We start from the raw sequence: 55,412 nt of genomic DNA, 5'->3' as shown, positions 1-55,412 counted from the left end.
ACTGGCCCGGGACCGGATCATCCTGGGCGAGGAACGGGAAGCCCACCTCACCGCCGAGGAACGGGAATCGGTTGCCTACCACGAATGCGGCCATGCCATCATGGCTTACTACATGCCCAAGGCCGATCCACTCACCAAACTCACCATCATTCCCCACGGGATGGCCATGGGTGTCACGGAACAGACACCCCGGGAAGACAAGTACACCTATACCGAAAGCTATCTGAAAGACCGGATCCGGGTCATGCTGGGCGGCCGCTCGGCGGAGAAGATTGTCTACGGCGAGGTCAGTACAGGCGCCCAGAATGATCTGAAAGAAGCGACCAAACTGCTGAGACGCATGGTTGGTCAGTGGGGCATGAGCGACAGCGTCGGCCCGATGGGCCTGGGCATCGGCGAGGAGCACATCTTCCTGGGCAAGGAAATGGGCGCCCCGCGGGAATACAGTGAAAAACTGGCGGAGATGATCGACTCGGAAATTCAGGCCCAACTGGTGAAACTCGAAAGCGAAACCGTCAGTTTCCTGACCGAGCACCGGGAACAGCTCGACGCCCTGGCGCAGGCCGTAATGAAACAGGAAACCCTGAGCGCTGGCGACGTCGATGAAATCCTCAGTGGTGTTGAGGCGCGCAAACGGGCCTGAGGCTAGGGTGTCACCGTGACCGGCAGATGCATCTGCTCCAGCAGGGCTTCTGCCCCCTGGTCCAGGAAGAGGCTGCTCTGGCGGCTGAGAACCAGTTGAGCCGCCTGCTCCTCTTTCAGGCTGCGGATCAGGGCAGCCGGTGTCGCCATGGGTAGACGCCTGACCCGGGCACTGATCCCCTGCTGGCCGAGGTAGGACAGAATATCCTCGGCCACCTGACCGTCCTCATCACCGGACGTCCGTAACAGAACCGACATCGGTTGGTGGTGCCGGGCGGCCAGTTCGGCACCGACACGGATCGCCCGGTGGTTGGCCCCCTGGTCGTGGTTAAGCACAACCACTACCCGCTGCCGGGCACTGGGCCGAACGCCATCCGCCCATAACAGCACGTCCCCGGGAGCCCGCCGCATCAGGGCGCGGGCCGTTGACCCCAGTCGGGCGCCCGGAGCACCAGACCAGCCAACCTGCCCCAGGATCAGCAGATCCTCCGGCTGCACCAATCCCAGCACCTCCTCCGGTACCTGTCCCCGGCAGAGTGTCAGGGCCTGGGCAATACCACGGGAAGACATAGCCCTGGCCAGGGCCAGCCGTGCCTGTTGGGCCAGCGCCTCGAGCCTTGCCTGCAGTTGCCCGGAATCCAGGGGCCGAACGGCGCCGGAACTGCTGCCAACCTCCCGGGCAAAGCCGTAGCCGGCACTGCGCAACAGGTTCTGCTCCTCCACGAAGATGCCCAATACCTGCGCACCGCGCCCATGGGCGATCTCGGCAGCCACGTCCAGGGCCGCCAGGCTCTGGCGTGAGCCGTCCAGCAGAATCAGTACGCGGCCGGTCACCTGAGTCGGCCCCGGCTGGTCAGGCATCATAGGCTTTGCCATTGCCACCCTCTCCCTCATCGTCGGTGCGCCGGCCCACCTCCGCAAACGCCGCGAGGCGGTCCGCCACCTGGCGGTTGAAACTGCCCTCCGGAAACTCCGCCCCCGGCTCTGCTTCGCCCGGGACCCTGCCAGTCATCAGCTCGATGGCCTGATCAATATGACGAACCGGATAGATAGAAAAGCGTCCTTCCCGGACCGCTTCACGGATCTCTTCATTGAGCATCAGGTGCTCGACATTACTGGCAGGCAGCAACACGCCCTGGCCGTCCACACCGCCATTCTGCTGGCAGACACGGAAGAAGCCCTCGATTTTCTCGTTCACCCCACCCACAGCCTGCACTTCGCCCTGCTGGTTCATCGAGCCGGTAACGGCCAGCGACTGCTTTAACGGAACGCCGGTGATGGCCGACAGCAGCACGCAGGTTTCCGCCACCGAGGCGGAATCCCCTTCGACACCGCCGTAGGACTGTTCAAACGCCAGACTGGCGGACAGTGACAACTCGCCCATCGGGGCATACCGGTTGGCCAGGAAGCGGGAAAGAATCATGACCGCCTTGCTGTGAATCGGGCCACCAAGCTTGGCCTCCCGTTCGATGTCCACCACCTGGCCCCGGCCCGGCCGGGCTGTCGCGGTAATCCGGGTGGGCTGACCGAACAGGGTCGCACCCAGCTGCAGGACCGACAGGCCATTGACCTGCCCGCCCTGTTCACCCTCGGTGGCAATCATTACCACGCCCCGGCGAATCTGTTCCAGACTGCGCTCACGAATGCGACTGGCGCGGTATTCGCGCTCATCAATGGCCTGCTGTACGTGGCACGCCTCGATGAACCGGCAGTGGCCCTGACCGGCCCAGTAATCGGCCTCGCTGAGCAGATCCTTGAGGACACGATCATGGGCCGTCAGCTTCTTCTGATCCGCCGCCAGCCGACTGGCATGCTCGATCAGACGGGCGACCGCTGCCCGGTCCAGGGCTCTCAGCCCACCACCCCGGGCCATGGTGGCAATCATGCGGGCATAGAGTGCGTAGCTCTGCTCGTCGCGCTCAAGGTCGTCCTCAAAGTCCGCCTCGACCTTGAACAGATCCAGGAAATCGGGATCGTAATGGGACAACAGGTAATAGAGCGTCCGATCCCCCACCATAACCACCTTGACGGATAGGGGGATGGGCTGAGGTTGCAGGCTCACCGTGGACGCCAGGCCGTACAGCCGCTCCAGCGACTCGATCCGGATTTCGCCGGACAGGAGAATCCGCTTGAGGCTGTCCCAGGCCATGGCCTGGGACAGCACCCGCCGGGCATCCAGAATCAGGTAGCCCCCGTTGGCCCGATGCAGGGAGCCACTGCGGATCAGCGTGAAGTCGGTGTACAGACTGCCCTGGTGAGCCCGGTGTTCGATCTGCCCGACCAGATGCTGGTGGCTGGGCAGGTCTTCGTAGATCACCGGCGCGCCCCGGGTGTCGGCATTGTCCACCAGCAGATTCACCCGGTAACGGTTGAGCAGCCCCTGGGGCGGTCCGTTTTCATTGTCCTGAAAGGCTTCGGCGTGCTCCACCACATCCTCCCGGACCGCATCCAGATAGGCTACGATGTCTTCCAGATTCGCCCATTTCTCCCTCAGAGCCCCCATCGGGCCACCCAGGGTGAGCTGAACCATTTCCTCATTCAGCGCGTGGATACGTTCACGTACCTCCTTGCGCAGACGGGGAATCTGCTGGATCGCCTGCTGGAGCTTTTTCTGCAGGTCTTCCACCTTGCTCTCGATCAGCTCTTTTTCCTGATCCGAAAAATTCTTGTACTCATCCGGGTCAATAACCTCTCCGTCCCGCATGGGGGCAAAGGTGAAACCGGCCGGCGTGGTGAGCATGGCAATGTTGTTACGGTTGGCCTCCTCCTGGATCTCGAACAGCCCCTGGTGCTGACGCCGGGAGACCTCCTCCTGAAGTTCCTGGATTCTGGCCTGGTATTCCTCACTCTCGAAGGTGGCCGGAATCGCTGTCTTCAGCTCACCGACCAGCTCATTCATGTCGTCCTTGAAAGCTCTGCCCTCGCCCGCCGGTAGCCGGATGACACCCGGCCGGTCCGAGTGGCTGAAATTGTAGACATGGCACCAATCGGATGGGACGGGACTATCGGCGGCATGGCGGTCGAGGAAACGACGCACCAGCTCATGCTTGCCCGCACCGGTCGGCCCCAGAACAAACAGGTTGAAACCATCCGCTTTCATACTGGCCCCGAATTCCAGAGCCCGCAGTACACGGTCCTGACCGAAGGGAAGGTCAAGGTCCTCCAGTGATTCGGTGGTGTCGAACTCCAGCTTGTCCAGCGGGCAGCGGTGATAAATCTCTTGTTCCGACAGAGGGGCGGGCCGTGCCATGTCTACTCCTTGATTACTTCCCTTGTTCCAGCTTGTCCTGGGTGCGCAGTTCAAAGTCACTGGCGTCATGGCGTTCATGCAGCTGCGAGGACAGCTCGCCCCAGGTCTTGTTCACCATGCGGCCACGACGAACCCCCGGGCGCTGGGCCACCTCATCAGCCCACCGGATCACATGGGTATAGGTATGGGCCTCCAGAAACTCGGCCGCGTCATACACCAGATTCTTGACCACCGCACCGTACCAGGGCCAGATCGCCATATCGGCAATGGTGTACTCATCCCCGATAATATACCGGTTATCCGCCAGCTGACGATTGAGCACATCCAGTTGGCGCTTCACCTCCATGGTGTAGCGATTGATGGGGTATTCGTACTTCTCCGGCGCGTAGGCATAGAAATGACCGAAGCCGCCGCCAAGGAAAGGCGCACTGCCCATCTGCCAGAACAGCCAGTTCATGGTTTCAGCCCGCGCAGCGGGATCGGAGGGAAGAAACTCACCGAATTTTTCGGCCAGATAAAACAGGATAGAGCCGGACTCAAACAGGCGGATACCCGGTTCCACACTCCGATCCATCATGGCCGGAATTTTCGAATTCGGGTTCACCTTCACGAAACCACTGCTGAACTGCTCGCCTTCCGTGATTCGCACCAGCCAGGCGTCATACTCCGCCTCCTTGATGCCCTTTTCCAGCAGCTCCTCAAACATGATTGTGGCTTTCACACCGTTAGGCGTCGCCAGCGAATACAGCTGAAACGGATGCTCACCGACCGGTAGCTCCCTGTCGTGGGTGGGGCCGGCGATGGGGCGGTTGATACTGGCAAATTTACCGCCGTTACCGGGATCCCACTTCCAGACTCGGGGCGGTGTGTAGGTTGGGTCACTCATAGATCGGTCTCCACATGACTGTATTGACGGTTGATTCCCGACTTTACCTCAAGACAGACGGTAACAGCACCCGGAGCTCCCGATCACCCTGCACGAACAGTTTGGTGCGACACCCCGGATTGCGCACATTCATGGTGCAACTCCCGGCAAAAGAATTGATCATTTAACAGACAAAGCTCTGCTAACCCGTTAACCCGTCGAAATATGAACCATTTTGGAACACTACTTGCTTTTAGTGTTCGCTTCTCGTGCACAAGCCGCCAGAGAGCGGAAAAACATCAAGAAATCAGGAGCTAGAGATCCGTGGATATCACGAGCGCAGTTCATACTCTGACTGACAGCACCAACACCCTGTTCATTCTCATCGGCGCCATCATGGTTCTGGCCATGCACGCCGGCTTCGCCTTCCTGGAAGTGGGAACCGTGCGGCACAAGAACCAGGTCAACGCGGTGGTCAAGATCATGACCGACTTCGGCATCTCGGCGGTTGCCTACTTTTTTGTCGGCTACACCATCGCCTACGACAGCCATTTTCTCACCAGCGCCGCGCAGTTAACCGAAGCCAACGGCTATGAACTGGTGAAGTTTTTCTTCCTGATGACCTTCGCCGCCGCCATCCCGGCCATTGTCTCCGGCGGCATTGCTGAGCGGGCCCGTTTCTACCCGATGCTGATTGCCTCCGGCCTGATTGTTGCCTTCGTCTATCCGTTTTTCGAAGGGATTGTCTGGAACGGCAACTACGGTTTCCAGGCCTGGCTTGAGAGCCAGTTTGGTGCAGGATTTCACGACTTTGCCGGCTCTGTTGTGGTGCATGCCGTCGGTGGCTGGATCGCCCTGGCCGCCGTCCTGCTCCTGGGTGCCCGGACCGGTCGTTATCGCAATGGCCGCGTTGTCGCCTTTGCACCATCCAACATTCCCTTTCTGGCACTGGGTGCCTGGATTCTTACCGTCGGCTGGTTCGGCTTCAACGTCATGTCAGCCCAGACCCTGGACGGCATCAGCGGCCTGGTTGCCGTGAACAGCCTGATGGCCATGGTGGGCGGCATCCTTGTGTCCATGCTTATGGGCCGCAAGGACCCCGGCTTTATCCACAACGGCCCGCTGGCCGGCCTGGTCGCCGTATGTGCCGGGTCCGATCTGATGCACCCGGTAGGGGCACTGATCACCGGCGGCATCGCCGGCGCCATTTTCGTGGTGATGTTCGAATGGGCCCAGGACCGGATCGAGCGACTGGACGACGTACTGGGTGTCTGGCCGCTGCACGGTATCTGCGGTGTCTGGGGAGCCATCGCAGCCGGTATCTTTGGTAATGAGGCACTGGGCGGCCTCGGGGGCGTCAGCCTGATGTCACAGATCATCGGCGCACTCGCCGGCGTTGCTGTTGCCTTTATTGGTGGCCTGATTGTCTATGGCGTCATTGCCAGAATCTCCGGCCTTCGCCTGAGCGAAGAGGAAGAGTTCAACGGGGCCGATCTGACCATCCATCGTATCGGCGCAACCAACATGGAGTAAGCCAGGCCCGCCCTGACCACGCTTGCCCCGGAAGTAGCTCCGGGGTAACGTGGTGATATCCAACACGAAGTCGGATCAAGTCCAAAGGAGGGCAGGATTATGGCCGATGAAGAGCACAAAAAGCTCCACCCCATTCTCGACGAGATCACCCGGACCTACGTTGATCTCTACACCAACCGCCCGAATGAAAAAAACCGCGAACAGCTGATCAAGCTCGAAGAAATGCTGCACCAGAACCTGGAGCGGATTCTTGCCGCCAAGGAAGAAGGCGATAAAAAAGGCGGTTGATTAAACGGCTGCGGGTCAGACCAGGCCCGCAGCACACACCCCCAGTAGCCCTATTTGCGCCAGCATGCCAATCATGAAGAAATAGCTTCGCGGGCTTGGATTGCGCTCGGTGGCAATGGCGTAATACAGCGCCATATGAATAATCCGGGCAACGGCAAACACCCACACCAGCAAACCCGACCAGAACGGATCCGCCCCCGCCAGAACCGCCAGGAAAGCGGTCCCCAGCATGGCCGGAACATTTTCCAGAGAATTCATGAACGTCCGGTGAGCCCGAAAGACAAACGAGTCATGGCTCAGTGAGGCATCAATACGTCCGGGAATGGCTCCCGGCTGCGACGCCTTGGTGAGACTGGCCACAAACCACTGGACAACCCAGGTGGTAATCACCACGAACACACCCCACAACATAACGGTATACTGCGCGCTCAAATCCACGGAAACTCCTTAGTTGGCTACTGATATTGAGAGCTATACGGGCGACAGGCGTATCTGGTTCTGCGGGATTCAGCCACAGGGTCAGGCGCCCAGGGCCAGCTTACCCATGACTCCAAGCAGAAAGCCCGCCACTGCACCGAGCGGCGGCGCCCAGTGATTCTGCAACCGCACCTGGGGCGCGATGTCCTGAAAGATAATGTAGAGGATGCCCCCGGCCGCAAACAGCATGATTGAGGCGATCACATCATCATAGCCGGCGAGCAGGAAATGCCCGGTGAGTCCCGCCACCGGTCCCAACAGCGCCGTCAAAGCGAACGCCAGCACCACCCGTGAACCGCGATACCTCGTGGATAACGCCAGTTCACGATAGGCATTGAAACCTTCCGGCAGGTTCTGCAGGGCAATGATCCCGGCCAGCAGGAGGCCGGACTCCCTCGAGACCGTAAACGTTGCGCCCAGCGCCAGGGCTTCGGGCACAAAGTCCGAGAGCATCGCCGTGAGCTGACTCGCCGAGGTACCGTGGGCCGCCAGCCAGCGGTCCAGCAGCATGAACGCCACACCGCCGGCGGCGAACCAGCCGAAAACAGCGGATGAAGACAGGCTGCGAATGCCTTCAGGCACCAGAACCAGAGCCACTGCCGCCAGCAGGGCGCCACCGCCGAAGGCGATCACGGCATGGCGGAATTCGTCTTCGAGCCAGCCGGGACGGATGCGCTCAATACCGGCCAGCGCCGCCCCGACGGACATGGTAATCCCCGCACCGAGGGTCAGCAGGGCTATCTGCAGCCAGACACTCAGCTCAACCACTGGCTTGCCTTGACGGGGGAATCCTCCCGGAGAGCCAGCTTGACGGCCTGTTCCGCATGAATCTCGGTGGTGTCATAAAGCGGCACATCCGTGTCGCTGCCCTGAATGAGCAGGCCGATCTCGGTGCAGCCCAGGATCACCCCTTCCGCGCCACGATCAGACAGGGCATCAACGATGCCGAGATACGCCGATTTTGAATCCGGGCTAACCACCCCCTGACACAGCTCCTCGTATATGACGGAATGGATAGTGTTCCTCTGGTCATGATCCGGAACCAGAACCTCGATGCCCTGAGCCTCCAGGCGTTCGATATAAAACGTCTGCTCCATGGTGAAACGGGTACCCAGCAGCCCTACCCGGCTGATGCCATCCCGCAGCAGGGCACTGGCTGTGGCATCGGCAATATGAAGCAGAGGCACATTGATCACCTCCTCTATGCCGGGTGCGATCTTGTGCATGGTATTGGTGCAGAGCACCAGAAAGTCGGCACCCGCCGATTCCAGAGCCTTGCCGGCCTCGCCCAGAATCTTCGCCGTGGACTCCCAGTCACCCCGGTGTTGCAGCGCCTCGATTTCGGCAAAATCCACGCTGTACAGCACCAGGCGTGCCGAGTGCAGGCCGCCCAGCTGGTCACGCACTTTCTCATTGATCAACCGGTAATAGGTCTGGGTCGATTCCCAACTCATACCCCCAATCAGTCCTATGGTTTTCATAACGATCTCCCTTGTCCTGCGTGGGCATAACTGGCGGATGATTATCACGTTTTTACCGATCGTTTGTCATTCCGATCAAACCAGGCGACAAAAAACTTGTTTTTGTGAACTGTTTTGCCACTATCAGTCGTATACACCGTACCATTTACAGATATACGACGCCGGACCCGGCTTGATCCTTGGGTACAGGAGGTGAGGTAAAGACCAGCGCACTTCGCCATTACGATACAGGAGGATTGGGCCACTGAGCCCTGCCAGACATGAAATTCCAGCCTTACTTCCCGTCACTCATCCAGAAATTCCTCATGCTGCTGGCATTGATCACCGTTTCCGCATTGTCGGCCCTGTTTTTCATTGAACGCTTCATTGTCATGCCCAAACTGATCAGCCAGGAAGACAATCTGGCCGGTGCAGCACTGGATCGCGCCCGAACAGCCCTGGGAAATAGTCACCAATCACTGGCGGCTCAGGCCCGGGACTGGGCTCACTGGGATGATACTTATGAGTTTGTTCAGGGCGAGCGGTCAGACTATGCCCGAACGAACTTCAGCCGGGAAATGTATGAAGACTTCGAATATCAATTGACTGCCTTTTTTGATAGCCATCGCTCACTGGTCTGGGTCGCAGGTACAAACCCGTCAAACGACCAGTATGGTGCCTGTAACAATACCGAGGGCCGATGCGACTGGGCCTCAAGCACCATCAAACAGATTAATCACTGGCTGCCGGCTATCGGGCACTCGCAGGGAAACATCCATCTACTCACCCCCATGCCCGCGCTGGTCAGCATTGCTGAGGTACTTCGAACTGACGGTTCCGGCCCACCTAAAGGCTGGGTTGCCAAGGTCAGGTTCATTGACCGGTCTCTTGAAACATCGCTCAAACAGCAGTTGGGGCTGCCAGTGATGCTGACGGTGCAACCGGAAAACAGGCGGGGGTCAGACACCCCTGCAATTCAACGTCAACCGGAGTATCTATGGGTCTCCGGCCCGTTATCTGATACCGATACGGGGCCGGTGGTCCATCTGGCCACCCGCATCCCCCGACAGGAGTTCCGGACCCAGGTCCGCGTGTTCCGGTACGCTCTTCTGTGGACCGGGGTTCTCCTCGTCTGCGTGATCGGACTGGTGCTGCTACTGCTGATGCGCCAGGTGCTCCAGCCACTGAGCCTGTTTAGCCGCTTCATCAGCCGTAACCAGAATCCCCGGGACAGACTGCCATACCTCACCGATACGCAGGTTCCAACAAGCCTGGTCAAACGGAACGATGAAATCGGCAAGCTGGCCCGTCACGTCAAGGTGATGCTTGAGCAGCAGAATGCCCAATCCCGCGAACTGCTGAAACTGTCGATGCAGGACCCTCTGACCTCTCTGCCCAACCGCCGGGCGTTCGACAGTCGACTGGAACAGATTCTCAATAGCTCGTCACTGCAGAGCCTGTCAGTACTGATGATCGACATCGACCACTTCAAACTGTACAACGACCATTATGGCCACCCGGCTGGCGATGCCTGCCTGATCCGGGTCGCCTCGTGCCTGCAGGAAACCGTAAAGGGACGCCGGGTCATGGTAGCCAGGACCGGGGGCGAGGAGTTCAGTGTACTGATGCCGGGCACCCCCGAATCGCAGGCTGAAAAATCCGCAGAGCAGCTACGCGCGGCCGTTGCCGCACTGGCCATTCCGCACGCAACCTCGCCAACGGCGAGCGTCATCACGCTCAGTATCGGTGTCGCCTTCCACGGGGCGGGCGCGGGCCTGGCATCCCGAATCCAACTGATGAAACAGGCGGACGATGCGCTCTACGAGGCGAAAAGAAAGGGGCGCAATCAGGTCGTGAATTTTCGCCCGGAGCACACATCGGAACTCTGACAGAGCTACTGGGTAAGACCGCACAATGTTCCGCTGGTCAGCCTGACAAGGTCCTCCGAGCTGAGTTCTATTTCCAGCCCACGGCGGCCGGCGCTCACATAAACCGTTTCGAACTCCGCGGCTGAAGCATCAATGAATGTTCTGAGGCGTTTTTTCTGCCCCAACGGGCTGACCCCGCCCAGGATGTAACCGGTTGCCCGCTCCACATCAGCCGGGGTGGCCATTGCCGCCTTTTTGGCGCCGGCGGCCCGGGCCATGCCTTTCATGCTCAGCATGGCGCACACCGGCACCACACCAACGGCCAGCTCGCGGCCATCAAGCATCACAACCAGTGTCTTGAACACCCGCTCCGGCGGCACGCCCAGTTTATCTGCGGCCTCCTGCCCATAGGACTCGCTGCCCGGTTCGTGGGTGTATTCATGGACGGTGTGAGCTACTTTGTGTTTCTTCGCAACGTTGATTCCCGGTGTCATCGCTGTCGTCCGTCATCGCCCCTCAAACATTTCCATATACCGACGCAGGCCACCATCCAGCACCATGGCATTGCGGTAGCCCAGCTCCAGCAGGGCCTGGGTGGCACGGGGCCCACGAGTGCCGCCGTTGCAGTAACAGATGATTTCCTGTTCCGGATCGGCAAGTACCTCCGGTGCGCGCCGCCGGATACTGTTCACACTGATATTGATCGCCCCCGGCAGATGGAAACGGGTAAAATAGTCTGGCTCGCGCACGTCCACCAGGGTTGCGCCTGCGGCCACCCGCTCGTGTACATGTTCCGGTTCAACGCTTGGAAGTGTTTCATTCATCGTTCATCACCACTGTCTTCATTCCCGTGATATCAATCCTTTGGGGATCAACACGATAACATCCAGTCCAGAAAAAGTGCCTTGGCGGCATTGTTCTCTTCCGGGTGACCATCAATAACGGCATAGCCCCCGGATGTACAGAGGCCAAGATGCTCCAGCCCCACGAGCATGCGCCGGTCCAGCATGACATCAATCAGGCCCCGCCAGCCAAGAGCCACCCCCTGCCCGGCAATCGCGGCCTGAACCAGCAACGGGTAATTATTGAATATCAGCTCCGGCGGCGCCATGGGCGGCTCTCCCCCCAGGCAATCGAAATAGTCGGGCCAGTCCAGCCAGCATTGCCCCTGGTCCGCCGTCAGTGTCAGCAGCGGCAGGCCGCCCAGGTCCGACAGCTCATTGATCGGTCCCGCCTGTTCCAGAAACCCCGGACTGCATACCGGCACTACCTCTTCATGCAACAGACGCGGCACGCCCTCCAGCCCTTTCCGGTCCTGAAAGACAATGGCCACGTCTACACCCTGGCCATGCCAGTCAAACACACCCTGGTTGGTCATGATCCTGACATCGATGTTCGGATAGGCTTTTCGGAACTCCGGGAGCCTTGGCATCAGCCAGTAAGTCGCCAGGGAAAAATCGGTCAGGATGTTCACCCTGGGATTGCTCTGATGCTGCTGAAGGCGGTCAATGGTCCTCTCGATCGTCCCGAACCCTTCCTGAACACTGGCAAACAGAACCTGCCCCGGCTCCGTCAGCCGAACCCCCCGGTAAACCCGGTCAAACAGGGCGAATCCCAATTGCTCCTCCAGTGCCCTGACCTGCTGGCTGACGGCCGACTGGGTTGACCGCAAGTCCCGGGCGGCTGCGGTAAAACTGAGGTGGCGGGCCGCAGACTCGAACACACGGAGGCTGTTCGGTGAGATGCGCTTACTCTCGAAAAACATTAGCTCAACTTATCTCAGTCATAAAAAATCAGCGTGTTTACAAGATACGAGATTAGAACAGAATATGACACCTGTTTTCACACGCCACTTATCAAGCAAAGGAAAGTCTTTCGATGCCTGCAAAACAGCCGAATATTCTGTTCCTCATGGCGGATCAGATGGCCGCCCCTTCGATGCCCTTCCACGGACACAAGGTGGTGAAAACCCCCAACCTGTCCCGGTTGGCCGAAGAAGGCGTGGTCTTTGAATCGGCTTACTGCAACAGCCCGCTGTGCGCGCCCTCCCGCTTTACCCTGATGTCGGGCCAGCTGCCCTCACGCATTGGCGGCTTCGACAACGCCGCAGAGCTCTCTGCAGACACGCCCACGTTTGCCCACTACCTGCGGGATGCCGGATACCTCACTGCACTTTCAGGCAAGATGCACTTCTGCGGCCCCGACCAGCTTCACGGCTATGAGCAGCGTCTTACCACCGACATTTACCCGGCCGATTTCGGCTGGTATGTAGACTGGGACGATTTCGGCAAGCGTCCGAGTTACTACCACAACATGTCGTCCGTCACTCAGGCCGGCCTGTGCGTGCGCTCCAACCAGCTGGATTTCGATGATGAGGTGACCTTCCGTTCCGAACGTTTTCTTTATGACTACGCCCGGAGCGATCAGGAACGCCCGTTTTTCCTGACGGTGTCGCTGACCCACCCCCACGATCCCTATACCATCGGGCAGGAGTACTGGGACCGCTACAATCACGACGACATCGACATGCCGCAAGTGCCCTATTCCCGGGACCTGATGGACCCGCACTCCCAGCGGCTGCGCTACTGCTATCAATGTGACGAAGACACCGTGACCGACGAGCAGATCCGCAACGCCCGGCACGCCTACTATGGTGCCATCAGTTACGTGGATGACCAGTTTGGCCGGATTCTCAAGGCCCTCAAGGAAAGCGGGCTGGATGAGGACACCATTATCGTGTTCTCCGGCGACCACGGCGACATGCTCGGTGAGCGGGGGCTGTGGTACAAGATGAGCTGGTTCGAGGGCTCCGCCCGGGTACCGATGATTGTCCATGCCCCCAAGCGGTTTGGCTCCGGGCGGGTGAAGGCATCGGTGTCCACCATGGACCTGCTGCCGACCTTTGCGGAACTGGCCAACAATGGTCAGGCCCCCGACTATGCGGTACCCATTGATGGCCGCAGCCTGCTGCCGCACCTTGAGGGCACTGGCGGCCACGACGAGGTCATTGGCGAGTACTGCGGCGAAGGCGCACTGTCGCCGGTGTTCATGATCCGCCGGGGCCGTTACAAGTTTGTCTATTCCAAACCGGACCCGGACCAGTTGTTCGACCTGGAAGCCGATCCCCAGGAACTGACCAACCTGGCGGAGCACGCGGAGTTCCAGGGGCTGCGCAACGACTTTCTCGAAGAAATCAGCCAGCGCTGGGACATCGACAAGCTTCATCAGGAGGTGCTGGACAGCCAGCGCCGTCGCAAGCTGGTCGCCCGAGCCAATATGAAGGGCGAAGTCACGCCCTGGGACCATCAACCGCAGTTTGATGCCAGCATCCAGTACATGCGCAATACCATTGACCTGGATGACCTCGAGGCCCGGGCACGCTTCCCGAAAGCCTCCACGCAGTCCTGATGGCAGGGTCGCCGGGCGGGCAGATGCAAAGGCGCCGCGCATCGCGCTGGCTGCCTTTCCTGCCCTGGATGTCCGCACTGACAACGGCTGACATCCGCCGGGATACCATGGCCGGCCTGACCGGGGCGGTACTGGTGGTGCCCCAGGGTGTCGCCTACGCCCTGCTGGCTGGCCTCCCGCCCCAGTACGGGCTTTACACGGCGATTGTTCCGGCCGCCCTGGCTGCTCTGTTTGGATCATCACGACAGATGGTCAGTGGCCCGACAGCCGCGCTGTCGATTGCCCTGTTCGCAACCCTGCAACCAATGGCTGGCACTGGTGGCACCGATTATCTGTCCATGGTGCTGACGCTGACCTTTGTCGCCGGACTGTTCCAGCTATTGCTGGGGCTGGCCCGCCTGGGTGTCCTGGTGGACCTGGTTTCACACTCGGTAGTGACCGGCTTTACCGCTGGCGCGGCGGTGATCATCGCCGTCAATCAGGTTCCGTACCTGCTGGGCCTGCCTTCCATGACGAGCGACGGTTTTCTCGGGCTGGTGCCCCTTCTGCTGGAAAGCCTCGGAAACGCCCAGGGGCTGCCGGCACTGATCGCAGCAGCCACTATCGGCGGGTGCCTGGCCATCCGGCGCTGGCTGCCACGCTGGCCTGCCATGCTGTTGGCGCTGGTGGGCGCCTCCGCACTGGCGGTATGGCTGGACCCGCAGGGGACTGTCATCAACCGCATTACCGCCATGCCGGGCGGACTACCGCCGTTGTCGGCACCGGATCTGACCCTCGACAACCTGCGGCAGGTGACCCCCGGAGCCATTGCACTGGGGCTGCTGGGACTGGTGGAAGCAGCTGCCATCGCCCGGGCCTTTGCCGCCCGGAACGGCGAACGCATCGATGCCAATCAGGAGTTTATCGGGCAGGGCCTGTCGAACCTGGCCGGGCCGTTTTTCTCCGGCTATCTGTCATCCGGCTCGTTTACCCGGTCCGGACTCAACGCCATGGCCGGAGCCGGTTCGCCCCTGGCCGCAGTGCTGTCAGCGGTGATCCTGGTACCGGTGCTGCTGGTGGCAGCGCCTCTGCTTAGCCATGTGCCCATGGCCGCCATGGGTGGTCTGTTGCTGGTGGTTGCATTCAACCTGATCGATCGGGACAGCATCATTGAAGCAATAAGGTGCAGCCGGGCGGAAACCGCCGTGTTACTGATCACCTTTGCCAGCACGCTGCTGCTGGCATTGGAGTTCGCGGTCTATTTTGGCGTGCTGGCGTCGCTGGCGCTGTACCTTCGCCGAACGACCCGACCACCAGTGCTGATTAAAACCCTGGACCAGGCACCGGCCCGGCTGCAACAGACGCTGGTGGAGCCAGAGACAGACGTGGTCCGTATTGACGGTTCGCTGTTTTTCGGCGCCTGTGAAACCGTCGACCAGCAGCTTGAGCCCCTGGTCGCCCCGAATCTGGTGATTCTGGCGGCGGGCATCAATTTTCTGGATCTCAGCGGCATACACCTGCTCCGCAAGCAGGCCCACCTCTGCCAGGCACGGGGCGGCCAGCTCTATCTGGCCTGGCCCAAACCCGATGTCGAGACCCGGTTGCGCCGGGCCGGCATCCTGATTGACCAGTCAGACAATAAAGACGTGATAACATTCATCCGCACAACAAAGGCAATGTTTCTATGAGTACTACCGAAGAGTCCTCATATCCGTACGTCAATAACGACGTCAAGACCGACTACACCGTCGGCCAGGACAATATCGAAGGCAAACTCGGCCCTTTCGGGTTTGATATCCACAACCGGGTGTTCCTGGTTTCCGCCCTGACCTCCATAGCGTTCATACTGCTCACGCTGATCTTCCCGGAGCGGGCCAACAGCCTGTTCAATGCCGTCGTTGGTTTCGCCACCGGCACTCTGGACTGGTACTTCATGATCGTGGTGGATATCTTTGTGGTCTTCTGTCTGGGCCTGGTGGTGTCACCCTACGGTTCCATACGGCTCGGGGGGCCCGACGCCCGCCCTGACTACAGCTACCTGTCGTGGTTTGCCATGCTGTTTACCGCCGGCATTGGCATCGGGCTGCTGTTTTTCAGCGTGCTGGAACCCATCTATCACGGCAACGTCTCCTTACCCCTGGGCATCGAATCGCCATTCGGTGCCGACGGGCAGCTGAATCCGGAGGCCATCCCCGAAGCCAGGGCCATGGGCCTGGCCGGCACCTTCCTGCACTGGGGCATTCATGGCTGGGCCGTCTATGTGGTCATGGCCCTGGCGCTGGCCATTTTCACCTATAACAAGGGTCTGCCCTTCTCCATCCGCTCTGTGTTCTTTCCTGTTCTGGGCGACCGTGTCTGGGGCTGGTGGGGCAACATCATCGACATACTCGCGGTTTTCTCCACCCTGTTCGGGCTGGCCACCGCCCTGGGCCTGGGTGCCCAGCAGGCCAACGCCGGCATGGAATTCGTATTCGACATGGATGTGCTGACCAGTACCCAGGTGATCGTGATTACGCTGGTGACCGCCGTTGCCCTGGTGTCTGTCTGGCGCGGCCTTGATGGCGGCCTGCGCCGCCTGTCGGAACTGAACATGATCGTCGCCGTGCTGTTCTTTCTGTTCGTGCTGTTTGCCGGCCCGACACTGGCAGCCCTCGGTGACACCTGGACCGGTATGGTCACCTACGTGAAGGAATTCGTGCCTCTGTCCGCGCCCTTCGGTCGTGAGGATGACGCCTACCGTCAGGCCTGGAGCGTGTTCTACTGGGCGTGGTGGGTCAGCTGGGCCCCGTTTGTCGGTATGTTCATTGCCCGGGTGTCCAGGGGACGGACCGTCCGTGAATTCGTGACCTGCGTCCTGATCGTCCCGAGCCTGTTCATCTTCATCTGGATGGGCGTCTTCGGCGGCACGGCGTTCGAACAACTCTACTCCGACCCCGGCAGCAGCCTGGTGAAAGACTACGTCATCGACAACTACCGTCCGGAGCTGTCGGTGTTCGGCATGCTCAATGAACTGCCCCTGGCGGCCCTGACCTCAACCCTCGGCATCATCCTGGCGCTGGTGTTCTTTGTAACCTCGTCGGACTCCGGCGCTCTGGTGGTCGACACCATTACCGCCGGCGGCAAGGTGGACGCGCCACGTCCCCAGCGGATGTTCTGGGCGGCCGTGGAGGGGCTGATCGCCATCGTCCTGTTGCTGGGCGGCGGCCTTTCCGCCCTGCAGGCCGGGGTGACCGCCACGGCCATTCCATTCTCCGTGGTGATGCTGGTAATGTGCTACACCACACTCAAGGCCCTGAATGGCGAACTGCACCGCAGCCGAGAGTGGATTCGCCAGAAACATCGGTAAGCCCAGCCGGCCGGCACATCACCGACACCCGTCGGGATGTGCCGGCCATGTGCCTACCCTGCCAGTGGCGGCCCTGAAACAGCCCGCGACGCACCAAAACAATGCAGCCGACACCACATTGCTTCCGTTTCCAGCCCTTTTGAGCATTTTAAAAACAGGTTCCAACTAACTGTTTTTGCATAGTTATCACGCCCCAATAGAGCCTGTTTCCGAGGCAAGCTTTGAAAAACCGGTATGGAATCTGCAACTGACGAATCAGGGTCCCCTGGTTCAGCAAGGCTTTGCCCGTACTGAGCGGTCCCTTTCAAAAACGCACGGCTTTGCTGAATTCCTGGACACTCGGCTCGACTGACAGGAGTACATCATGCTATTGGCCACGGATCTGGACGGCACCTTTCTCGCAGGTGAACCGGACAATCGCTCCAAGCTTTACCAACTGATCACCGCCCACCCTGAGATTGATCTGGTATTTGTCACCGGTCGAGGGCTGGAATCCGTCATTCCCCTGCTTTCCGACCCCACCATTCCGCAACCGGACTACATCATCTGCGACGTCGGCTGCACCGTGGTCCACGGGGATTCCCAACAGGGTCTGCATCCGCTGCAGGGAGAGATCGACGAACTCTGGCCCGGTGAGCAGATCATCGAGGATACCCTGGCTCCGTTTGACGGGCTCCAGCGCCAGGAAGTGCCCCAGGAGCGCCGTGTGTCCTACTTCTGCGAGTCCGACTCGGTCACTGACGACATGCGCACCCGGGTGGAAGCCCTGTCCTGCGAAGTGCTGTTCTCGGCAGGCAAATACCTCGACATCCTTCCCAAAGGCGTGAACAAGGGCAGCACGCTGTCACGGCTGGTGGACCACCTGGGCGTGGACCCGGAAACCGTGCTGGTGGCCGGTGACACGCTCAATGACCTGTCCATGTATCAGCAGGGGTTCAAGGGCGTGTGTGTGGGTGCTTCAGAAGAGGCGCTGCTGGAAGCCACGGAGCATCAGGCGCGGGTCTATCATGCCGGCGCTGCCGGCTGCGGCGGTATTCTGGAGGCGTTCGAGCAGTTCGGTTTCCTGGGTCACGCCGGTATTGAAGCGGAAATTCCGGATGCGATGAATTCCGGTAAGTCTGATCTGGTCATCGTCTATCACCGCCTGCCCTACGAGGAAGTGGTGGAAGACGGCAAGCTGATCCGCCGACGGCCACGCTCGCCCAATGGCATCATCCCCACGCTGCTGAGTTTCTTCGCCGACGGCAAGGCCGGCTCCTGGGTTGCCTGGTCCATTGACGACCCGGAACTGGGCCCCTTCCAGACCTACACCGAAGTGGACACCAGCCGCTATGAAAAACTGGTGGCGGCCCGCGTGCCCCTGAGCAAGGAAGACGTGGAGATCTTTTATAAGCGGTTCTCCAAGGAAGCCTTCTGGCCCACCCTGCACACTTTCTGGGAACGGGCCACCTTCCGGGATGACCACTGGCAGGTGTTCCTGAAAGTGAACAGGCGCTTTGCCGAGCGTGCCGCTACCGAGGCCGCTGAAAACGCCGTGGTGTGGATCCACGACTACAACCTGTGGATGGTGCCGGCCTTCCTGAGGGAGCTGCGCCCGGATGTGACCATCGCGTTCTTCCACCATACCTACTTCCCGTCGGCCGACGTGTTCAACGTCCTGCCCTGGCGCCGTGAGATCATCGGCAGCCTGCTGCAGTGCGACCACATCGGCTTCCACATTCCCAAGCAGGCCGAGAACTTTGTCGATGTCGCCCGCGGGGTCACGCCCCTGGAAGTGACCCAGAAATCCGGCTGTGCTCCGCGCTTTCTGACCTATGGCTGTGCCGTGGGCCTGGACGAAATGAGTACCGAGATCCGGGTGAACGACCGCCGGATCGGCCTGGGGGCACACCCGGTTGGCCTGGATCTGGACCGGGTCAAGAATGCGCTGGCCGACACCGATGTCCAGGCCCGCATGAAAACCCTGAGGGAGGACCTCAGGGATATCCGTCTGATTCTCTCGGTGGAGCGGCTGGATTTCACCAAAGGCATTCTGGAAAAACTCCACGCCTACGAGCGCATGCTCAGTGAGCACCCGGAGCTGGAGACCAAAGTCACGCTGATGATGGTGTGCGTACCAGCCGCCAAGGGCATGACCATCTACGAGGAACTGCTGTCGCAGATCGAGCAGACGGTCGGGCGCATCAACGGCCAGTTCGCCCAGGTGGGCTGGACCCCGGTGCAGTTCTTCTTCCGGGCCCTGCCCTTCGAGGAACTGGTCGCCTACTACACCATGGCGGATGTCATGTGGATCACCCCGCTGCGGGACGGCCTGAACCTGGTGGCCAAGGAATACATTGCCACCCAGGGCCTGACCCAGGGCCGGGGCGCCCTGGTGCTGTCGGAATTTGCCGGTGCGGCCGCGGAGTTGCGCGGTGCCATCCTGGCCAACCCGCATCACCCGCAGGACCTGGCAGACACCTGCTACTACGCACTGGCGATGAGCAGCAGCGAAGCCAGAAGCCGTCTGAGCGAAGCGTTCGAGACGGTCTGCCGCTACGACATAGCCTACTGGGGACAGGAGTTTATCGACACGGTGGAGCAGCGCCGCGCCGGCAAACTGAAGAACATTGTGCCAATGGGAAAGACGGCCGCCTGAGCGGCCATTGACCGGCAAATACACAACCCAGGAGCCGAACCATGCTGCTCAGGAACGCGGTGCAGTTGATCTGCTATCCCAACCGGATTGGCAACGACCTGAAAGACCTCCACACAGCCGTGGAAAAACACCTGTCGCAAGCCATCGGCGGGCTGCACATACTGCCGTTCTTCCCGTCCAACGCCGACAGTGGCTTCTCGCCGCTCACCCACAAGGAAGTGGACCCGGCGTTCGGCACCTGGGATGACATCGAGGCACTCACCCAGAAATACGACCTGTGCGTGGACCTGACGGTCAACCACATCTCCGACGAATCCCCGGAGTTCCGGGATTTCATCGCCAACGGGTTCGATTCCGGGCACGCCGACCTGTTCGTGCACGTGGACGACTACGGCGAGATTTCACCGGACGACATGGCGAAGATCCACATCCGCAAGGAAAAGGAGCCGTTCCGGAAGGTTACCCTGGCCGACGGCACTGAAACCCGGGTGTGGTGTACCTTTACCGAACAGCAGATCGACCTGAATTACGACAAGGACCAGGCCTACCGCCTGATGGAAAGCTACATTGGCTTTCTGACCTCCAAAGGCGTCAACCTGCTGCGACTGGATGCCTTTGGCTACACCACCAAACGCATCGGCACCAGTTGCTTTCTGGTGGAGCCGGAGGTCTACCGGATACTGGACTGGATCAACGAAGTGGCCCTCAAACACGGCGCCGAATGCCTGCCCGAGGTCCACGACCACACCAGCTACCAGTACGCCATCAGCAAACGCAACATGCACCCCTACGGCTTCGCCCTGCCGCCGCTTCTGCTGTATTCACTGCTGGACGCCAACAGCGTGTATCTCAAGAACTGGCTGCGCATGTGCCCGCGCAACATGGTGACCGTGCTAGATACTCACGACGGCATCTGCATACCGGACGTGGAGGGTGTACTGCCCGATGACAAGATCAGGATTCTGATCGACAACATTGACGCCCGCAGTGCCGACCCGATCATGCGCCGGTCCGCCGCCAACATTCACAGTGTCGGGGCCATCTACCAGCTGACCTGTACCTTCTACGATGCCCTGATGCAGAACGACGATGCCTACATTGCCGCCAGGGCGATCCAGTTTTTCACCCCCGGCATCCCGCAGGTCTATTACGTGGGCCTGCTGGCAGGCTGTAACGATCAGGAACTGATGGACCAGACCGGAGAACTGCGTGACATCAACCGCCACTATTACAGCCTTGAGGAGTTCGATCGGGAAATGGAAAAACCGGTGGTCCAGCGCCTGCTGACCCTGATGACATTCCGCAGCAACTACCCCGCCTTTGACGGGCACTTCGAGCTTAATTACTCCAACGACTCCAGCGTGGCCATGGCGTGGCGGTACGGCGAGCACTACTGCCACCTGTTTGTGGACCTGAACTTCAACACGGTGACGGTCACCTACGTGGACGTGGAGAGCGGCGAAACCCTCACCCTGATGTGATTGCGCAATTTTGTTCTAGCCACAACAGACCGCCCGCCCCTACACTGCCGGAAAGCGTTAAAGGCAGTGAGGGTCCCGGATGGGGCAGCGGGCTATGAGCAGACAGGACAATCAGTTTCGCTTCACCAGAAGCAGCCAGCTTGAGCAGGTCACCGTACTGCAGGCACAGATGAACGATTTTTCCTACGGCCGCCACGCCCACGAGGAGTACTCATTTGGCGTCACACTGGCCGGCCGTCAGGACTTTTTCGCAGCCGGGGTATTCCACCGCAGCCTGCCGGGCAACATCATCGTATTCAATCCCGGCGAGGTGCATGACGGCCATTCCGGCGTGGACGATGCCCTGCGTTATCGCATGGTCTACATTCACCCGGATCAACTGGAACCCATGCTCGAAGCCGCCGGCATCCGGCACAGCCGGGATTTCCAGATCCGGGACACACTGATCAACGATGCCCGGTTGCGCCAGCATATACTGACCATGGCGGAACTGGTGGAAAATCATCAGGAAAACCGGCTGGGCATGGAGTGCGAACTGTACCAGATGGCCACGCGCCTGGCCCAGAACCACGGCCAGTATACTCAGGGACAGGCCGCACGCCGTGCCGACCGGCTGCTGATCCGGGCGCGGGAATACATCCACGCCCACCTGATGGACGAGCTGTCCCTGGATGACATCAGCCGGGTGGTCAACCTGTCCAAATACCATTTCCTGCGGCTGTTCCGGCAACAGTACGGGATTACCCCTCACCAGTACATTATCAACTGCCGCATCAACCGGGCACGGGAAGCCCTTGAAGCCGGCAGGCCGCTGGAAGACGTGGTGTTCGACTTCGGTTTCAGCGACCTGAGCCACTTCAACCGACGCTTCAAGCCAATCTACGGCATGACAGCCAGGCACTACCAGCAGCACCTCACCGGCTGTTAGCGCCGCACCGGCACCCAAAAGCCAGCACCAGCACACTCACGACTTCCAGGGTTTCACAATGGTTGAAATACTCGCGTACGCGCTCGGCGTCATGTACTCCCCCGGTCCGGCCAATCTCCTGAGCCTCAATGCCGGGCTCAACGGCCGGGTTCCCCTGTCATTCAGCGCCGGCGTGGGCCTGGCCATGCTGATCCTGTTTCTGCTATTCGGTTATACCGGCGCCTGGCTGATTGCCCCGCCCTACCAGGGCGTGATCAGCCTCCTCGGAGCTGGCTATATCCTCTACCTGGCCTACAAGGTGGCCCGGGCAAGCATTACGATCAACTATGCGGCGCAGGCCCGGGACAACCGGTTAAACTTCCACGCCGGTCTGATTTTGCAGTTACTCAACCCGAAAGCGTTTATCGCCATACTGCCGATCGTGACCGTCCAGTTTCCGGCCGAAGGCATCGAGGGACCGGCAATCAGCGTCTGGTCCTTCGCGCTGGCGGCCCTCGCCTTCGGGGCGCCCAGCGTTTACATGCTGATGGGCCGCTATATGGGCCAGTACATCGCCAGGCCGGCTTACTTCCGGGGCATCAACCTGGGTATGGCGGTTCTGCTGGTGTACGTGGCTGGCGATATCGCCTACAACCACGCCTACCGCGTCTGGGTCTGATGACCGAAACGGCAAGGCCTCAGCGCAGGCAAGCCCTCTCAGACCTTGACCGAATAGTTAAGGTCCCTGGCCTGATCACCGGTCATACCCCGGAAGCCCCAGCAATGGGGCGGCTGCTCGGTGATGGTCACCTCTACATCCACCGGCGAGATACCAACGCTTGCCTGGATCTCCCGGAACAGTGCCTTGATCAGTGCCTTCTGGGTCTCTTTGGTTCGGCCTTCCATCATGTTGATTTCAATCACGGTATAGGCACGGGTACGGCCGCCGGGAAAATAGAAGTCCTCGGCGTCGAGGGGAACAAAACGATGGGCTCTCTTGTCTTCCGGCATGCCCAGGACTGACTGCATGCAGCGATGGATGGTTTCGGAAAGCTGGGCTTTGACCGGATTCAGGTATTCCTTGATGCCATAGATAACAATCACGATGCCTCCTGCAATATGGGGCGTATGGATTCGCCATGCCCGCTCGGGCTTCCCTGAGGTGGCCCGACACCCTGATCAGCGCGTAAGGCCACATCCGGAACTGTATCACAACTCAGTTGGCAAACTGGGGGGTGAATCGTCGCTCCCAGGCCCTTTCCAGAGCCTCGAACAGACTGTCGGTCGTCAACGCCAGCAGGCCGATCAGGATCGCTCCCTGTAGCACGTACGCGGTATTACCATTGACCAGGCCGGCGATCACCGGATCGCCCAGAGTCCGCGCACCAATCGTGGAGCCAATGGCCGCAGTGGCGATGTTAATCGTCACCGAGGTACGTATGCCGGCGAGGATGACCCGGCCTGCCAGAGGCAGTTCGGCCCGGACCAGCACCTGCAGCGGAGACATGCCCATCCCTCGGGCCGCCTCGGTCACAGCGGGACTGATGCCTTCCAGGCCCGCCAGCGTGTTACGCAGGATCGGCAGCAGCCCGTACAGAATGAGCGCCACGATGATCGGCGCCTCGCCAAACCCCAGGGCCGGAACGGCCAGTGCCAGAACGGCAACGGGCGGAAAGGTCTGGCCAATGGAAGCCACCTGATTTACCAGTGGCAGGAAGTCCCGCCCCGCCGGGCGCGTGGCAAAAATACCACCAGCTACGGCAAGCATCGTGCCCACAGCCGCCGACACCAGAACCAGGGTCAGGTGGTTCTGCAGCAGGAACAGAAAACTCTCTCGCTCATACACCACACTCTGCTTGTCCGGCTGGAGCCACTGAAACAGCGGCTCCAAAACGGGCATGGCCGTGCTCAAACCTATCAGCAGAGTCAGCAGAAGCAGCGGAGAAAACCAGAGTCGCATCAGGCGCCGTCCTGCAGGATTCGGTCACGGGAAATGACACCGGTCTGTTCACCTTTCCCATTCACCACCGGCACTGAGGATGCCGACTGCCAGACCATGACCGACAGCGCCAGCCTCACACTGTCGTCCTCCCCCACGCTTTCAACGCCCGGGTCCGGTCGCCCGGCATCGCTGACCGCGGTCATCAACTGGCGTACCGGGCGCAGACTCATCAGTTTCAGCCCCCGGTCCTGCTTGCCGACCAGATTCTCCACGAATTCCGATGCCGGGTTGCGCAGGATGTTCTCCGGGGTGTCATGCTGCACGATCCGCCCCTGGTCCATGACCGCAATGCGGGTGGCCAGTTTCAGCGCTTCGTCGATGTCGTGGGTGACAAACACGGTGGTTTTGCGCACCTGCTTCTGGATACGCAGCAGTTCCATCTGCAGGTTGTCCCGGGTGATGGCGTCCAGCGCACCGAAAGGCTCATCCATGAGCAGGATGTTGGGATCGGCCGCCAGCGCACGGGCAACCCCGACCCGCTGGGCCTGCCCGCCGGACAGCTGCTGAGGGTACTTGCCCGCGTGTGTGGCCGGGTCCAGATCCAGCAGGGTCATCAGTTCTTCCACACGGGCATCGATCCGTTCTTTCGGCCACTTGAGCAGTTCCGGCACCATGGCGATGTTGCGGGCTACCGTCCAGTGCGGAAACAGCCCGGTACCCTGGATCACGTAGCCCATGTTCAAACGGAGCTGTTCGGGGTTCATGCCGGTGATGTCTTCACCGTCCACCAGAATCTCACCCTCAGTATGAGGCAACAGCCGGTTGATCATCCGCAGGGTGGTGGACTTGCCGCATCCGGAACTGCCCACCAGCACGCAGACTTCACCAGTCTCAATCCGCAGGTTGATGTGATCCACCGCCACAGCTTTACCAAAGCGCCGGGTGACGTTTTTCAGTTCGATCATCCGAACGTTTCCTTATACCTGTCAGGACGCCAACGGCGCCGGTCTGAGACTGTTCGCCAGCATGGTCAGCAGGGCATCGGCCGCCAGCGCCAGGGCGACGGTGGGCAGAGCGCCCAGCAGCACCAGGTCCATGGCAGCCTGCCCCAGCCCCTGGAATATGAACGCGCCAAAACCGCCGGCCCCGATCAGCGCGGCCACCGCTGTCAGCCCCACTGCCTGGATCGCCGTGATCCGAACCCCTTCGATCATCACCGGCAGCGCGAGGGGCAGCTTCAGCCGGAGAAACAGCTGGCGCTCATTCATACCCATTCCCCGCCCGGCATCGGCCAGACTCTCGGGTACCTCGGTCAGTGCAACGAAGGTATTGCGCACCATCGGCAGCAGGCTGTAGGCAATCAGTGCCAGCAACGCGGGCGCCCAGCCGATGCCGCGGATGCCAAGGCTCTGGAGAAACGGGAACGCATTCGACAGCGCACTGAGCGGCGCAATCAGGAGGCCGAACACGGCCAGGCTCGGAATGGTCTGCAGAAAACTCACCGCGCCCAGGATGGGCCGCTGCCAGCCCGGTGTCCGTATCATCTTGAGCGCCAGGGCAAACGCCATGACAGCACTGATGGCAACGGCGCCAAATGCCAGGGCCAGATGGGTCCATAACGCCTGGCTGAATTTATCCGGGCGGGCATTGTATTCCCGCATCAGGGAAAGACTTTCCAGACCGTCTCGCTGGAGCAGCAACAACCAGCTCCCAGCCACGAAAAGCAGCAGTGCCAGTTGCAGCCAACGGCCGGCGTTCAGGCGGCCCATCGCCTCAACCAGCATCAGGCAGAGCAGAAACAGCAGGCACCAGAAACCCGCGCCCAGTGATGATCTGGCGTAGGGCGCATCCGCCGGCAGATGCCGCGAAGCCAATAGTTCCGGCGCCAGTGGCAGCAACGCCAGCGCCAGGGAGACCAGCACAAGAATGATCGCATAACGATGGCGAAGCGGCGCCAGGGCCAGAGCGCCGATGGAGACCAGTACGGCTGTCACCAGCCCTGCCCCCGGCCAGCCCAGGGCCGAAAGCAGGCCATGCCCGGTTCCGGGCACGATCCGGTTGGGCTGTATCGCCCCGAGATCAAGCCCCCAGAGCAGGCCCAGAGCAAGCAGGGCCAGAGCTGGAAGCACGCGGTTCGGAGTCATTGCAGAGGGCCGTGGTCGGAGGGCCGACAAACCTCAGTCCTGCGCCAGTGAATCCAGATAATCCCGGGCCACGGTCTCCGCCGGCACCCCGTTGACAGCAACCTGACCATTCAGGCGCTGCAGGGTTTCAAGATCCAGGGATTCAAACACTGGCGCCAGAACGTCACGGATCTGCGGATAGGCTTCCAGCACGTCCGCACGGATAATCGGTGCCGGCTGGTACACCGGCTGTACGCCCCGGGTGTCTTCCATCACCTTCAGATCCAGGGCATTCAGGCCCCCGTCGGTGCCGTAGGTCATGGCCCCGTTGACGTCGTTATTATTCAGCGCCGCTGCCCGCAGCGTGGCGGCCGTATTGCCGCCGGACAGGATCAGCAACTGGTCGGACGAAAGCTCAAAGCCGTAGGCCTTCTGGAAGGCCGGCAAGGCACTGGCGGATTCAACAAACTCGGAGCTGGCCGCAAATTTGAACTGGCCACCGTCATTGATGTATGCCGCCAGATCGTCAAGGGTCTCCAGGCCGTTCTCCCGGGCCAGGTCCCCGCGCACACTCATGGCCCAGGTGTTATTGGCCTGTGCTGGCGCCAGCCAGACAATGTCGTGGGCCTCTTTATCAAGCTGCGCCGCCTGCTGGTATGCCTTGTCGGCGTCTTTCCAGAGATCACGATCCGCCTGGTCATGGAAAAACGCCGCGTTGCCGGTGTACTCCGGATAAAGGTCAATCTCGCCGGCCTTGATGGCATTACGCACGATATTGGTGGCACCCAGTTGCAGGCGGTTCTCCACCGGAATGCCCGCTGCCTTCAGGGACTGCAGCACCATCTGGCCAAGCACGGCGCCTTCGGTATCAATCTTTGAGGACACAACCACCGGATCGGCAGCCATCGCCTGCCCGGCGATCAGGGTGACAGTCAGTGCCGCAGCGCGGCCAAAACGGGAAGTCAGGGACACGGCCTTTCCTCTTCGTCGTTGAATGGTTGGCTATTCAGTCTATTGCACCCAACGACGAAGGCAAAGGGGGGGTTGGTCTAGCGAATTTATTGCAAATACGCCTTAACCAGTCGTCTCATATCAGGAAGTGACAGAAAATCCGTATCTATTTTCAGTACCTCATTGGCTTCACCAAGCCTGGGTATGACGAAAACAGTGGATAGTTTTTCTCCGAAGAAATAGTAAAAGCCATATTTCTCCCCCTTCCAGACGCCGGACTCCCGATTATCCAGAAATACGTGACGGAACGCCTCGACCGAAGCCCGATTACATCCAGGCTCCATCCCGGTCAAAACGGCTGTGAAAAATTTGGCGGCTTCACATCCACCGGTATCCATATCCTGCTCGAAACTGAAGCCGATGTATTTTTTTCCAGGCTGGCTGTCATATTTCAGGACCATAAGATGAGTTTCAGAGTCCAGATACCCTACCGTTTCGGGATTATCAGGCACGTAAAAATCAAAATCCTGATATACGACACGCATAGTTGAATCACTGGCAAACACCGGCCAGGAAAGGGCCACCAGAAAAAAAGCGCTGAACAGTTTTTTCATGTTAGAGCCCTCTCAGAGCCAAACGGATGGGCGTTCTGTAATTCAATGCCACCCGGTCCCTACAAACGATGTAGGCAGAGGCATTGCCGCTCATTACTCGTCGTCCAATGTTGACGACTTGTTTGACCACGTAACTGATACCGGGATTCAAAGTCGGGCGGGGGACAAGATGCATTGAGTCTGTGCAGGACTGCAGTTCTGAGAGAGCTTCATACACCACTCTCGCTGCTCTCTCATTGACGTTGTTTGGAGTGGCGAGGTCAGTCCAGAAATAGTTTATTGCCGCAGCGACGTATTTCCTGTCGTCGTCGTTCATGATTGATTCCTTTCCTGGCGATCATTCCTTTGATAGCTGGCCAAAGTATCACCGGACAGGAAAGGCCGTCAAAAACTCAACTCAAATAAAACACCCCGCCTGGGCGGGGTGTTTTCTGGCTCTGTTCCGACCCTGTCTGAATGCGGCAGGGCCGGAGCCGGCAGGACCAATCAGGCGTCGTCAGCCATCTGGGTCATGTCCATCACGTAGCGGTGGGCGATGTCGCCCTTGGCCATCACGTCGTACGCATCGTTGATCTGATCCGGACGGATGACTTCACAGATCGGATGGATGTCATGCTCCGCACAGAAATCCAGAACTTCCTGGGTCTGCTTGATGCCACCGATCAGGGAACCGGCAACACGACGACGGCCCATGATCATCGGAACGGTCATGAATTCCTTCATCGGGCCAACCTGGCCAACAATGACCAGGGTACCGTTGATATCGAGCAGAGAGACGTAAGGGGTCACGTCATGCTCAACCGGCACGGTATCGATGATCAGGTCCATGGAAGCCGCGGCTTTCTTCATGGCGTCTTCGTCGGTAGAGGCCAGAATGCCGGTCGCGCCGATGGACTGGGCTTCTTCCTCTTTCTTTTTGGAGCGGCTCAGTACCGTTACTTCCGCGCCCATGGCAACCGCCAGTTTCACGGCCATATGGCCCAGACCACCCAGGCCAATCACGCCAACGCGGCTACCCTTACCGATGTTCCAGGTACGCAGCGGGGAGAAGGTGGTGATACCGGCACAAAGAATAGGCGCCGCCCGGGACATATCCAGGGCATCAGGAATCCGAAGAACAAACTCTTCACGAACCACGATGTGCTTGGAGTAACCACCCTGGGTGATTTCGCCATCGATGCGGTCCGGTGCACCGTAGGTCGGAGTCATGCCATGACGGCAGTACTGCTCTTCACTGTCGTGGCACTGATCGCATTCCTGACAGCTATCCACCATACAGCCAACGCCCACCTGGTCGCCGACCTTGTAATGGGTGACGTCCGGGCCGACTTCGGTCACACGGCCGACGATTTCATGGCCGGGTACCAGCGGATAGGGTTGCGGCCCCCAATCACCATTCACGGTGTGAAGATCGGAGTGGCAGACACCGCTGTAGAGAATTTCGATCGCTACATCATTGGCGCGCAAGGCACGACGCTCGAAATGATAGGGCGCCATATGTGCATCAGACGAATAGGCTGCATAACCAACCGTTTTCATGAAGACTCCTTGCTTAATCGCTCAGATTAATTAATAAACAGGCATAGGGTATATCCATGCCAAGAGTGGCCATATTATAAGCTCAAGGCCACGAAACCTTACTGTCGGATCCTGCCTATGAATTGCCTGATCCTATAAAAATCAAAGGCAACTCCCTTGCCCTGCAAGAGAGTTGGCCAATCATTCAGTCATCGGGCGGCCTGATTACTGGAACACCGGGAAGGCGCTGGCATCCCCGTAGTCCCTGATCGGATCCAGGTTTTTCAGGGCTTCCATGTCGTCGTCGGAAATCACGAAATCGACATCCGCATTGTTCTTCATATGCTCCGGATTGGCCGTTTTCGGCAGCGGCAGCAGACCCAGCTGAAGGTCATACCGGATGCACAGTTGCGGGATGGACACGTCATACTTACGCGCCATCTCGGCAATCTGATCATTCTTGAACAGCTCGCCGTGCCCTACCGGAGAAAATGCTTCAACCAGCAGTCCCCGATCCTGCGAGTAGTTAATCAGATCGGTCGGGGTGTTGGTCACGTGAGCCAGAATCTGATTGACCACCGGCTTCACGGAACAGCTTTCCAGAATATTGTCGAGGTCCTGTTCGGCGAAGTTGGACAAACCAATCGCACGGATCTTGCCCGCCTTGTGGGCATCCTCCAGCGCTCGCCAGGCTTCCCGGTTACCTTCAAAGAAACGGTCGTCGCTGCCAAAGCTTTCCCAGGGTTGCGGGCTATGGATGATCATCATATCGATGTAATCCAGCCCCATGCGCTCCAGGGAACCGTCGATGGCTTCTGCCGCGCCCTGGTAATCCTTGTAGCGTGCCGCCAGCTTGGTGGTCAGGAACATGTCCTCACGCTTGACTCCGCAGGCTTTCAGGCCGGCGGCCACTTCCGCCTCATTGCCGTAATCCTGGGCGGTATCAATATGCCGGTAGCCGAGTTTCGCGGCTTCAATCACAGCCTGTTCCGCGTCGGATCCTTCAATCATCCACGTGCCCAGGCCGACCTTCGGAATGTTCACACCGTTGGAGAGAGTGTAGGTTTCCTGAATCATCATAGTCCTTACTCCTCTTTTTGAATCGGTCAATACAACACCATTAATGGTACGCGCCTGCCGCTGGGCATGGTCGCCTGATTGCATTCAATGTCTGCCTGATCCTACAGCTGCCAACGTGAACAGGTAGTAATCATTGCCCACGTACAGTGGCCGTGTATCATGACCTTTTATAGCACCCTGCCTGTAACACCCGCCTCTGAGCGGGGCCGGGGCGGTTGCAGGGTACGGGTGCAGAATCCAACGGATGGTTACAGGAGTTGACCAGTGTTCGAGAGCGAAATACCACTGACAGAAATGGCCATCCGACTGCTGGCCGCCACCGGTCTGGCGCTTGTACTCGGCCTGGAACGTGAGATCCGCGGCAAAGCCGCCGGCCTGCGTTCACACATGCTGGTGTCGCTGGGTGCCAGCGCTTTCGTGATTACCGGCCTGCACATTCTTTTTGCCACCGCAGAGGGGGACCCTTCCGCGCGCATCGACCCGACCCGGATTGTGGAAGGGGTGATCGGCGGCATCGGTTTTCTTGGCGCCGGCAGTATCATTCAGAGCCGGGGCAACATCCAGGGTATTACCACGGGTGCCTCCATCTGGATGGCGGGGGCCATCGGGGTAGCCTGTGGCATTGGCAACATTGCCCTGGCGGGCATGGTCACCGTGATGGCTCTGATCATCATGGTGGTATTGGGACGTTTTGAGCGGGAAGTCATCAACGGCAACGACCATTGATGACAGAGGCCGCCATGCGGGTTTATCCCGCCGGCGGCTCAGGCTCGGCTTCAGGCTCCGGCGATGATTCCGGTTCGCCGGCACCACCCTCGGCCTGCCTCATTTCCTTCATCATCCCCTGAAGCAGCAGCGACCGCAGCCTGGGATCGCCCTGCTCGGCGATCCCCAGGGTAAAGGCCGCCAGAGCGGCCTCCAGCGGGTTCTGCTGGATGACTCTGCGCAGCGACGACATCACCGATCCGCCGCTACTGCCCTCGGAACCAGACTGGGCCGGGGCCGCTGGTCGTGTCATCCGCCAGAAGAAAAACACCAGCAGAAGCACACAAAGCACTCCCATAAGCGCATAACTTCCCGGCGCTCCCATAATCGGCGCCAGAGCCATGACAGCGGCTTTAACCAGCAGGTAGAAACCGGTGACAAGCAACGCGACCAGCAGGACCATCGCCAGAATGAATCCGGTGATGGCTGCAACGGTTTTTCTTAATGCTGCCTTTGCCTGCGAAGAGTCAATCATGCTCAGCGATCAAGCAGTTTGCCCACCAGAACACCGGCGAGGAACATCAGCAGAATGCTGAGAAACGGTCGTTCCTCCACCTTGTGCTCTACGTCGTGTACGGCCTTGTCGCCCACACTGCGAGCCTGATTCAGGGCCTCGCTGCCCTTGTTGACCGCCTGATCCAGAACCTGGCGGCTTTCGCGGCGAATTTCATCCCGGAGACTGCTGATGTTGCCTTTCTGACTCTCTGAAACTGTCTTGGTCAGAGTGGCCATATCCTCCCGGAGCTGCTGAAGGTCCTTTTTCACCTGATCGTAATCGTCCTTGCTGGTCGATTTCGCTTCCATATTCGCCTCCGTAAACAATCGATTTGGCGCAATGGAGCCATCCCCCACGCGCAAATTTCAGCCTAGCATACCTGCGCAGTGGCTAAAGCCCCGGAGGCCAACTATGGATGAAGTGCAATGATGAGGGAAGGGAGCAACACGCTGCCTTAGCCAGCCGAAGGTCCATCATCAGAGATGGAAAGTGGCTGCAAGGAGCACCAGAAACCCGGCAATAACAACCAGTACCGTCAACAGGACATAGGCAATGACCAGTGCGCTGATCCTGAGTCGCTCTGAGCGCTCGCCCTGTCTTGGTGCCCGGTGCAAAAGCACCACGCCGGCCACGGCCACCAGGAGCCAAAGACCAACAGTGACGGCGAACCCGCCACCGCCACCATCGAACAACCAGGCGGTGCAGAAGTAAAAAAAGACATGAAGCACCAGAAGGCCACAGACGATGTAGCCGACAGCCAGCCGCTGCTGCCCCCCGGTGACGTGGGCCTCCCCGCCGGTGGATGCATACCACTCGCCCCCAGCCCTATGGGCAAGGAAAGCACCGGTTGCCACCATCAGAAAGTAGATCACAGATAAGACAATGTCCTGAAATCCGACGATCCAGTAGGACTCAAAAAAATAATAAAACCCACGCTCACCCAGTAAAAACAGCGCCAGACCCGCCGAAAAAACGGCAAATACCAAACGTTGGTCGGCCGTCTTCACCCCGATACGCGCGAAAAAAACGGAAATGCCCCCCAGGACAAGGGGCTCTATGAGATAAAACAGAAGGTGATCAACTATGGGGTCGTCCAGAACTGCCTGACAAAACCAGGACTCATCAACATCGTAGCACCCCATATAGAGCTGGCCGATAAAAAAGCCGGATATGTAGTACAGAATCAGGAAAGCCGACAGGGCTATACCGGCCCCCAGGAATTCCTTACGTGAGAGCTTCCCGTTTGAGGAACGCTCCAAAGTACCGCCATCAACAGTCATTGTGACATCCTTTTCCATAAAATCCGGGCACCCCATGTGCCCGGCAGTCATTAGCCCAGCACGCCAACACGGGCCATAAGCACAGAGAGGAACACCGTCGCGGAGATCACAAAGCCAACGGAAAAACCAATCCAGCTCCAGCGCAAACGCTTGACGATCCCCTCCTCATTGCCTTTGCCGACAATGAAAGGGCGGCGGGATTCCTCAGAAGGGCCAACAACGTGAAAGGGGGCCTCAAAGTGTTCCAGACTCCCCAGCCAACGGCCAATCCAGTGGGCGGTATCGCCGTGAACCCAGCCCATCGTCCTGGGATTGGGCGGATGTTTATCAGGCCGCCCCTCAACCTCCGCCATGTAATCGGTCCGCCAGTTGGACAAAAATCCTGAAACGCTCTGCGCTTCATCGCTCCCCTCGCCACCATCCGTTGTTGTCAGATGGCCGATCACATAGCCCTCGCCTTCTTCAAATCGTTCTTCGCTGAAACGCACATTACGAGAGAAAAACCCACTATCAACATGGCGCAGTGGCTCGGGCATATCGCTCCCCCAGGAGCCGGGGATGAAAGAGTCAGTAACGGTACGCATACGCATATCGGCCCAACACGGCGCAACAAAGCATTCCCCGGTACCATCGTTCAGCCGGAAAGGGCGCGGATCCGTCTCGGCATAGATGGTCACCCAGTCCTTGTCGTCTCCAGAGCCCCGCTCTTCCTCCACCCACGCCCGATACCAGAGGCAGGGCTTGCCCGTGAACGGCCCATAGACAGGCTCAGCCGGATCAAGCGGCAGGCATTGCCCCTTAAGCTCAACATAGCCCTGTGGGGCACTGCGAATGCGGGAAGTGGGGGTATCGGCAACGATACGGTAGGCACGCAGGGAACTACGAGAAAACAGACCGGTAACAAACGCGAAAATGCCAGAGAAGCACAGCGCCGCGATGAAGAACCAGGTATCCATTTGCTGGACGTTCCGGGCGAAACTGAAAATCAGGTGTTCCATAGATGACCTCTCCGTATTCAGGCCTGATCCGGCCCAGCCTGGCCACCGAAAAGGCTTGAGAGGTCATGATCCTGCTTATCCGCCTCCTCAAACTCCAGCAAATCAAACGCCTTGAAGTTCAGGCGGCTCGCAATCAACACATCCGGAAACTGCTCAATTCGGATGTTGTTATTGTTCACGGATTCGTTATAGAACTCCCGCCGATCAGCGATCTGGTCCTCCAGCTCGGAAATGCGCGACTGCAGTTGCTTAAAGGATTCATCCGCCTTTAAATCCGGATAGTCCTCAGCCAGCGCAAAGAAACGGCCCAACCCACCGCGCAACTGTTCCTCAGCTTTTCCAACCTGCTTGGTATTGCCATCCTGACGAGCCTCTTCCACCTGGTTTCGTGCCTCGATCACCTGCCGAAGGGTTTCCTGCTCGTAGCCCATATATTGGCGCGCCGTGTCCACCAGCTTGGGCAACTCGTCATGGCGCTGCTTCAGCAAAACATCAATATTCGACCAGGATTTCCCCACGTTATGCTTGAGAGCAACGAGACGGTTATAAATTGTGATGAAATAGGCAACAACACCTGCCAGCATGACAAGTGCGACGATCGCAGCCATCAATCCCATTTTTACTTCCTCCACTCGGTTCCCTGTGAATGCCGTCACAAACAGCGATCTGCGTCGTGAAAAGCAGGGTTCGGAAAGTAACTGATCCGTTACCCAAGTGCGAGAGCTGAAAGGAAAAAATTTGACGCTCGTACCCGCTCAACGCGCCATTGCCGAAAAAAAACGCATCACGATACAATCAACCGCCTTGCAGCTTGGAAGCATGGGAACGAAATTGCTTTCCCCTGTCGCCCGCGACTGCCCCACCCGAAGCACGCAATGGAGATGCAATGTCCAGCCGTACCAATTTGATGTTATCCGCGTTAATGGCTTTCACCCTGAGCGGATGCTCCCCTTCGGAAACCACCACATTTGACCCCAAGGCGGGAAGCCATCGGGACTATCGCCTTGAAACGACGACGCGTCATGGCCTCGCCAATCGCCCCCTGGACTATGAAGAACAAACGGTTGAATCCAGCCTCACGCGTATTGAGGTGACGGGCAACCCGGAGGAACCGGGGTCCCTGAAGGTCTACCCCTTGTGGTACAACATCCATGACAGTGACAACCATCAGTCCAGCTCCGTTGAAATGAGGTCATCGACCTCTGTTAAAAAAGTCATGAAACAGGGCCTGAGCAGCCAGTTAAATTCTGTCGGCGGCCTTGGTGGGCTCACTTATAGCGAGCCACAGAACGACTTGCAGGATTCCCTGAACGATTTCCAGCTCAAGAGGGTCAATCCCGCGGTCCCGGGCGAGATCAAGGCCGAGAAGGGATGGCAGAAAACGATTCAGCTATACCCCTGGCTGCCCCCACTGACACTGACCGTCACCCAGGTCACCAATGATGAAATCTACGCTCACCTGGACGGCGGTGACGAGCGTTCCAGAATCGCGGGCCTATCGGTTTATGAACGGGAAACCGGCTGGCTCAAGCGCCAGGCGATCACCTACGAAATCCAGGGAAAGGGAACCTCCTCCCTGGAACGCGTAACCTCGGTACTCACCACCCGCCAGACCCCCTACCCCATTGATTCGGATGAATACAGCCACGGCCATGAGTGGTCAGGCTTCCCTTCTCGGGACTTATCTGACATCGGCCCAATGCCCGACGAAGAGGATGTGTTTGGCGAGCCCTTTGGCACAGCGAGAGCCGGGACGCCCAATATTATGCTGGAACTCGCCATGCCCACCGTTGAGCCCGGAAATGGCGGACGGATCACATTGGACAACGTGGAACTGTTTGATGATGAAGGTCGGGTTGAGACAGAATTTCTCCCCGAGTGGCTGTTTCTGATGCCCAACTGGCGCACCGACAAGGGATCCATGCTTAGCGCAACCTTCTTCGCCATCAAAGGCAACTTTGATCACGCTGTTGAAAAGGGCATCAACAAAGCAGAAGCGCAAGTGTCCTGGTTCCCAAGCACGCCCTTTGTCATGGAGCTCAAACCGGATACGCACGGAAAAGCCACCGCTTCAGAAAACGGCGCAACAGCCAAATTCAAGCCCCTGGAAAAAACCGGCGAATACGAGTTGTTGATCTCGGCTAACGCCCTGGACCGTGTCAGGATCAGCTTTCCAGAGAATGAAGACATCACCGGCAAAACCTACGCCAGGGATCAGGGGCCTGACTGGCTGACACCCAGCGAAAGTCGTGCGCGCTCAATCGCCGCTAAAGATTACAAAGCATGGCGTATTGTATTGCGCGCTGATTCCGCCCCCGGGTTAATCCAGATCCGGGTGAACCGACACGACAAAGAGCCGAAAGCAACCCGAAGCGTGTCGTTTTTAACCCCTCGCGGCCAAAGGCTTGATCCGGATGTTGAACCACAAACCAAGCCTCTGTTTGAAAAAAGCTCTCCCCTGCCCGTTGAGAAGGTCCAGCCGGAGGGACTGAAAAAAGCCGCATTCCGGTTGCAGTTGCCAACCCGTCAGGCACGTCACTGTAGCCTCACGCTCGCCAATGACCAACAACTGGCTGGCCATGGATTCGACGCCAGCCTCAAGGCGCGGAATGGGTGGGATTACACGGGCACCCAAACGTTGCAACTACAAACCGATGACGGCATTCGAACACACTTTTACGGCCTGGGGCAGCAGGAAATCCTGTTGAGCTGTGACGCACGGATAGTGTGGGAGGAAACGAAAGCAAAACCCGCCCCGGAGAAGCCCTGGATTATTGACCCAGCGGAACTGGGCATCACGGACATGACGGTGTCGCTGGCCCAATTCTATAACCAGTGGCGTTTTATCAGCGAGGACGGTAAAGCCCTCAGGCTTAGCTCCCCGGAAGACGGCTACACAAACGGGAAAACGCCCCTTCTTGAGGTTGTCTATCCCGATGACACCCTGCGAGTCTCCGGCAAGCCGGTGAAGTTTCTGAAATCCGAGGTCAAAACGGAAAAACTGCAGCGGCGTTTTGAAGTCACCTTCCCCGATCTTCCCACTCCGGATTCGATGAACCAGGAGGCGTCAGAATGAGAGCCCTTCGCCCAGCAACGTTCGCCTTTCTCGCTTTGATCCTGATACTTCCCGGCATCACCGTTGGTGCCGATCAGAAGGATCAGAAAACCGTCACACGCGAAACGGTCACGATAGAAGGTCACGGAAAGGGGACCAAAACCGTAACAACCTACGGCAACTTTACCGAAACCCGGATAGAGGCCGGCGACTACTCTCTTTTTACAAAAAAACGCGGAAAAATGCAGGGATCGTTCGGCGAGATGGAGGCCCAACTGGTGGAACGCCAGGAAAAAGTAGGCGACACACTCGTCGGCCTGTATATCACCACCTCGGACCTTGAACCCCTGACCACCAGCGTTCCTTACCTCGATGGCAAGAAACACGGTTTGTACAAGGAAGAATGGTGGGGACAGACCATAGCTCGCGGGCAATATGACCACGGCAAGCGAGTGGGCGAATGGATGAGAGAAGGCGACATTTTCGAGAACTATGATTCCCAGGGCCAGCTTCACGGAGAAAGTCGCAGCCTGGATACCGCCGGCAACCTGATTGAACTGAAGACGTACAACCATGGCGTTCTGGACGGCCCCTACAAGAAACTGAGCAGAGGCAAGCTCCAGACCGCAGGCATGTACAAGAATGGGAAAAAGTCAGGCCAGTGGCAGGAAATCGCTCCCTACAAAGGCACCAAAAGCATCGGTAGCTATCGGGATGGCGAGCGCCAGGGGGCGTGGAAGTTTTACGACCGTAACGGCTACCTGAGCAAGCAAGCCACCTACGAGGAGGGTGAGTACAACGGCCCCCTTTATGAACTACGTGAGGACGGCAGCCTGGCATCCATTGAAATCTGGAAGGACGGCAAGCGCCAGGGGTACCCAACGTATTACGACAAGTAAGGGCCCAACCACAGAAGCGCCAGACCGGCAATCTTCTTCACTGCCGGCCTGGAGCTCTTCTCGTGTCGGGTGCCCCAAACTGTATTAGCGGTTAACACCAATCCCTAACAAACCCGCCATCCTTAAAGCGGTACAGCGACAAGCCGTATTTGAGATGATTCCCGCGACCGTCCTTAACAATCCCAGTATCTTTACCCAGAGAATACAAAAATGCGTCCAGCAGCATGAGCGTATTATCAATAAACCACCAGATACCCAGACCTCCCAACGTAATAGCCTTCAGTATTCCGGTTTTGGGTTTTCCCAGATAAAAGCGGTCCGCTCCGAATATGCCCAAAAGCATCCCCAGAACCAGGGCCAAAAGCCGGTTCTTTTGTTTCACAACTTCAGTCATTCCTTTACTCCTGTTTGCCGGTTTCATTGATTAACGACATCGAAAATGGGATTCGATTATTTTTCACCGGGCTCACGCTGTCTGGATGTTCCAATCCACCGCTTCCCTGCATCACTGAATGCGAAAACTATCGCAAGCCGCCCAGAGCCATCAAGGCGACAAACGATACCAACCTGCTGACGATGACCATCAGAATGATGTCGGGCCAGATACTGGCCCTGCTGAACTTTTTAAGAAGCACAAAAAGCACGAGGATGGATAGCACCCAGCCAACCGTGGGCACCAGGGAGACGGCAGCGGCCCCAGCCGCCGCGACAAACGTTTCGCTCAACGCCAGATCCACCGATGTGATCTTCGCCGCAAGCCAAAGAATCACACCGCCGACAACAGCGTCCAATACAATAACAATCAACTCATCCATGAGCGTTACCCTTACTTTTTAATAAGCTATCCGTGTGAGCGGATTTTACTGATAGCTGACGTTGTTCTCCATCCGCTCACGCAAAAGCGAGTATACCGCATACACTGGCGCCAGTTCCTCCGCCCGACGATTCCCGGCGCCCTGCCCTTGCGCCAGGGTGGCCATCACCTCCGGCGCCACATTGCGCTCAAACCATCCCTCAAGGAACCGGAACAGCGCCCGCTCATCCGGCCCGCCAATATTGGGCCAGTACATATAAGGCAGATTATCCGGATTGCGGATGTAGAAAACCGGAAAAACGTCACGCTCGAACTCGTCACTGGCCCGCAGACCAAAGGTGAAAGGCTGCCCGTCACGATCAACCATACGCACCGACACGGAACCGGCTTCAGTGGTGAAACGAGCTCCCTCAATGGTCACCGGCCGCTCAAGGTCAGGTAACGCCGTGATATAAAACTGGAAAACGATGCCCCCAATCAGGACAACGAGCAGGGACAGCAAAGCAATCGATTTTTTCAAAACAGGTATCCGGTTAAGGGCGGTGTCAATAGCGGTCATGCCGCGGGACGAAGCATCATTGGCGTTTGGTGTCCGGGTAGCCCGGAACAGCGGCCACCTGGCTATCGAAGCTGGCTGTCTTTGCTGCCTCTGCGATTAATCGCAGAGGCCCTTGTGTCCTCTTTCTCCAGGGCTGACTGGCAGTCAATACAAAGCCGCACACCGGGAATAGCCCGGCGCCGGGCCTCCGGAATCGGCGCGCCACATTCATCGCATTCCGTCGCGCTGTCGCCACCGCCCAACTGACTGCGGGCACGTTGAATCTCGTCCTCAACGCTCGCGTCGATCTGCTCCTGAACTGCTCCATCACGTGACCAGCCACCTGCCATAGGCCCTCCAGAATCGGGATGAGTGAACCATCGGACGGTAGCACCCGAATGCCGAGGCCCAAGATTACCAGTATCCCCAACCGAAGGCATCCCGCCCTGATCAAGCCCTGAGCGATTCAGCGATGGGAACCGGACATAGGTTCAAACACCTACAAAGATTAGCTTGCTAATATAACGCCCAGGCTATACCGTTGTTAGCCTGCTAACTATCTCCCTGCGTCGCCGACTGACAGGGCACTCAGAGCCACGGAATATCAATTATGCCAACCAATCCAGGTACAGACGCACCTTCGGGTATCACCCCGCAAACAGCTCACAGCACGCTCAGGCCCTCCGTGGGAGCGGCTCTGGGGCGCGTTCATCGATTGTGGCGCCAGGCAATCAACCATGCTGTCTCCCCCTTGGAGCTCACCGAAAGCCGGTGGGCGGTCATGGTGCATCTTGATCACCTGGGCGAAGGCTGCAGCCAACACGCTCTCGCCCACCAACTCGCGATTGAAATGCCTTCCCTCACCCGCACCCTCAACCAGTTGGAACAGCAGACGCTGGTCGAACGCCAACCGGCCCCCAATGATCGCCGCGCCCACACGCTCTGGTTCACCGAGCGAGGTCGCCGGGTAATGGCGGATCTCGAGCAGCACATCCAGGCCGTGCGAACCGCCATCTACGGGAACCTGACCGACGAACAGCTCTGTCAGTTGGCGCATATTGTCTGCGCCATGGAGTCCAACCTACACCAGTATCTGGAACACCACAGGGGGAACGGTAAATGACGCCAGATCAGGCTTTTGCACGCTGGGTGCGACTATCGTTGATCGCCTTCGTCATCCTGTTCGTCTATTTCCTGGCCGCCGATCTCTGGATGCCGCTCACTCCCCAGGGGCGAGTGATGCACAACGTGGTGCAGATCGCCCCTCGGGTTAGCGGACAGGTCTCACAGGTCCACGTCACCAACAACGAGCATGTCGAAGCCGGCGACCTGCTGTTCACACTGGACCAGCGGCCTTTCCAGCTTTCCCTGGAAAAAGCCGAGCTGGCCCTGGAAGCAGCCAACATACGCAACGACGAATACGATGCGTCTCTGGCCAACGCCCAGGCTGCCCTGGCTGCGGCACAGGCAACCGAGACCCAACTGGCCCGGGACAACAACCGCATGCAACGCCTGAACGCCCGCAACAGCGTGTCCCGCCAGCAAGCCGATCAGATTGCAGCCGAGTATGACGCCGCGCAAGCGAATGTCAGGGCCGCAGAGGCCAGGGTCAAGCAAATGTCGGTGCAGCGGGGGCTGACGGATCAGCAGAACCTGCGGCTTCGCCAGGCCCGTAACGACCTGGCCCAGGCCAAACTGAACCTGACCTACAGCGAGATCCGGGCCGAACAGAGCGGCACCGTCTCCAATCTGCAGGTGAAAGCGGGCACCTATGCCAAGGCAGGAACCTCGTTGGCTGCCCTGGTCGACGACCAGGCGGATGTAATCGCGGATTTTCGTGAGAAATCCCTGGCCTACGTTAGCCCGGGCAACGAGGCTGCTGTGGTCTTTGATGCCATGCCCGGTGAGGTGTTCAGTGCCACCGTCGGAGAAATCGATGCCGGCACACGCCAGGGCCAGTTGATGGCCGACGGAACCCTGGCGGCCCCTGTCAGCACGGATCGCTGGGTGCGGGAGGCCCAACGTGAACGCCTGCACCTGACCCTGACCGAAGAACAGGACATTCTGGAATCGCTACCCACGGGAGCCCGCGCCACAGTTCAGCTATTCCCAGGTTCAGGCCCTGCCGCCTGGCTCGGGAAGATTCAAATACGAGTCATCAGCCTGATCCACTACGTTTACTGAGGCCAATTATGGGGCGGTTCAAACCGATTCTGCTAATCAAAAAGCGGTCGATGACCGCTAATGATCTGCGCCAGTGCCTGCGGATTGCTTTTGGTGGAGCACTCGGGTTTGCATTCTGTAAGATCAGCGGCACCAGCTACGGCGCCTTCTATACCGTCACGCCTATGCTACTTCTGGGAATGGTGCCCACCCTGAACGCCCACGTGATCCGGCAGTTCCTGGCAACAACCATTCTGGTCAGTATCGTGGTGCTGTCAGTACAGGGGCTGTTTGGTGACAAACCTGTACCGCTCACCCTGATTGTCGCGGGGTTATTTGCGCTGCTATTCCGAGCCATGACCCGTGGCCCCAACTTTCTGTTTGGCGCCACCAGCATTGTTAACCTGTCGATGCTGCTGCACTTCGCCAGCTACCCTGGTACCAATGTCCTGACCATGGTCACCACACTCATTGAAGCCGCCGTTGTCAGCCTGCTCATTATGGCCCTGATGCACGGGCTTTTTCCGGACGTGGAAACCCGGCAACCGCGCAAAGTGCAATCAAAACCCACCAGCAATCAGCGCCATGAAGTGATCCTGGCGACAACCGTGGCGACGCTGTCTTTTGTGGTCTTCCAGGTACTGGATCTGCGCGGATCGCTCTCAGCACAGGTGGCTACCATACTGGTGCTGTTTCCACTCAACTGGAAAGGGGCCGGCCCTGCAGGCTGGAACCGTGCCATCGGCACCTTTGTCGGCTGCAACGCTGGCCTGGTGCTACAGCTCATGCTGCTCAACCACTTCGACGTTCTGCCGTTTATTACCTTCGGATTGTGGCTGAGCCTGATGGTCTTCGCCCGGTACCATATGCTGGAAGGCGGCCTTTCCGGCGCCGGGTTCGCGGCATTGACCACCATCGCTATTCTGTTCGGCCAATACCTGACGCCGCAGAAAGACCTGGTCTACAACGACCTGTATCGCTTCAGTTCCCTGGCCGTCGCGGTCATGGCATCGTTGATGGCGGTCTATCTGATGCATCATTTGCTGAACCGGTTTGCCAGTACCCGGTTACAGGAATGAGCCCCGGGTGCATTGCTATTCGTTGATAACACTCACGGGACTCAGAGTTCCGTCACCCTTGTTACCTATTATTTTGCCAGATCAATCCATTGCCCTTTGGTGAGGCTCCCCAGGTGTTGCGGATTGAGTTTGAACACGGAGTTCGGCGTTCCGGCCGCTGCCCAGATCTCCGGGTATTGGCACAGATCCCTGTCCAGAATCGTATGAACCTGTGAATGGTGCGCCACCGGAGGTACACCCCCTATGGCGTAGCCAACCTTCTCGCGCACGAAGGAAGCATCCGCTTTCTCAAGCACAATACCGGTCGCATCTCTAACCTTTTCCGGGCTCACCAGGTTGGTACCTGAGGCAACGATCAGCACCGGCTCACCGGTTTCCCCGTGTTTGAAAATCAGGGACTTGGCAATCTGGGACACGGTACAGCCGATCGCCTCTGCGGCATCTTTCGCCGTCCGCGTTGAAGCCGGCATCTGCTGAACAACAAAGTCCTCACCGTGCTCGGACAAAAAGGTTTGTACTTTTAATGATGAAGCCTTCAGTTCGTCAGACATCGTTCCTCCAGTTTTGCAGCCAGCCGATCATCACTCTATTCCGATCTTTCCCGGGGCGCGCGCCCGTTACTTAAGACTGATCCTCTCGCCAGATCCATCAACTTCGAGGAGCGACCGGGTTATCTCCCACTGACCTAAATCTTTTTCCGCCTGAACATAAACGGTGCCCGTCCGTGAAGCCCCCTCTACGCTGAATGAGATATTCGCATATCCGCTGGGGCCGGAAACTTCAATGTTGCCCGTAGGCGAGCCGGTACTGATAGGCTCCCCCAACACAGATACGGCCTGGGGATTAGACAGAAGCCTTTCGGAAGCCAGCTTGTACGCCTCGGAGCTTTTCATGGCTGCGGTTATTGTCATAAACATGGCGACAAATAAACCAACTATGGCCACGACCACGACGATGGACCATTTGGCCCACGCTCGCTGAACCTTTCGGAAATGCTCAACACTGTCCCACTGTTTGTTCCGCCACGCCCATGCGCTGCCTTTCGCGCCCAACACGAAGGGCATAACCATGTTAACCAGTGGAACGAACATTAAAAGGGCAATGAAGGTATTGTTTCCGATACCCCATATCCAGTTGAGGAAGAAGGCTCCCCAGTTCCACCGATCAATCTCTGCAGGGACGGTTGACGCCTTGCCTTGGCCCGAACTATTTTCCATGGCTATAAATCTCCTTAAGATTTTGAACTCAATGCTGTTTTCGTGTTGCTTATTGTGAAAGGCTCCGCCCCTAAACGGTCCTTTAAGGGTATTTAGGGCTAACACCGTAAGCATTCTCTCCTTTTTCGCTATCCTGCGCCAGGAACACAACAAGGACTATCAGCCCAATGACAGGAACGATGAGTATCAACTGCCACCAGCCGCTTTTCCCTACATCATGAAGTCTTCTGGTTGCATAGCTAATTGAAGGCACAAAAATCACCAAACCAAATAAAAAAGACAGAAAATCTGTCCCCAACAGCAGGCCTATAAGTTTAAGTGCCACATAGATCAACGAATAGGTGAGAACAAAAAGCCAGTAATCCTTTCTCTCTTCATTCCACAACCTTTACTAACGTGTCAACAGGTGACTAATGAGGCACCTTGTCTCATTCACATTCTCAAGCACTTACGTAAAGCCCCGAAATATCCACGTAAATCAGGTATTCGCTGATCAAGCCGCCATCCAGCTTCAGGATGTTGGCAAAAGGAACAGCGAGCGTGCTGGCATCGTGCCGGGTATAGGTCACCTGGCCACGGCAGATCACAACTCCGGGTTGCTCCCATGTCTCAATCACATCGTGTTGAACCGCCTGTATACTTTCGAAAAACGCTCGCACGGTATCGCCCACGGCCATTTTTCCCTTAACACCCGGTGCGTTGCCAAAACGAAAGAAAACATCGTCCGATAAACAAGCCAGGAAGGATTCCAGGTCCTGACTGTCAATGCCTTTGAATAACCTTCCGACCAGGTCGCGTTCACTCATTGTCATGATCCCTTTTTTTGTTTCTCACGTTTAAAGCACTGTAAATTGCATACTCTCGATCAACCTTGCCACCCGTACCCGATTTCCGGGCAGCGCTTGTAGATCATCCAACTGGCAACGGGATGTCCATCCCTCACGAACAGACCCCCGCATACCTGGTACAGACAGAATCGGACCTGGGAATCACAGCCACATCGTGATTAACGAGACAAGCTTTTCGACAGCCTCCGCTTTACTGAGTCGATAGCGGATCATTGCACCCGACAGCGCATCGGCTGCGCCAATTATGGCGATACACCGTTGCTGAACCTCTTCCTCTTGCAGATCTGAGAGCGGTGCGAGCGCTGCGGCATAGAGCGCAACATGTCCATCCACCATCTCACGCTGGTATGCCTCCATTTCAGGGGCCCCCTTCAGGGCGCCGCTGATGGCATGAAATTCAGACCCAACGGCCTCGTGACAATTCATGTAGGCCTCCGCCAACAACTGCGCGATTTGTTGTAGGTCCGTCGGTGCCTGACGGATTGCCTCTTCGGTTGCACGCACTTGCCGCTCGTTGATCTCCCTATAAAGCGCCACCATCAGTCCAGAACGGGATTCGAAATGATCATAGGCAATAGGCTTGCTGACCCCGGCGCGTGCGGCAAGTGCACCGAGCGTTAGCGCATCCGTACCGCTTTCACGAACCATGTCCCGCGCAGTTTCCAGGAGCTGAACATAACGCTCCGCCTTTGACAGTTTCTTGGACAACTTATTCTCCCACTGTTGACAACGCTGATCCGGCCGGTTACTACTATTAGTAACTTACTTTTAGTAGGTTATATAATATCACTGCTTGCCATGGGGAACCACCCCCAGATAGGAGCATCCCATGACGACCATGTCACATCAATTCCAACTGGCCAGCCGGCCGGCGGGTATGCCGGACCTGCACCACCAAATGACACAGTGGATCAACGAGGGGAAGGTGACCTGGCAGGAGACGGTGCACGAGGGACTGGAAAGTGCTCCTGACGCGTTCATCGAACTCTTCTCGGGTGGCAACACCGGCAAGATGCTTGTCCGGCTTCCCGACGCTTAGGCCATGGCGGGTAGCTTCGCCAAGGCTGAGCTGCCCGCGACTCTTTTTTCTTCGACAGGATTCAGCTATGTCATCCAATCCACTTCGCGGCGATGCCGCTCAGTCTTCACATAACACCGACCGTGTCTGGTCACGGCGCGACCTGCTTAGAACCTCCACCATGATCGGGCTTGGAGTTGGACTAGGCGGTGGCCTGCTTCCCTCTCTCGGAAAAACTGTAGAGAGGTCCGCGTCCATGGCAGTCCGCCGACGAATGGTGAATGCCATCGATGGTCGGTTCCATGTCCTGGAGCAAGGCGAGGGACCGGCGGTACTTTTCTGTCACGGTTTCCCAGACACGGCAGAAACCTGGCGTAGCCAGATGCAGGCAGTGGCTGAAGCCGGATACCGCGCCGTGGCACTCGATATGCGTGGTTATGGTCTTAGCTACGCACCGACCGACCCCGACCTCTATACCTCTCTTCATATCGTCGGCGACCTGGTAGGCGTCCTCGACGCACTTTCCATCGATACGGCGGTTATCGTTGGCCACGACTGGGGCGCCGACCACGCACAGCGTGCCGCGCTGATGCGACCGGACCGGTTCCGAGCGCTCGTGAGCCTCAGCATTCCTTACACTCCCCGCGGAGAGATCGACCATTGGCGGGCCCTTCGCGAACAGGGGCTGGGCGATACATATTACGCCTTTGACCTGATGAAGCAGGGTGCCGAGGCCCGGTTTGCCGAAGCCGCGCGGTCTATCCCGAGCATTCTTTATTGGCTCTCCGCTAGCCCGGATCCGGCTCAGCGATGGGATCCGACAAACCCGAGCCGCCACATGCTGCGGCCCACGCCAGTCACCGTACCGAGCTGGGCTGATCCAGCCTATGTCCGCCATTCGGTCGAGACATTCCAGCGTACCGGGTTCCGAGGCGGGCTGAACTACTATCGAGCCCTGCCCAGGACGTTCGAGCTGATGCCAGCATACAAGGACGCGGTAATTCGACAGCCTTCCCTTTATATCTGGGGGGCGGCAGATGGGTTGTGTCAGTTGTTTCATCCCCAAACGCCAGGCCTTGCAGACCTGCGCAAAACGCAGCCCAACCTCGTCGGCCAAGTTCGGCTGGAAAATGTTGGGCACTGGGTTCAGCACGAGGCAGCGAGCAGCGTAAACAAGGCCCTGACGAGCTTTCTCGCCAAGCTCTGAAGACGGCTCGTCCAGCAGCCCGAATAAGGGCCTTCCACAAACACTTGTGCTCGCTTGACGCGGGCCATACCGAAAGGAGAAATCTATGTCTTCCAATCCTATCTTGCTCGTTGGTGGCTCCGGCATTGTCGGCCGTCAGACGGCTCGCTATCTGCGCGACGCGCATCCGGACGTGCCCCTGTTAATCGGTGGCCGTGACCGCGAGCGTGCCAACGCAGCGGCCGCCGAGATCGGCAACGCCGAAGGTATTGCTATCGATCTCACCGCACCTGACCTCGGTCTGGGGGAGCGATCGATCTCGGCGCTGGCTCTGTTTTTCAAGGATGATGCCATCGCCTGCCTGCAATTCGCACAAGCGCGCGGCATCCCCTATATGAGCATATCCTCTGGGGTGCATGAGATCGGCCCAGAGGTCGCGGCCTACATGCACAAACCCAATGCAGCGCCTGTCGTGCTCGGGGCCGAATGGCTCGTGGGTGCCACGACCGTTCCCGCGATGGAGGCCGCGAAAAGCTTCGCTCGGATCGACAGCGTCCAAATCAGTGCCATCATCGATGAACAGGACATAAACGGCCCCGCAACCGACATCGACATGGAACGCTTGACCAAGACCCTACCTGCGGCTTTGACGGTGCAGGATGGCCACTATCTATGGAGGACGGGAACGGATGCCCAGACCCAAGTGGTCGCCCTGGACGGGAGGGAAATGCCGGCCGAAGTCTTCTCACCCTACGATGTCCTTGTCCTGGCCAACGAAACCGGCGCGCGCGAGGTCAGGTTCCGCCTGGCCGTGGGGGAAAGCTCTTCACGTCGACTCGGAAAGCCATTGTCTACCGAGATCATCATGGAGTTGTCCGGCGAGGACCACGCAGAACAGCCGCTTCAAATCCGCCAGGCGGTCGTCCATCCCGAAGGACAGATGCCCCTGACTGGCCTTGGAGTGGCCATGGTTCTCGAAAGGCTGGCGGGCTTATCCGGCCAACCGGTCCCGCCAGGACTCTATTTCCCATTCCAACTCCTGAACCCCGCAAGGTACCTGCATCAATTAACGTCTATTGGGGGCGAGATTCTCAAACTGGACGCGCACTCCCAATAACCAAGCGAGACACCGGATAAAACCGCCATATAAGGCGATTGGCAGCTCTTGTTCTCGTGAGTGTCCAGATAGTTCGCGACTATAAACCGGCGCGCCGGTTTGTAGCCGTGAAGCGGCGGAAAATCGGTCGCCGTGCAGCCGATTGTTGGATAACTCCTGTCGTGTTTTAGGCCATTGAGATGGCCTCCGTTTGAGGCTGAGGCGTGTCATGTGCGTCGGGGAAAGTCCACAGTCGCGTGGATGGCCTTGTGAGCATCAGCTATCTCATGCTGGCTAAACACCTGAATACCATGCCGACGCAGCAACGCGACCGTAACTCCGGTACCAAGAGTCCGATTACCTGAAAAGCTACCATCGTAGATGAAAGAGCTGCCGCAAGAAGGACTAGACTCAGCCAGTACGGCTATCTCAATGTTGAACTTTTTGCACAACTCCAAGGCAATGGAGGCACCCGCAATGAAATCGTCGGTGACGACATTTCCGCCTTTTTCAAAAACTTCGGCTTCACCGTCCAACACACTATTTCCGTCACCTTCGAAAATCTCCGCAGGCTTCCTGGGGATACTCATCCCGGCCTCAACTTCCGGGCAAACTGAAATGATCCGGCCTTCAGATTTCCACCTCTCCACAAGTTGATCATGCACCGAAAGGCTTCCACCATCGTACCTGACCTTTTTCCCTAAAAGGCATGCACTCATTAATACTTTTTTCAACTTACTAGCCCCCAGGGTTGTAGTGCTAACGCTTGCGGTTACCGTCGCCGGAGCGCAGCGGAGACAAAGGCACCTGAGTGCCGCGCCTGGTTAGCTGCTTCCTAGCATGTACGCACGAAGCTGCCGCTCCTCCCGCATGACATAGAGGATGAGAACCCGCTTCTCAGCCTCACGATAAAAAATACGGCACGGAGGAACCACTACCTCTCTGTATACCGAATTGGGGAGTTCGGGAGGAATCCGCCCGGATTGAGGAAAATTTTCCAAACGCCCGGTCTTATCAAAAACCTGCTGGACCAGATCGCTTGCGGCAGCAGGATTGTCTAGAGCAATGTACTCAGCGATGGCATCCAGTTCTTGAAGGGCGGGCTCTGTCCAGATTACTTCAGCCATTTACTCATTTTCTCCCTGGCCTCACTTTGGCTGTACATTCTTCCTTCAAGGACAGCTCGCTCTCCCCGTGAGAGCCCCTCAAGCAGCTCAAGCCGGCGCTGCATGAACTCGTAATCCTGCACATCAACAAGATAAGCGGATGGCTGGCCATGTTCAGTGATCAGTACCGGCTCTTTGGAAAGATGCAGGTCTGCCAAGATCTTTGTAGCTTGGCGCTTAAGATTCGTAACAAGCTCAACTTTCATGGGCTCACCCTGGTCCAAATTGACAGTGACACTATAGTATCACTTTGCGGGGGAGGTCCAGAACGAACTTGATTGGTTTGTTAAATGTCGTCGCGCCATTCCCTATGCTTACACACCCTATCGTGCTCAAGCCATGGCACGTCGTGCGACACCCAAATATGTGCCTCTGGCCTAAAACCGGGATCATCGTCCAGAGTGGCTACCCGAACTATTACGTGTGACTGCGCAGGCCTCTCAGCGACCAAATGAGACCCACACCACTTGCAAAAATGGCGCAATTTTCCGGGGGACGATTCAAACGTAGAAACAGAACTCTCACCGCAAAGCCAACGAAAATTCTCGCGCTTTACTCCCGCAGTGGAGGCAAACGGGGATGCATGAGCTTTACGACAAGTCTGACAATGACAATGAACAATCGGCATATCCACAGAGTCGATTTCGTAACTTATCTCGCCACACAAGCAGCTTCCCTTCAGCCCCATAGGGGATCTCCTTCTGTACATTTAACGCCCGCCAGCAGGGGTGACAAAACCAAAGCGGAGCGGCGGTTTTGGCATCCCTCTGGCTGGCCTTGTATGGATAATTTCTTCCGTGTTTGGGTAAATTGAGGCCCACCCCCAGTGGCCGCTGGGGGCCTTCATGCAGCAGCTCGATGCATGAAGGCTCCTCTTCCGAGAGACCGATAACAAGTGTGTAGCGCTGCATGACTCTCAAGCGATAACTCGAACAGTCATCGGGGCCTCGAGCCCGCATAGCAAGGCAGAGTCAGCTTATTATGAACAACACGGAATTCCAAACCCCAGTCAATGTCGGTGTCGATGTCGGTAAAGCCAATCTGGACATCGCCCTTCATCCCTCCGGGCAGTTCTACACCATCCCAAATACCGAAGCCCACATTCGTCGCTTCGTCCGAATCCTCAAAAACTACGAGATCGAACGCATCGTTGTTGAAGCCTCTGGCCGATATGAACATGCCTTGGTTCAGGCCTGCGACAAAGCCGGTTTGCCAATCATTATCGTCAATCCCATCAGTGTAAGGCGCTACGCCCAGGCCATCGGCGTGCTCGCCAAAACCGACCGCATTGATGCCCAGGTCATCGCGCAATACGCCGCCACACTGAAACCTGAGATCAAGCCCATTCCCGACAAAACCTCTCAAAAGATTAAGGACTTACTGGTCAGACGTTCTCAGCTTCTGGAAATGTCCACCATGGAGAAAAACCGTCTCCAGATTCTGCCGAAACCCCTTCACCGATCCATCAAAAGCCTGCTTCGAATGCTCCAGAACCAGATTGAAACGGTCACCCGGCAGATTGAGCAGGAGGTGGCCAAGGTGGATCAGTGGCGTACCAAAATGGAGATCATGACCAGTGTGCCCGGCGTTGGAAAAGTACTCGCTTACACCTTCCTGAGTGAACTACCAGAACTCGGTTCGCTGAACCGCAAGGAGATCGCCGCACTCGTCGGCGTGGCACCCATAAACCGGGACAGTGGCAAGCTCAACGGCAAGCGAAGGATACGAGGTGGCCGCCACAGAGTCCGAACCGTCATGTTTATGGCCATGCTCTCATCCATCCAGTGCAACCCGGTCTTCAAACGCTTTTATGAACGTCTCAAGGCCCAGGGAAAGATCCCGAAAGTCGCCCTCATCGCCTGCATGAGGAAGATGATTGTGGTGATCAATACCATGATCAAAAACCAGGAATCATGGCGGGGTGAAATGGCTTAATTTATGGAATTGACACCACAGTCACTTGTTATGCGCTGCAGTTGCGAATGGATGCGTATTAGATTCATAAAAATCTATATCTCTATCCTGATCAGAAAATAGCGATCTAATCCTACCCATAAAAAGTCTTTTTTCTGATAGATTTAATCCAGAGAAAACACTAACTGCAATTCTTTCATTACCACTCTGCCTAATAGCATCTATTATATGGCCATCAAAGTCTTGATTAAGGTCATGTCCGTAAATATCTAACTCGCCACAAGTCTGAAAAAGTGACTGATAACAGAATCTTAGATAAGAATTTGATTCTATTCTATTTAACTTTTGCTGAGAACTTCCTTCCGTAATGAATAACGGAAATGATCGTTCAAAGTCTAGTTCAAGCGCACCTTCTACATCTGATTGCAGTGTTATAGAGATTTTCTGTGTGTCCGATATATTTCTTGATCTTAAATGAAGCGCCCCATGTAAAAAAAACACAGGAATCTTACCCTCATATAAGCCTACATTTCTTGAATCAAAAAACGGTCCACCCCAGAAGAAATCAACTAGAACATGTGAGTAGCCACTTAAGATTGCCCAGTAAGGCAGTAAATCATAATTTGTTGTAAATACACTTCTGTATTTACAAAAACATTCTGCAATCATTTCGTTTGGTATTTGATAATGCTTTGGATGGACTGAATTTACAGCTCCAATTAGTGCTTTTTGAACATCTATGTATAAGGTTTTTGTTGCATCTAAATTATCAATTGATACCTGATAGGCATGATAAATAGCCCTAAGCACCTCCTCAAAATTTGATGTCTTTAACTTACTAAAAAGTTCTTTTGTACAAAGGTATCGACCAACTGGCTGATCCCCAAAGACATCTAAAAGTGAGTTGTAGCCAAATGCTTCCCAGTATGTTCTTCCCAGACCATTCCCAAAAAGTAAGTTTGGCTTGTTCAGGTTAAGGTCTAACCAGTTCTTAGGTACGTCCAAAGTTTATCCTTATACTGCATAACGCAGAGCTCAGCCGCGCGCCTTGCGCGTCGGCTGCAGCGAATTGTTATAGCTTTGTAAGAACTTCCAGGTCACCATCCACAAAGCCAATACCAACACCCTGAGCTTGTTTTAAGACTTTTGCCCCTGGTTCATTCGTTTGCAGGTAGCCTGAAAGAGCCGATTTCATATTCTCTAAGCATTGCTCCCAATTCTCGCCAGAATATGCCAAGGGAATATCCAATTGTCTTTGCTCTGGTTCGAACACTTCTTCACACGCCCAATCTGGATCAGCCTCATCGAATTCGGACGCACCGATAAGTTCAATGCCGAAGTTCGAACCAGTTTCGTACAGATTGAAGCTGAAAGCCTTTACTTGGGAAGGCACTCCGTTGACGAGGGATTTATTGATCCATTCGTATAAAGTTTGTTCAAAATCCATGATTCCCTCTTGGGCTATAACGCCAATATTAAGCGGCGCCCGACTAGGGCGTCCGGTGGACGGCCGCCAGGCCGGGAACGAACTTGAATGACTGGTTAAATTCAGCCTGACTGATTGCCATAGAGCCTTGCCCCGTAAACAATGTGCACATAGAAAAGAAGCGGCACAAAAATCAGTATCGCCAAACCCACGATCCCCTGATGCTCCAGAGATTGTCGATACGTCGGTTTGATAGCTCCAAGGGAAACTACGTCAAAAACAAGTCTCGACACTTGAATGAAGGGCCAAGCCACGACCAGAAAGAGTATCCACAGCACCGAAGCAACAACAAAAGCTTGGGCAAGTGACTCCAGCGTGCTGACGAATCCCGAACTATTTTCTTGCACAGGCTCCCTCAAATTTAACGCGGAGATAAGCGGCGGCCCGTAAGGGGCGTCCGGCGGACGGCCCTCTGGCCGGGAGCGAACTTAATTGACTAGTTAAAGGCAGGTACTGACGCTGCCTGCTCCCTGGCACTGACCGTGACGGCCTACTCCGTTTCCTTGCACCAGCTTACGCCGATACCCTTTGTTTGAAGCCACCGCCCAGCCAGCGGTGGATGAACCTGAACTCAAAGGTACCAGATCCTGACTGAATATGCGGCGGACTGCCCCAATGTCAACAACACCCAAGTTTGACCGCATTTCATCAACCTAGATTGTCCGGTTTTCATCCGTTTTCAGTGTCCGGTTTTTGAGCGTCGGTGTCGTCAGAACCCTCCTGTTGTTGACTAGTACCAGGAACGAGGCCAGCCTTCCGTTTGTCCTTCAGCCGGTAGCTCTCGCCTTTGATGTTCAGAGTGGTTGAGTGGTGCAGCAGCCGATCCAGTATCGCAGTGGCGATGACCTGATCACCGAATACCTCACCCCAGTCCATAAAGCTCTTGTTTGAGGTGAGGATGGTGCTGGCCCGTTCGTAGCGCCGATTGATCAGTCGGAAGAACAGGCTGGCTTCTTCCCGGGTCATGGGCAGATAGCCGATCTCGTCCAGCACAAGCACTTTCGGGTAGGTCAGTTGCTGGAGCTGCCGGTCCAACCGGTTTTCCTGGCGGGCTTTGACCAGCGTGCTGACTAAGCGGTCCAGGGTCATGAACAGGACGCGATGGCCCGCTTCAGCAGCCTTTACGCCAAGGGCGACGGCCAGGTGGGTTTTGCCCACTCCAGGCGGTCCCAGCAGGATCACATTCTCGTTGCGTTCCACGAACCCCAGGCCGGAGAGCTCCCGCACCAGCTTGCGGTCAATACTTGGCTGGAAGCTGAAGTCGAACTGCTCCAGAGTTTTGATCCAGGGTAGCCGGGCCTGTTTGAGGCGTGTGTCCAGGCCTTTCTGGTGGCGGCCACCCCACTCCTGGGCCAGCGCCTGCTCCAGGAACTCCCGGTAGTTCAGGTCTTTCTTGCTGGCGTGTTCGCACAGGGTGTCCAGGGAGGCTTGCAGGTGGTCCATCTTGAGCCGATCGAGGAGTTGGTCCAGGTTCATTGCAACACCTCCTCATACACGGCCAGACTGCGGTGTTGGACGGGCATCACTTGTTGCCACAGGGGGTCGTGGTGCTCGGCAACCGTCTGCCAACCCTGTTTGCGATTGGTCATCCGGTGTCGGCAGACTTCTTGGCCCCGGAGGTCGTAAACGGTGAGTTCACCGTCCAGGCTGATGCGGATGTTCACCCGCTGGCCACAACACTCGGCAGGCACGCTGTAACGGTTGCCCCGCACATCGATGTAGGCATCCCAACCCACATGGCGGATGTCGTAATAGCGGGTATCGAAGTCTGTTGCCGGACAAGGGCTGAGTTGATGACGCTCTTCCTCGAAGCGCTGAGCCGGTGTCTGCTGGAACTGGCGCAGTGTTCGCTGACTGGCATAGCTGCTCAGCCACTGCTCCAGTAACTGGTTCAGGTGCGCGTAACTATCGAAGCTGCGATAGCGCTGGAAGAAGTGGTGCTTCACGTAGCCCACCATACGCTCGGTCTTGCCTTTGGTTCTGGGGCGTTGGGGCCGGCACGCCCGGGCGGCGAAGCCGTAATGGTTGGCCAGCTCCAGGAAGCCTGCGTTGAACACCACGCGACCTCCGCTGTCGTGCCGGATGACAGCGGCTTTCTGGTTATCCACCAGAACTCGTTTAGGCACGCCATCAAAGTACCGGAAAGCCTGTACCAGCGACTCGTAGGTATGCTCCGCATCCTGACTGGGCCCTGCCCAGACATGGAAGTAGCGGGAGTACCCGAGGATGTTGACCGCGAAGTTGACGGTGCAAAGCCGGCCAGCTACCTCGGTACGGATCTGGCCCCAGTCGTGCTGAAGCTGCTCGCCGGGAATCGTCTCGTATCGAACGGTTTGTTTGCTGGCTCTCAGGCTGCGCTTGGGCTGGACGTAGCGACGGATAAGCGTCACACCGCCATCGTAACCCCGTTCCCTCAGCAACTGCCGAATGACTTCTGCGTTCCAGACATCCTGGCCCAGCAGCTCATCGATGTAGGGCTTGAAGGGATCAAGCTTGCTGCCACGCGGGGTCTTGGGTTTACCGGTCAGTGGTGCGGGCAAGGCCAGGTAACGGCGCACGGTGCGTTCGGAACAGCCAATCTGGTGTGCGATGTCCACGATGTACGCCCCCTGGCTGCGAAGTTGCTTTATCATGTGAAAGTCCTCTCGGCTTTGCATGATTCGGTTCCTGTTCGGTTTGGTCACCTTCAAGAAAAGATCATGCGGGTCGGGAGGACAATCTACGTTGCTGATTTAAGGTCTTTTAGCAGTGCTGTCGACACCAAAAGGCGAACACCGATTTTGCTACCAACGCCGCTGACGATTAAAGCTACCAAACCGGACGCGAATTCAGACCGCTTTGGTGCTCACCCAGTTACCGGGCTTAGCTGCCAAGCCCGGCACCAAAGCCCCTGGCACACGGCAACCCAAAAGACCAAGGCTTTTGCCATTAACGAGGCTGTAGAAAAACCCACTTCGGAGTCCAGCCTACCGCCCCTTTGTTCGTTTATTCACCCGGCCAGCAATCCGCTTGGCCGTCGTCATG

At 57.6% G+C, this 55,412-nt stretch carries 63 protein-coding genes (1 of these 63 running past the window's edge); 22 read left to right on the top strand and 41 right to left on the bottom strand.

What is annotated here, in order from left to right; all coding sequences use genetic code 11:
- Positions 1-643 carry the end of an ATP-dependent zinc metalloprotease FtsH gene (gene ftsH / locus HNR38_RS03465; protein ID WP_183699843.1) on the top strand. Its footprint begins 1,262 nt before the window's first position, so 643 of the gene's 1,905 nt are visible here — the last part of the coding sequence; its start codon lies off the left edge, out of view; it ends in the stop codon at positions 641-643.
- A gap of 2 nt (positions 644-645) precedes the next feature.
- Here ftsH and HNR38_RS03460 read toward each other — a convergent pair whose 3' ends face one another.
- The 3 genes from HNR38_RS03460 to yghU are packed head-to-tail and all read right to left on the bottom strand — an operon-like array spanning position 646 to position 4,778.
- Positions 646-1,518: a universal stress protein gene (locus HNR38_RS03460; protein ID WP_246362366.1), complete on the bottom strand. Its 873-nt coding sequence runs from the start codon at positions 1,516-1,518 to the stop codon at positions 646-648.
- Complete coding sequence (locus tag HNR38_RS03455; RefSeq protein WP_183699840.1) at positions 1,496-3,892, bottom strand: Lon protease family protein; 2,397 nt, start codon at positions 3,890-3,892, stop codon at positions 1,496-1,498. Before HNR38_RS03455 ends, HNR38_RS03460 begins: the two co-directional genes overlap by 23 nt.
- A gap of 13 nt (positions 3,893-3,905) precedes the next feature.
- The gene (yghU, locus tag HNR38_RS03450) at positions 3,906-4,778 is read right to left on the bottom strand and encodes a glutathione-dependent disulfide-bond oxidoreductase (protein WP_183699838.1); all 873 of its coding nucleotides are present in this window, start codon (positions 4,776-4,778) and stop codon (positions 3,906-3,908) included.
- Positions 4,779-5,081: 303 nt separating this feature from the next.
- Between yghU and HNR38_RS03445 the strand changes: the two genes are divergently transcribed.
- The gene (locus HNR38_RS03445; protein ID WP_183699836.1) at positions 5,082-6,290 is read left to right on the top strand and encodes an ammonium transporter; all 1,209 of its coding nucleotides are present in this window, start codon (positions 5,082-5,084) and stop codon (positions 6,288-6,290) included.
- 99 nt (positions 6,291-6,389) lie between these two features.
- Positions 6,390-6,578 (top strand): hypothetical protein, encoded by a 189-nt coding sequence (locus HNR38_RS03440; RefSeq protein ID WP_183699834.1) that lies wholly within the window; start codon positions 6,390-6,392, stop codon positions 6,576-6,578.
- A 15-nt stretch (positions 6,579-6,593) separates the two neighbouring features.
- On the opposite strand, the gene HNR38_RS03435 is transcribed toward HNR38_RS03440, so the two are convergent.
- The 3 genes from HNR38_RS03435 to HNR38_RS03425 all read right to left on the bottom strand — a co-directional run bounded on the left by HNR38_RS03435 (position 6,594) and on the right by HNR38_RS03425 (position 8,536).
- Positions 6,594-7,010, bottom strand: coding sequence for an MAPEG family protein (locus HNR38_RS03435; RefSeq protein WP_246362365.1), 417 nt, complete (start codon positions 7,008-7,010; stop codon positions 6,594-6,596).
- A gap of 87 nt (positions 7,011-7,097) precedes the next feature.
- The gene (locus HNR38_RS03430) at positions 7,098-7,823 is read right to left on the bottom strand and encodes a ZIP family metal transporter (RefSeq protein WP_343068223.1); all 726 of its coding nucleotides are present in this window, start codon (positions 7,821-7,823) and stop codon (positions 7,098-7,100) included.
- On the bottom strand, positions 7,811-8,536 hold the full coding sequence (locus tag HNR38_RS03425; RefSeq protein WP_183699832.1) for an aspartate/glutamate racemase family protein: 726 nt from the start codon (positions 8,534-8,536) through the stop codon (positions 7,811-7,813). Before HNR38_RS03425 ends, HNR38_RS03430 begins: the two co-directional genes overlap by 13 nt.
- 260 nt (positions 8,537-8,796) lie before the next feature.
- Between HNR38_RS03425 and HNR38_RS03420 the strand changes: the two genes are divergently transcribed.
- Entirely contained in the window at positions 8,797-10,404 is a 1,608-nt protein-coding gene (locus tag HNR38_RS03420) for a diguanylate cyclase domain-containing protein (protein ID WP_183699830.1), read from the top strand.
- 5 nt (positions 10,405-10,409) lie between these two features.
- Here HNR38_RS03420 and ybaK read toward each other — a convergent pair whose 3' ends face one another.
- The 3 genes from ybaK to HNR38_RS03405 are packed head-to-tail and all read right to left on the bottom strand — an operon-like array spanning position 10,410 to position 12,148.
- Positions 10,410-10,877, bottom strand: coding sequence for a Cys-tRNA(Pro) deacylase (ybaK, locus tag HNR38_RS03415; RefSeq protein ID WP_183699828.1), 468 nt, complete (start codon positions 10,875-10,877; stop codon positions 10,410-10,412).
- Between the two features lie 12 nt (positions 10,878-10,889).
- Entirely contained in the window at positions 10,890-11,207 is a 318-nt protein-coding gene (locus HNR38_RS03410) for a rhodanese-like domain-containing protein (protein ID WP_183699826.1), read from the bottom strand.
- Positions 11,208-11,254: 47 nt separating this feature from the next.
- Complete coding sequence (locus HNR38_RS03405) at positions 11,255-12,148, bottom strand: LysR substrate-binding domain-containing protein (RefSeq protein ID WP_183699824.1); 894 nt, start codon at positions 12,146-12,148, stop codon at positions 11,255-11,257.
- A 113-nt stretch (positions 12,149-12,261) separates the two neighbouring features.
- On the opposite strand from HNR38_RS03405, the gene betC reads away from it, so the two are divergent.
- The 7 genes from betC to HNR38_RS03370 all read left to right on the top strand — a co-directional run bounded on the left by betC (position 12,262) and on the right by HNR38_RS03370 (position 22,821).
- Positions 12,262-13,791 carry a choline-sulfatase gene (gene betC, locus HNR38_RS03400; RefSeq protein ID WP_183699822.1) on the top strand — a complete coding sequence of 510 codons (1,530 nt, stop codon included), beginning with the start codon at positions 12,262-12,264 and terminating at the stop codon, positions 13,789-13,791.
- 23 nt (positions 13,792-13,814) lie between these two features.
- A complete protein-coding gene (locus HNR38_RS03395; RefSeq protein WP_221275662.1) occupies positions 13,815-15,458 on the top strand; it encodes a SulP family inorganic anion transporter in 1,644 nt (547 codons plus the stop codon).
- Positions 15,455-17,116, top strand: a complete 1,662-nt coding sequence (locus HNR38_RS03390; protein ID WP_183699818.1) for a BCCT family transporter — start codon at positions 15,455-15,457, stop codon at positions 17,114-17,116. Before HNR38_RS03395 ends, HNR38_RS03390 begins: the two co-directional genes overlap by 4 nt.
- A gap of 364 nt (positions 17,117-17,480) precedes the next feature.
- Entirely contained in the window at positions 17,481-19,754 is a 2,274-nt protein-coding gene (ggpS, locus tag HNR38_RS03385; RefSeq protein WP_183699816.1) for a glucosylglycerol-phosphate synthase, read from the top strand.
- A gap of 41 nt (positions 19,755-19,795) precedes the next feature.
- Positions 19,796-21,235, top strand: coding sequence for a sucrose phosphorylase (gene gtfA, locus HNR38_RS03380; RefSeq protein WP_183699814.1), 1,440 nt, complete (start codon positions 19,796-19,798; stop codon positions 21,233-21,235).
- A gap of 94 nt (positions 21,236-21,329) precedes the next feature.
- Complete coding sequence (locus tag HNR38_RS03375; protein WP_183699812.1) at positions 21,330-22,163, top strand: AraC family transcriptional regulator; 834 nt, start codon at positions 21,330-21,332, stop codon at positions 22,161-22,163.
- A 58-nt stretch (positions 22,164-22,221) separates the two neighbouring features.
- Complete coding sequence (locus HNR38_RS03370; protein ID WP_183699810.1) at positions 22,222-22,821, top strand: LysE family translocator; 600 nt, start codon at positions 22,222-22,224, stop codon at positions 22,819-22,821.
- A gap of 38 nt (positions 22,822-22,859) precedes the next feature.
- Here the strand turns inward: HNR38_RS03370 and HNR38_RS03365 are convergent, their stop codons facing one another.
- The 9 genes from HNR38_RS03365 to HNR38_RS03325 form a co-directional block, all read right to left on the bottom strand.
- Positions 22,860-23,246: a tautomerase family protein gene (locus tag HNR38_RS03365; protein WP_183699808.1), complete on the bottom strand. Its 387-nt coding sequence runs from the start codon at positions 23,244-23,246 to the stop codon at positions 22,860-22,862.
- A gap of 112 nt (positions 23,247-23,358) precedes the next feature.
- Positions 23,359-24,102 (bottom strand): ABC transporter permease, encoded by a 744-nt coding sequence (locus HNR38_RS03360; RefSeq protein WP_183699806.1) that lies wholly within the window; start codon positions 24,100-24,102, stop codon positions 23,359-23,361.
- Positions 24,102-25,049, bottom strand: coding sequence for an ABC transporter ATP-binding protein (locus HNR38_RS03355; protein WP_183699804.1), 948 nt, complete (start codon positions 25,047-25,049; stop codon positions 24,102-24,104). Before HNR38_RS03355 ends, HNR38_RS03360 begins: the two co-directional genes overlap by 1 nt.
- Positions 25,050-25,070: 21 nt before the next feature.
- Entirely contained in the window at positions 25,071-26,228 is a 1,158-nt protein-coding gene (locus tag HNR38_RS03350) for an ABC transporter permease (RefSeq protein WP_183699802.1), read from the bottom strand.
- Positions 26,229-26,261: 33 nt separating this feature from the next.
- Positions 26,262-27,113: a glycine betaine ABC transporter substrate-binding protein OsmF gene (osmF, locus tag HNR38_RS03345; RefSeq protein ID WP_183700845.1), complete on the bottom strand. Its 852-nt coding sequence runs from the start codon at positions 27,111-27,113 to the stop codon at positions 26,262-26,264.
- A gap of 152 nt (positions 27,114-27,265) precedes the next feature.
- Complete coding sequence (locus HNR38_RS03340) at positions 27,266-27,772, bottom strand: hypothetical protein (RefSeq protein WP_183699800.1); 507 nt, start codon at positions 27,770-27,772, stop codon at positions 27,266-27,268.
- Between the two features lies 1 nt (position 27,773).
- Positions 27,774-28,088, bottom strand: coding sequence for a hypothetical protein (locus tag HNR38_RS03335; RefSeq protein WP_183699799.1), 315 nt, complete (start codon positions 28,086-28,088; stop codon positions 27,774-27,776).
- Between the two features lie 170 nt (positions 28,089-28,258).
- Positions 28,259-29,311 carry an NAD(P)-dependent alcohol dehydrogenase gene (locus HNR38_RS03330; RefSeq protein WP_183699797.1) on the bottom strand — a complete coding sequence of 351 codons (1,053 nt, stop codon included), beginning with the start codon at positions 29,309-29,311 and terminating at the stop codon, positions 28,259-28,261.
- Positions 29,312-29,515: 204 nt separating this feature from the next.
- The gene (locus HNR38_RS03325) at positions 29,516-30,370 is read right to left on the bottom strand and encodes an aldo/keto reductase (RefSeq protein WP_183699795.1); all 855 of its coding nucleotides are present in this window, start codon (positions 30,368-30,370) and stop codon (positions 29,516-29,518) included.
- Between the two features lie 264 nt (positions 30,371-30,634).
- On the opposite strand from HNR38_RS03325, the gene HNR38_RS03320 reads away from it, so the two are divergent.
- A complete protein-coding gene (locus HNR38_RS03320; protein ID WP_183699793.1) occupies positions 30,635-31,096 on the top strand; it encodes an MgtC/SapB family protein in 462 nt (153 codons plus the stop codon).
- Positions 31,097-31,118: 22 nt separating this feature from the next.
- On the opposite strand, the gene HNR38_RS03315 is transcribed toward HNR38_RS03320, so the two are convergent.
- The 5 genes from HNR38_RS03315 to HNR38_RS03295 form a co-directional block, all read right to left on the bottom strand.
- Positions 31,119-31,610 carry a hypothetical protein gene (locus tag HNR38_RS03315; RefSeq protein WP_183699791.1) on the bottom strand — a complete coding sequence of 164 codons (492 nt, stop codon included), beginning with the start codon at positions 31,608-31,610 and terminating at the stop codon, positions 31,119-31,121.
- 2 nt (positions 31,611-31,612) lie between these two features.
- Complete coding sequence (locus HNR38_RS03310) at positions 31,613-31,939, bottom strand: ElaB/YgaM/YqjD family protein (protein ID WP_183699789.1); 327 nt, start codon at positions 31,937-31,939, stop codon at positions 31,613-31,615.
- Between the two features lie 168 nt (positions 31,940-32,107).
- Positions 32,108-32,911, bottom strand: a complete 804-nt coding sequence (locus HNR38_RS03305; RefSeq protein WP_183699787.1) for a hypothetical protein — start codon at positions 32,909-32,911, stop codon at positions 32,108-32,110.
- 50 nt (positions 32,912-32,961) lie between these two features.
- Positions 32,962-33,909 (bottom strand): hypothetical protein, encoded by a 948-nt coding sequence (locus HNR38_RS03300; protein ID WP_183699785.1) that lies wholly within the window; start codon positions 33,907-33,909, stop codon positions 32,962-32,964.
- Between the two features lie 17 nt (positions 33,910-33,926).
- The gene (locus HNR38_RS03295) at positions 33,927-34,526 is read right to left on the bottom strand and encodes a LemA family protein (RefSeq protein WP_183700843.1); all 600 of its coding nucleotides are present in this window, start codon (positions 34,524-34,526) and stop codon (positions 33,927-33,929) included.
- Positions 34,527-34,720: 194 nt separating this feature from the next.
- Here HNR38_RS03295 and HNR38_RS03290 point away from each other — a divergent pair, with 194 nt between their 5' ends.
- Together HNR38_RS03290 and HNR38_RS03285 are read left to right on the top strand one after the other, a co-directional pair.
- Positions 34,721-36,985, top strand: coding sequence for a hypothetical protein (locus tag HNR38_RS03290; RefSeq protein ID WP_183699783.1), 2,265 nt, complete (start codon positions 34,721-34,723; stop codon positions 36,983-36,985).
- Positions 36,982-37,863, top strand: coding sequence for a toxin-antitoxin system YwqK family antitoxin (locus HNR38_RS03285; protein ID WP_183699781.1), 882 nt, complete (start codon positions 36,982-36,984; stop codon positions 37,861-37,863). Before HNR38_RS03290 ends, HNR38_RS03285 begins: the two co-directional genes overlap by 4 nt.
- 91 nt (positions 37,864-37,954) lie before the next feature.
- On the opposite strand, the gene HNR38_RS03280 is transcribed toward HNR38_RS03285, so the two are convergent.
- The 4 genes from HNR38_RS03280 to HNR38_RS03265 all read right to left on the bottom strand — a co-directional run bounded on the left by HNR38_RS03280 (position 37,955) and on the right by HNR38_RS03265 (position 39,565).
- Positions 37,955-38,257, bottom strand: coding sequence for a TM2 domain-containing protein (locus tag HNR38_RS03280; protein ID WP_221275660.1), 303 nt, complete (start codon positions 38,255-38,257; stop codon positions 37,955-37,957).
- Positions 38,258-38,384: 127 nt separating this feature from the next.
- The gene (locus HNR38_RS03275; protein WP_183699779.1) at positions 38,385-38,678 is read right to left on the bottom strand and encodes a hypothetical protein; all 294 of its coding nucleotides are present in this window, start codon (positions 38,676-38,678) and stop codon (positions 38,385-38,387) included.
- A 45-nt stretch (positions 38,679-38,723) separates the two neighbouring features.
- A complete protein-coding gene (locus tag HNR38_RS03270) occupies positions 38,724-39,197 on the bottom strand; it encodes a hypothetical protein (RefSeq protein ID WP_183699777.1) in 474 nt (157 codons plus the stop codon).
- A gap of 101 nt (positions 39,198-39,298) precedes the next feature.
- Entirely contained in the window at positions 39,299-39,565 is a 267-nt protein-coding gene (locus tag HNR38_RS03265; RefSeq protein ID WP_183699775.1) for a DksA/TraR family C4-type zinc finger protein, read from the bottom strand.
- 260 nt (positions 39,566-39,825) lie between these two features.
- Between HNR38_RS03265 and HNR38_RS03260 the strand changes: the two genes are divergently transcribed.
- From HNR38_RS03260 to HNR38_RS03250, 3 genes are read left to right on the top strand one after another with little or no spacing between them, the layout of a single operon-like run.
- Positions 39,826-40,338 carry a MarR family transcriptional regulator gene (locus tag HNR38_RS03260; RefSeq protein WP_183699773.1) on the top strand — a complete coding sequence of 171 codons (513 nt, stop codon included), beginning with the start codon at positions 39,826-39,828 and terminating at the stop codon, positions 40,336-40,338.
- On the top strand, positions 40,335-41,399 hold the full coding sequence (locus tag HNR38_RS03255) for an HlyD family secretion protein (protein ID WP_183699771.1): 1,065 nt from the start codon (positions 40,335-40,337) through the stop codon (positions 41,397-41,399). Before HNR38_RS03260 ends, HNR38_RS03255 begins: the two co-directional genes overlap by 4 nt.
- A 50-nt stretch (positions 41,400-41,449) precedes the next feature.
- On the top strand, positions 41,450-42,457 hold the full coding sequence (locus tag HNR38_RS03250; protein ID WP_183699769.1) for a DUF2955 domain-containing protein: 1,008 nt from the start codon (positions 41,450-41,452) through the stop codon (positions 42,455-42,457).
- A 68-nt stretch (positions 42,458-42,525) separates the two neighbouring features.
- On the opposite strand, the gene HNR38_RS03245 is transcribed toward HNR38_RS03250, so the two are convergent.
- The 5 genes from HNR38_RS03245 to HNR38_RS03225 all read right to left on the bottom strand — a co-directional run bounded on the left by HNR38_RS03245 (position 42,526) and on the right by HNR38_RS03225 (position 45,230).
- Positions 42,526-43,008, bottom strand: coding sequence for a YbaK/EbsC family protein (locus HNR38_RS03245; protein ID WP_183699767.1), 483 nt, complete (start codon positions 43,006-43,008; stop codon positions 42,526-42,528).
- A gap of 66 nt (positions 43,009-43,074) precedes the next feature.
- Positions 43,075-43,674: a cytochrome c oxidase assembly factor Coa1 family protein gene (locus tag HNR38_RS03240; RefSeq protein ID WP_183699765.1), complete on the bottom strand. Its 600-nt coding sequence runs from the start codon at positions 43,672-43,674 to the stop codon at positions 43,075-43,077.
- 82 nt (positions 43,675-43,756) lie between these two features.
- Positions 43,757-44,059 (bottom strand): DUF805 domain-containing protein, encoded by a 303-nt coding sequence (locus tag HNR38_RS03235; protein WP_183699763.1) that lies wholly within the window; start codon positions 44,057-44,059, stop codon positions 43,757-43,759.
- A gap of 55 nt (positions 44,060-44,114) precedes the next feature.
- Positions 44,115-44,480 (bottom strand): nuclear transport factor 2 family protein, encoded by a 366-nt coding sequence (locus HNR38_RS03230; RefSeq protein WP_183699761.1) that lies wholly within the window; start codon positions 44,478-44,480, stop codon positions 44,115-44,117.
- A gap of 183 nt (positions 44,481-44,663) precedes the next feature.
- Complete coding sequence (locus HNR38_RS03225) at positions 44,664-45,230, bottom strand: TetR/AcrR family transcriptional regulator (RefSeq protein ID WP_183699759.1); 567 nt, start codon at positions 45,228-45,230, stop codon at positions 44,664-44,666.
- Positions 45,231-45,351: 121 nt separating this feature from the next.
- On the opposite strand from HNR38_RS03225, the gene HNR38_RS03220 reads away from it, so the two are divergent.
- From HNR38_RS03220 to HNR38_RS03210, 3 genes are all read left to right on the top strand, one after another.
- Entirely contained in the window at positions 45,352-45,561 is a 210-nt protein-coding gene (locus HNR38_RS03220; protein WP_183699757.1) for a hypothetical protein, read from the top strand.
- Between the two features lie 235 nt (positions 45,562-45,796).
- The gene (locus HNR38_RS03215) at positions 45,797-46,747 is read left to right on the top strand and encodes an alpha/beta fold hydrolase (RefSeq protein ID WP_221275658.1); all 951 of its coding nucleotides are present in this window, start codon (positions 45,797-45,799) and stop codon (positions 46,745-46,747) included.
- Positions 46,748-46,832: 85 nt separating this feature from the next.
- On the top strand, positions 46,833-47,843 hold the full coding sequence (locus HNR38_RS03210) for a Rossmann-fold NAD(P)-binding domain-containing protein (RefSeq protein ID WP_183699755.1): 1,011 nt from the start codon (positions 46,833-46,835) through the stop codon (positions 47,841-47,843).
- A 206-nt stretch (positions 47,844-48,049) separates the two neighbouring features.
- Here the strand turns inward: HNR38_RS03210 and HNR38_RS03205 are convergent, their stop codons facing one another.
- The 4 genes from HNR38_RS03205 to HNR38_RS03190 form a co-directional block, all read right to left on the bottom strand.
- Positions 48,050-48,541 carry a 2-thiouracil desulfurase family protein gene (locus HNR38_RS03205; protein WP_183700837.1) on the bottom strand — a complete coding sequence of 164 codons (492 nt, stop codon included), beginning with the start codon at positions 48,539-48,541 and terminating at the stop codon, positions 48,050-48,052.
- A 105-nt stretch (positions 48,542-48,646) separates the two neighbouring features.
- Complete coding sequence (locus tag HNR38_RS03200; RefSeq protein ID WP_183699753.1) at positions 48,647-48,949, bottom strand: type II toxin-antitoxin system RelE/ParE family toxin; 303 nt, start codon at positions 48,947-48,949, stop codon at positions 48,647-48,649.
- Complete coding sequence (locus HNR38_RS03195; protein WP_138438255.1) at positions 48,937-49,194, bottom strand: type II toxin-antitoxin system Phd/YefM family antitoxin; 258 nt, start codon at positions 49,192-49,194, stop codon at positions 48,937-48,939. Before HNR38_RS03195 ends, HNR38_RS03200 begins: the two co-directional genes overlap by 13 nt.
- Before the next feature lie 80 nt (positions 49,195-49,274).
- Positions 49,275-49,676: a GFA family protein gene (locus HNR38_RS03190; RefSeq protein ID WP_221275656.1), complete on the bottom strand. Its 402-nt coding sequence runs from the start codon at positions 49,674-49,676 to the stop codon at positions 49,275-49,277.
- A 293-nt stretch (positions 49,677-49,969) separates the two neighbouring features.
- Here HNR38_RS03190 and HNR38_RS03185 point away from each other — a divergent pair, with 293 nt between their 5' ends.
- Positions 49,970-50,923: an IS110 family RNA-guided transposase gene (locus tag HNR38_RS03185; protein ID WP_221275655.1), complete on the top strand. Its 954-nt coding sequence runs from the start codon at positions 49,970-49,972 to the stop codon at positions 50,921-50,923.
- A gap of 21 nt (positions 50,924-50,944) precedes the next feature.
- On the opposite strand, the gene HNR38_RS03180 is transcribed toward HNR38_RS03185, so the two are convergent.
- The 5 genes from HNR38_RS03180 to istA all read right to left on the bottom strand — a co-directional run bounded on the left by HNR38_RS03180 (position 50,945) and on the right by istA (position 55,045).
- A complete protein-coding gene (locus tag HNR38_RS03180; RefSeq protein ID WP_183699749.1) occupies positions 50,945-51,907 on the bottom strand; it encodes a DUF4917 family protein in 963 nt (320 codons plus the stop codon).
- 67 nt (positions 51,908-51,974) lie between these two features.
- On the bottom strand, positions 51,975-52,349 hold the full coding sequence (locus HNR38_RS03175; protein ID WP_183699747.1) for a hypothetical protein: 375 nt from the start codon (positions 52,347-52,349) through the stop codon (positions 51,975-51,977).
- Between the two features lie 101 nt (positions 52,350-52,450).
- Entirely contained in the window at positions 52,451-52,735 is a 285-nt protein-coding gene (locus HNR38_RS03170) for a hypothetical protein (protein WP_183699745.1), read from the bottom strand.
- A gap of 322 nt (positions 52,736-53,057) precedes the next feature.
- Positions 53,058-53,864 carry an IS21-like element helper ATPase IstB gene (gene istB, locus HNR38_RS03165; protein WP_183699743.1) on the bottom strand — a complete coding sequence of 269 codons (807 nt, stop codon included), beginning with the start codon at positions 53,862-53,864 and terminating at the stop codon, positions 53,058-53,060.
- On the bottom strand, positions 53,861-55,045 hold the full coding sequence (gene istA / locus HNR38_RS03160; RefSeq protein WP_183699741.1) for an IS21 family transposase: 1,185 nt from the start codon (positions 55,043-55,045) through the stop codon (positions 53,861-53,863). Before istA ends, istB begins: the two co-directional genes overlap by 4 nt.
- On the opposite strand from istA, the gene HNR38_RS17260 reads away from it, so the two are divergent.
- The coding region (locus HNR38_RS17260; protein WP_221275714.1) for a hypothetical protein at positions 55,010-55,412 on the top strand (403 nt) is incomplete at its 3' end. The genes istA and HNR38_RS17260 overlap by 36 nt on opposite strands.

Source organism: Marinobacter oulmenensis, from assembly GCF_014201735.1.
Lineage (GTDB): Bacteria > Pseudomonadota > Gammaproteobacteria > Pseudomonadales > Oleiphilaceae > Marinobacter > Marinobacter oulmenensis.
This window is presented reverse-complemented; position numbering and strand designations above follow the sequence as displayed.

Bases quoted from the DNA above. Each gene is read 5' to 3' on its own strand.
- osmF (WP_183700845.1), bottom strand. From the start codon at position 27,113: ATGGCTGCCGATCCGGTGGTTGTGTCCTCAAAGATTGATACCGAAGGC.
- HNR38_RS03295 (WP_183700843.1), bottom strand. From the start codon at position 34,526: ATGGGATTGATGGCTGCGATCGTCGCACTTGTCATGCTGGCAGGTGTT.
- ybaK (WP_183699828.1), bottom strand. From the start codon at position 10,877: ATGACACCGGGAATCAACGTTGCGAAGAAACACAAAGTAGCTCACACC.
- HNR38_RS03275 (WP_183699779.1), bottom strand. From the start codon at position 38,678: ATGGATGAGTTGATTGTTATTGTATTGGACGCTGTTGTCGGCGGTGTG.
- HNR38_RS03315 (WP_183699791.1), bottom strand. From the start codon at position 31,610: ATGATTGACTCTTCGCAGGCAAAGGCAGCATTAAGAAAAACCGTTGCA.
- HNR38_RS03230 (WP_183699761.1), bottom strand. From the start codon at position 44,480: ATGAGTGAACGCGACCTGGTCGGAAGGTTATTCAAAGGCATTGACAGT.
- HNR38_RS03455 (WP_183699840.1), bottom strand. From the start codon at position 3,892: ATGGCACGGCCCGCCCCTCTGTCGGAACAAGAGATTTATCACCGCTGC.
- HNR38_RS03185 (WP_221275655.1), top strand. From the start codon at position 49,970: ATGAACAACACGGAATTCCAAACCCCAGTCAATGTCGGTGTCGATGTC.
- HNR38_RS03330 (WP_183699797.1), bottom strand. From the start codon at position 29,311: ATGAAAACGGTTGGTTATGCAGCCTATTCGTCTGATGCACATATGGCG.
- HNR38_RS03210 (WP_183699755.1), top strand. From the start codon at position 46,833: ATGTCTTCCAATCCTATCTTGCTCGTTGGTGGCTCCGGCATTGTCGGC.
- HNR38_RS03440 (WP_183699834.1), top strand. From the start codon at position 6,390: ATGGCCGATGAAGAGCACAAAAAGCTCCACCCCATTCTCGACGAGATC.
- HNR38_RS03420 (WP_183699830.1), top strand. From the start codon at position 8,797: ATGAAATTCCAGCCTTACTTCCCGTCACTCATCCAGAAATTCCTCATG.
- yghU (WP_183699838.1), bottom strand. From the start codon at position 4,778: ATGAGTGACCCAACCTACACACCGCCCCGAGTCTGGAAGTGGGATCCC.
- HNR38_RS03375 (WP_183699812.1), top strand. From the start codon at position 21,330: ATGAGCAGACAGGACAATCAGTTTCGCTTCACCAGAAGCAGCCAGCTT.
- HNR38_RS03285 (WP_183699781.1), top strand. From the start codon at position 36,982: ATGAGAGCCCTTCGCCCAGCAACGTTCGCCTTTCTCGCTTTGATCCTG.
- istA (WP_183699741.1), bottom strand. From the start codon at position 55,045: ATGCAAAGCCGAGAGGACTTTCACATGATAAAGCAACTTCGCAGCCAG.
- HNR38_RS03325 (WP_183699795.1), bottom strand. From the start codon at position 30,370: ATGATGATTCAGGAAACCTACACTCTCTCCAACGGTGTGAACATTCCG.
- HNR38_RS03335 (WP_183699799.1), bottom strand. From the start codon at position 28,088: ATGAACGACGACGACAGGAAATACGTCGCTGCGGCAATAAACTATTTC.
- HNR38_RS03240 (WP_183699765.1), bottom strand. From the start codon at position 43,674: ATGGAAAATAGTTCGGGCCAAGGCAAGGCGTCAACCGTCCCTGCAGAG.
- HNR38_RS03340 (WP_183699800.1), bottom strand. From the start codon at position 27,772: ATGAAAAAACTGTTCAGCGCTTTTTTTCTGGTGGCCCTTTCCTGGCCG.
- ggpS (WP_183699816.1), top strand. From the start codon at position 17,481: ATGCTATTGGCCACGGATCTGGACGGCACCTTTCTCGCAGGTGAACCG.
- HNR38_RS03370 (WP_183699810.1), top strand. From the start codon at position 22,222: ATGGTTGAAATACTCGCGTACGCGCTCGGCGTCATGTACTCCCCCGGT.
- HNR38_RS03395 (WP_221275662.1), top strand. From the start codon at position 13,815: ATGCAAAGGCGCCGCGCATCGCGCTGGCTGCCTTTCCTGCCCTGGATG.
- HNR38_RS03205 (WP_183700837.1), bottom strand. From the start codon at position 48,541: ATGAGTGCATGCCTTTTAGGGAAAAAGGTCAGGTACGATGGTGGAAGC.
- HNR38_RS03305 (WP_183699787.1), bottom strand. From the start codon at position 32,911: ATGACTGTTGATGGCGGTACTTTGGAGCGTTCCTCAAACGGGAAGCTC.
- HNR38_RS03255 (WP_183699771.1), top strand. From the start codon at position 40,335: ATGACGCCAGATCAGGCTTTTGCACGCTGGGTGCGACTATCGTTGATC.
- HNR38_RS03410 (WP_183699826.1), bottom strand. From the start codon at position 11,207: ATGAATGAAACACTTCCAAGCGTTGAACCGGAACATGTACACGAGCGG.
- HNR38_RS03390 (WP_183699818.1), top strand. From the start codon at position 15,455: ATGAGTACTACCGAAGAGTCCTCATATCCGTACGTCAATAACGACGTC.
- HNR38_RS03360 (WP_183699806.1), bottom strand. From the start codon at position 24,102: ATGCGACTCTGGTTTTCTCCGCTGCTTCTGCTGACTCTGCTGATAGGT.
- HNR38_RS03245 (WP_183699767.1), bottom strand. From the start codon at position 43,008: ATGTCTGACGAACTGAAGGCTTCATCATTAAAAGTACAAACCTTTTTG.
- betC (WP_183699822.1), top strand. From the start codon at position 12,262: ATGCCTGCAAAACAGCCGAATATTCTGTTCCTCATGGCGGATCAGATG.
- HNR38_RS03220 (WP_183699757.1), top strand. From the start codon at position 45,352: ATGACGACCATGTCACATCAATTCCAACTGGCCAGCCGGCCGGCGGGT.
- HNR38_RS03280 (WP_221275660.1), bottom strand. From the start codon at position 38,257: ATGACTGAAGTTGTGAAACAAAAGAACCGGCTTTTGGCCCTGGTTCTG.
- istB (WP_183699743.1), bottom strand. From the start codon at position 53,864: ATGAACCTGGACCAACTCCTCGATCGGCTCAAGATGGACCACCTGCAA.
- HNR38_RS03310 (WP_183699789.1), bottom strand. From the start codon at position 31,939: ATGGAAGCGAAATCGACCAGCAAGGACGATTACGATCAGGTGAAAAAG.
- HNR38_RS03300 (WP_183699785.1), bottom strand. From the start codon at position 33,909: ATGGAACACCTGATTTTCAGTTTCGCCCGGAACGTCCAGCAAATGGAT.
- HNR38_RS03250 (WP_183699769.1), top strand. From the start codon at position 41,450: ATGACCGCTAATGATCTGCGCCAGTGCCTGCGGATTGCTTTTGGTGGA.
- HNR38_RS03200 (WP_183699753.1), bottom strand. From the start codon at position 48,949: ATGGCTGAAGTAATCTGGACAGAGCCCGCCCTTCAAGAACTGGATGCC.
- HNR38_RS03355 (WP_183699804.1), bottom strand. From the start codon at position 25,049: ATGATCGAACTGAAAAACGTCACCCGGCGCTTTGGTAAAGCTGTGGCG.
- HNR38_RS03215 (WP_221275658.1), top strand. From the start codon at position 45,797: ATGGCAGTCCGCCGACGAATGGTGAATGCCATCGATGGTCGGTTCCAT.
- gtfA (WP_183699814.1), top strand. From the start codon at position 19,796: ATGCTGCTCAGGAACGCGGTGCAGTTGATCTGCTATCCCAACCGGATT.
- HNR38_RS03175 (WP_183699747.1), bottom strand. From the start codon at position 52,349: ATGGATTTTGAACAAACTTTATACGAATGGATCAATAAATCCCTCGTC.
- HNR38_RS03260 (WP_183699773.1), top strand. From the start codon at position 39,826: ATGCCAACCAATCCAGGTACAGACGCACCTTCGGGTATCACCCCGCAA.
- HNR38_RS03350 (WP_183699802.1), bottom strand. From the start codon at position 26,228: ATGACTCCGAACCGCGTGCTTCCAGCTCTGGCCCTGCTTGCTCTGGGC.
- HNR38_RS03265 (WP_183699775.1), bottom strand. From the start codon at position 39,565: ATGGCAGGTGGCTGGTCACGTGATGGAGCAGTTCAGGAGCAGATCGAC.
- HNR38_RS03425 (WP_183699832.1), bottom strand. From the start codon at position 8,536: ATGAAAACCATAGGACTGATTGGGGGTATGAGTTGGGAATCGACCCAG.
- HNR38_RS03460 (WP_246362366.1), bottom strand. From the start codon at position 1,518: ATGGCAAAGCCTATGATGCCTGACCAGCCGGGGCCGACTCAGGTGACC.
- HNR38_RS03195 (WP_138438255.1), bottom strand. From the start codon at position 49,194: ATGAAAGTTGAGCTTGTTACGAATCTTAAGCGCCAAGCTACAAAGATC.
- HNR38_RS03190 (WP_221275656.1), bottom strand. From the start codon at position 49,676: ATGGGGCTGAAGGGAAGCTGCTTGTGTGGCGAGATAAGTTACGAAATC.
- HNR38_RS03405 (WP_183699824.1), bottom strand. From the start codon at position 12,148: ATGTTTTTCGAGAGTAAGCGCATCTCACCGAACAGCCTCCGTGTGTTC.